Below are 57,671 nucleotides of genomic sequence, written 5' to 3'. Positions count from 1 at the left end.
AAATACATTTACCCCGTGAATATGTGATGCATTCCACTCTTTTTCAGTAACCCGAAAATTCAGCCCTGAAAAATTTGATAAATTGAAAAAATGTTGTAATCAAATAATGGTTATTAATTGCCCTTTAATTGCCTGAAAGATAGCCTTTATTGATTTTTTTAGACCAAAGAAATTTATCAGGGTTATCGCCATAAAATAAATTTATTACCGCTATTTTTGTTGATCAATATCAGCGTATCGACGTATTTTATTTGTGTTAACTTATTGATAATTAGGTTATTTTGTGGTGTTTTGCACGGAGGGCTAGCGGTCCTGAAAAGCAAATTGTGAGTAACAGCACATACCCCTTTAAACAATATTGAGTAGAATCCACCCCGTCATAGGGAAATAAGCGCAGAATATTATGAGCACTATTATTCTACCGAAAACACAGCACCTCGTGGTATTTCAGGAAGTCATTAAAAGTGGCTCCATAGGTTCTGCGGCAAGACAACTGGGTCTGACACAACCCGCGGTCAGCAAAATCATCAGCGATATCGAGTCCTACTTCGGTGTTGAAGTGATGGTGCGTAAAAACACCGGCGTAAAACTGACTGCCGCAGGCCAGGTTCTGCTCTCATACTCAGAGTCGATCACGCGTGAGATGAAAAACATGGTGAGCGAGATCAACAGCCTGAGTTTCAGCACCGTTATGGATGTCTCCTTTGGCTATCCGTCTCTGATCGGCTTTACCTTCCTTTCCGAAATGATCAAAAAATTCAAGGAAGTGTTCCCGAAAGCGCGTGTCTCAATGTATGAAGCGCAGCTGTCATCCTTCCTCCCGGCCATTCGCGACGGTCGACTGGATTTCGCCATCGGAACGCTGAGCGATGAAATGCTTCTGCAGGATCTGCATGTTGAACCGCTGTTTGAGTCCGAGTTTGTACTCGTCGCCAGTAAAACACGAACGTGCACCGGTTCGACAACACTGGCATCGCTCACACATGAGCAGTGGGTGATGCCGCAAACCGATATGGGCTACTACAAAGAACTCCTGACCACCCTGCAAGACAATCACATCAGCATTGAAAACATCGTCCAGACCGATTCCGTTGTCACCATTTATAACCTTGTGCTGAATGCCGATTATTTGACGGTCATTCCCCGCGACATGATTGCACCGTTCGGTTCCGATCAGTTTATTGTCCTGCCAGTGGAAGATGAATTACCCGTGGCGCGTTATGCCGCCGTGTGGTCGAAAAATTACAGAATTAAAAAATCAGCGTCAGTATTAGTGGAGCTGGCAAAACAATATGCATCACTCACCAGTGAAAGACGACGATGATGTAATAAAAATCCGATAAGCATTAAATCTGTTTTAAAACACCCAGAGTATATTTTATTGATGCTCTGATACCCTGACTTTGCCCGAAAAGAATGAATTATTATAACGAGGATATTATGCATATTACCTACGATCTCCCGGTAACTATTGAAGATATTCAGGACGCCAGAAAACGGCTGGCAGGTAAAATATATAAAACTGGCATGCCGCGTTCGAATTATCTCAGTGAACGTTGTAAGGGCGAAATATTCCTGAAGTTTGAGAACATGCAGCGTACCGGTTCGTTTAAGATCCGCGGCGCGTTTAACAAATTAAGCTCATTGACTGACGCTGAAAAACGCAAAGGAGTTGTTGCCTGCTCCGCGGGAAACCATGCGCAGGGGGTATCTCTTTCCTGCGCCATGCTCGGCATCGACGGCAAAGTTGTAATGCCAATGGGCGCGCCGAAATCCAAAGTGGCCGCGACGCGCGACTACTCGGCGGAAGTCGTGCTGCACGGTGATAATTTCAACGACACCATCGCCAAAGTGAGCGAAATCGTTGAGATGGAGGGGCGTATTTTTATTCCACCTTATGACGATCCGAAAGTGATCGCCGGCCAGGGCACTATCGGTCTGGAAATCCTCGAAGATTTGTACGACGTCGATAACGTGATTGTCCCTATCGGCGGCGGCGGATTAATTGCCGGGATTGCCACCGCGATTAAATCCATCAACCCGACCATTAATATTATCGGCGTACAGTCTGAAAACGTTCACGGGATGGCGGCCTCCTGGCAGGCCGGAGAAATAACCAACCATCGTGTTACCGGCACATTAGCCGACGGTTGCGACGTTTCGCGTCCCGGTAAATTAACCTTAGAAATCGTTCGTGAACTGGTCGATGACATTGTGCTGGTCAGCGAAGATGATATTCGTAACAGCATGATTGCCCTTATTCAGCGAAATAAAGTGGTGACGGAAGGCGCTGGCGCGCTGGCCTGCGCGGCATTATTAAGCGGCAAGCTTGACCACTATATTCAGGGCCGCAAAACCGTCTGCATTATTTCCGGCGGCAATATTGACCTCTCCCGTGTTTCCCAAATTACCGGCTTCGTTGACGCATAAAGGTGACCTATGAGCAACACAGAAAGCATTATCGTTGGTCAGACAAAAACGTCCTCCTGGCGTAAGTCTGATACCACCTGGACCCTGGGCCTGTTTGGTACCGCTATTGGCGCAGGCGTGCTGTTCTTCCCTATCCGCGCAGGATTTGGCGGGTTGATCCCCATCCTGCTGATGCTGCTTCTTGCATTCCCGATTGCGTTTTACTGCCACCGCGCGCTGGCGCGTCTCTGCCTGTCCGGCAGCAACGTCTCCGGCAACATCACCGAAACGGTGGAAGAGCACTTTGGTAAGACGGGCGGGGTGGTCATCACTTTCCTCTACTTCTTCGCCATTTGCCCGCTGCTGTGGATTTACGGCGTCACCATTACTAACACCTTCATGACTTTCTGGGAAAACCAGCTCCAGCTGCCTGCGCTGAACCGCGGCGTGGTGGCGCTGTTCCTGCTGCTGTTGATGGCCTTTGTTATCTGGTTCGGTAAAGACCTGATGGTGAAGGTCATGAGCTTCCTGGTGTTTCCGTTTATCGCCAGCCTGGTGCTGATCTCCCTGTCGCTGATCCCTTACTGGAACTCAGCGGTTATCGACCAGGTCAACCTGAGCGATATTGCTTTCACCGGGCATGACGGCATTCTGGTCACGGTGTGGCTGGGGATCTCCATCATGGTCTTCTCCTTTAACTTCTCGCCGATTGTCTCCTCATTCGTGGTTTCCAAACGCGAAGAGTACGAACCGGAGTTCGGTAAAGAGTTCACCGAGCAGAAATGTTCCAAAATCATCGGTCGCGCCAGCATGCTGATGGTGGCCGTGGTGATGTTCTTCGCCTTTAGCTGCCTGTTTACGCTTTCTCCGCAGAACATGGCGGACGCCAAAGCGCAGAACATTCCGGTGCTTTCATACCTGGCGAACCACTTCGCCTCCATGTCGGGCACCAAATCGACGTTTGCGACGGTACTGGAATACGGCGCCTCCATCATTGCGCTGGTCGCTATCTTCAAATCTTTCTTCGGCCACTACCTGGGCACGCTGGAAGGGCTGAATGGCCTGATCCTCAAGTTCGGCTACAAAGGCGATAAGAAGAAAGTCTCCGTAGGCAAGCTGAACACCATCAGCATGGTGTTCATCATGGGCTCCACCTGGATTGTCGCGTACGCCAACCCGAACATTCTCGACCTTATCGAAGCCATGGGTGCGCCAATCATCGCTTCTCTGCTGTGCCTGCTGCCGATGTACGCCATCCGCAAAGCGCCGGCTATGGCGAAATATAAAGGCAAACCCGAGAACATCTTTGTCACGGTTGTGGGCCTGCTGACCATTCTGAATATCGTTTACAAACTGTTCTAAGTCATTGCTCAGGAAGAGCGGAGTAACACCATGATTGAGTTTCCGGTTGTACTGGTTATTAACTGCGGTTCGTCCTCTGTTAAGTTTTCGGTGCTCGATGCCAGCAGCTGTGATGCCCTGATGACGGGAATTGCAGACGGCATCAACACTGAAAAAGCCTTTATTTCCGTGAATGGGGGTGAGCCAGTCAGGCTGGCTCACCATGACTACGAAGGGGCGTTGGCTGCCATCGCCCTGGAGCTGGAGAAACGTGACCTGATGAGCAGCGTGGCCTTGATTGGCCATCGCATTGCTCATGGCGGCGACCTCTTCAGCGAGTCGACCCTGATTACGGAGAAGGTGATTGAACAGATCCGTCAGGTTTCCCCCCTGGCACCACTGCATAACTACGCCAATCTTAGCGGTGTAGAAGCCGCTGAGCGCCTGTTCCCGGGTATACAGCAGGTTGCAGTGTTCGATACCAGCTTCCATCAGACGCTGCCACCGCATGCCTGGCTGTACGGGTTGCCGTATCGCTATTTTGAAGAGCTTGGCGTGCGTCGCTACGGCTTCCACGGTACTTCTCATCGCTATGTGTCCGGGCAGGCACATACGCTTCTCGGGCTGTCCCCCGATGACAGCGGCCTGGTGATCGCCCATCTCGGCAACGGGGCGTCTATCTGCGCGGTGCGCAACGGTGAAAGCGTCGATACCTCGATGGGGATGACGCCGCTGGAAGGGCTGGTGATGGGCACGCGCTGTGGCGATGTGGATTTTGGCGCAATGGCGTGGATTGCCCAGCAAACGGGTCAGTCATTCGAGGATCTGGAGCGGGTGGTAAACAAAGAGTCCGGCCTGCTGGGGATCTCCGGGATTTCCTCAGATCTGCGGGCGCTGGAAAAAGCCTGGCACGAGGGCAATGAACGGGCGCAACTGGCAATACACACTTTTGTGCACCGCATCGCGCGGCATATCGCGGGTCATGCGGCATCGCTGCATCGTCTGGATGGCGTAGTGTTCACCGGCGGTATTGGCGAGAACTCCAGGCTCATCCGTGCGCTGGTGGCTGACCATCTCAAGGTCTTTGGTATCACCCTCGACGAGGCTAAAAACGCCCTGCCGGGCAGTGCGGGTGAGCGCGTCATTAGCACCGATTCGTCCCGCGTGGTCTGCGCGGTGATCCCTACCAATGAAGAAAAAATGATCGCGCTGGATGCCCTTCGTCTTGGGCAGGTGACTCCGGCTGCGGCTTACGCCTGATAAAGCGAGAATCAAATGAAAGTAACGATTGATACAGGCGTCGCGCCCTACAGCGACGCATGGGCCGGGTTTCGCGGTGAAGAATGGAAAAACGCCGTCAACGTCCGCGATTTTATTCAGCATAACTACACCCCTTATGAAGGCGATGAAGCTTTCCTCGCGCAGGCGACGCCTGCAACGACGGCGCTCTGGCAGAAGGTAATGGTCGGCATTCGCCAGGAGAATGCCACCCATGCCCCGGTGGATTTTGATACTAACATCGCCACCACGATTACCGCGCATGGGCCTGGATATATCGACCAGGATCTGGAGACCATTGTCGGCCTGCAGACTGACAAACCGCTCAAGCGCGCCCTGCATCCGTATGGCGGGATCAACATGATCCGCAGCTCGTTCGAAGCCTATGGCCGCGAAATGGATCCGCAGTTTGAATACCTGTTTACCGACCTGCGTAAAACCCATAACCAGGGCGTGTTTGACGTCTATTCGCCGGAGATGATGCGCTGCCGTAAATCCGGCGTGTTGACCGGTTTGCCGGACGGCTACGGGCGCGGACGCATCATCGGCGATTACCGCCGCGTGGCGTTGTACGGGATCGCTTATCTGGTGCGCGAGCGCGAACTTCAGTTTGCGGATCTGCAGGGTAGGCTGGAGCGCGGCGAAGATCTGGAGGCGACGATCCGCCTGCGCGAAGAGCTGGCGGAACACAAGCGTGCGCTGCTGCAGATCCAGCAGATGGCGGCGAACTATGGCTTTGATATTTCTCGTCCGGCGATGAATGCCCAGGAAGCTGTGCAGTGGGTTTACTTTGCCTACTTGGCGGCGGTGAAATCTCAAAATGGCGGGGCGATGTCGCTGGGGCGTACGGCCTCGTTCCTCGATATTTATATTGAACGTGACATGCGGGCCGGGCGTCTGAATGAGGTCCAGGCACAGGAGTTGATCGACCACTTCATTATGAAGATCCGCATGGTGCGTTTCCTGCGTACGCCGGAGTTCGATACGCTCTTCTCCGGCGATCCGATCTGGGCGACGGAAGTGATCGGCGGCATGGGGCTGGATGGGCGCACGCTGGTGACCAAAAACAGCTTCCGCTATTTACACACCCTGCACACCATGGGACCAGCGCCGGAGCCAAACCTGACGATCCTCTGGTCTGAAAAACTGCCGATTGCGTTCAAGAAATATGCCGCGCAGGTGTCGATCGTCACCTCGTCGCTGCAGTATGAGAACGACGACCTGATGCGGGCCGACTTCAACAGTGACGACTACGCGATAGCCTGCTGCGTCAGTCCGATGGTGATCGGCAAGCAGATGCAGTTCTTTGGCGCCCGCGCCAACCTGGCGAAAACGCTGCTGTACGCAATCAACGGCGGGATGGATGAGAAACTGAAGATCCAGGTGGGCCCGAAAACCGAGCCGTTGCTGGATGAAGTGTTGGATTACGATACCGTGATGGCGAGCCTCGATCACTTTATGGACTGGCTGGCGGTGCAGTACATCAGCGCGCTGAATCTCATTCACTACATGCATGATAAGTACAGCTACGAAGCCTCGCTGATGGCGCTACACGACCGGGACGTATACCGCACCATGGCCTGCGGCATTGCCGGCCTGTCGGTAGCGGCGGACTCCCTGTCGGCCATTAAATATGCCGCGGTGAAACCGGTGCGTGACCATACCGGTCTGGCGGTTGATTTCGTGATTGAAGGTGATTACCCGCAGTACGGCAACAATGACGACCGCGTGGACAGTATTGCCTGCGATCTGGTCGAGCGCTTTATGAAAAAAATTCAGGCGCTGCCAACCTACCGAAATGCAGTACCGACCCAGTCGATTCTCACCATCACCTCTAACGTGGTGTACGGCCAGAAGACCGGGAACACGCCGGACGGACGCCGCGGCGGCACGCCGTTTGCCCCAGGCGCGAACCCGATGCACGGCCGCGACAGAAAAGGGGCGGTGGCTTCGCTGACGTCGGTTGCCAAGCTACCGTTCACCTATGCGAAAGACGGCATCTCCTATACCTTCTCGATTGTGCCGCAGGCGCTGGGTAAGGACGAACTGGTGCGCAAAACCAACCTGGTGGGGCTACTGGACGGCTACTTCCACCACGAAGCGGCTATCGAAGGCGGACAGCATCTGAACGTCAACGTCATGAACCGGGAAATGCTCCTGGATGCCATTGCGCATCCGGAGAATTACCCAAACCTGACGATTCGCGTTTCAGGGTATGCGGTGCGCTTTAATGCGCTGACGCGTGAGCAGCAGCAGGATGTGATTTCGCGAACGTTCACTCAGTCAATCTGACGAAATGAGCCTTCATGCCCCCTTCCTGACAGGGGGCATTTTTTTGCCCGCTAAACATACAAAATTGTTTATATAATTATTCACACATATTCATCCGCTCTTGAAAAACAATGCTCCTGCTTTTCCCTATAACAGAATGTAAGGACAGTAAGATGATGAAAATGACCCGTATTGCTTTGGTTGCAGTATCGCTGGCAGCATGCAGTTTTACGGCGCAGGCCGCTAACGTGGAAGCCGCTCCGTCACCGTCACAGGATCCACTGGTACAACACCTTAAGCTCAGCAATGAGCAGGTTAAGAAGATTGAAGGTCTGCATAATCAGCTGGAACAAAATGTCAGCAAGATCCCAATGACCGGCGTAAAGGATCGGGCGCTAATTGATATGTTCCAGGCAGGAAAATGGGATGAAAACACGGTGAAAAGTCAGCTTGCTGCCTTCAGCAAAATTGAAGAGCAGACCCGTTACTACCGCGTGAAATATTACTTCGATGTCAGCCAGGTTCTGACGCCGGAACAGCGTAAGCAGATTAGAACCGATATGGCGAATGCGCTGGCAAACTGATTTCGTACCCGCGCCTGGCGCGGGTTTTTATTTCTTGATCACCATCACTTTTAGAAAATTAATGACCTTTCTCGTAATTGAGGAGTAAATTTTCCTTTCGACTCAGTAAATCCTCATAAAACTTGTGACTTTTTTCTCCCTCTCTCCAGATATGATCTTTCCACACCAATAACACACACCTGCAGCTGTCTGAATCGCAATCGCTGGCGATCGGAATCCTATAAAAACAACTGTTTACCCTACAAAATAAGCGAGTGCCCAATGGATACGGCAACAAACAGCAGTGTGATTGTGAATGATTCCCCGGCGGCAAGACGGGCGGGAATGCGTGAAAGCGAATGGCAAGAGGCGATTAAATTCGACAGCACCGACACAGGTTGGGTCATCATGAGTATCGGGATGGCTATCGGAGCGGGGATTGTTTTTCTCCCGGTACAGGTAGGATTAATGGGGCTGTGGGTCTTTTTACTTTCCTCGATTATTGGTTATCCGGCCATGTATCTGTTCCAGCGTCTGTTTATTAATACGCTGGCCGAATCCCCGGAATGCAAAGATTACCCGAGCGTCATTAGCGGTTATTTAGGTAAAAATTGGGGCATCTTATTAGGCGCGCTCTATTTCGTGATGCTGGTGATCTGGATGTTTGTCTATTCCACGGCCATCACCAACGACAGCGCCTCGTATTTACATACCTTTGGTGTCACAGACACTCTGCTTTCGGAAAACCCGTTCTATGGTTTATTCCTGATCTGCATTCTGGTTGCCATTTCGTCGCGCGGTGAACAACTGCTGTTTAAAGTATCCAGCCTGATGGTGCTGACCAAATTATTCGTGGTTGCCGCGCTGGGGCTGTCAATGATGGGTCTTTGGCATTTAGCCAATGTCGGCATGCTGCCTCCAATGGGCCTGCTGATTAAAAACGCCATTATTACGCTGCCTTTTACATTAACGTCGATTCTCTTTATTCAGACCTTAAGTCCGATGGTCATCTCCTATCGTTCACGGGAAAAATCGGTTGAAGTGGCGCGGCACAAAGCATTACGGGCAATGAATATTGCTTTTGGCGTGCTGTTTGTGACGGTCTTTTTCTATGCTGTCTCCTTCACGCTGGCAATGGGCCACGATGAGGCGGTAAAAGCTTACGAACAGAATATTTCTGCCCTGGCGATCGCGGCGCAGTTTATCAGTGGTGATGGTGCAGGCTGGGTCAAGATTGTCAGCGTGATCCTGAATATCTTTGCCGTAATGACCGCATTCTTCGGGGTCTATCTCGGCTTTCGCGAGGCTACGCAGGGTATCGTGATGAACATCCTGCGCCGCAAAATACCGGCAGAAAAAATCAATGAAAACCACGTTCAGCGCGGCATTATGCTGTTCGCTATCCTGCTGGCCTGGAGCGCAATTGTATTAAACGCGCCGGTGCTGAGTTTCACCTCTATTTGTAGCCCCATCTTCGGCATGGTGGGCTGCCTAATCCCTGCATGGCTGGTCTACAAAGTCCCGGCGCTGCACAAATATAAAGGCGTATCGCTGGTGATCATTGTCATCACCGGGTTGCTGCTTTGTGTTTCTCCTTTCCTCGCATTCTCCTGAGGGTAAATAAGGTCGTAACGATGTCTGAGCAAACTCAAACTTTATGGAAGCAATTTATTCGCACGGTGCAGGAAGAAGTTAAACCTGCACTTGGGTGTACCGAACCGGTGTCTCTGGCGCTGGCCTGCGCGATTGCTGCGGCGTATCTGCCGGGTGACGTCACGCAGATTGAGGCGTGGGTATCACCGAATCTGATGAAAAACGGGCTTGGCGTGACGGTGCCGGGCACCGGCATGGTCGGGTTACCCATTGCGGCGGCGCTGGGGGCCATTGGCGGCAACGCGCAGGCCGGGCTGGAGGTGTTGAAAGATGTCACTGCCGATGCGCTGTCACGTGCTAAAGCTCTGCTGGATGCAGGTCAGGTGCAGGTGAAACTGCAGGCGCCGTGCGATGAAATTCTTTACTCCAGAGCCTGCGTTTACGCCGGGAATTCCTCGGCAATGGTGACTATCGCTGGTGGACATACGCGAGTAGTGGAGGTGGTTTGCCAGGGGACAACGCGCTTTGCGCTTGACGATCGGCAAGGCGAAGTGAGTGACGATCCGCTGGCGGTGCTGTCAAACACTACGCTGTCGCAGATCCTTGAGTTTGTAGAACACGTTCCGTTTGAGGCTATCCGTTTTATCCTGGAGGCCGGAAAGTTGAATGATGCCCTCTCCCGTGAAGGGCTCAGCGGGAAGTGGGGGCTGCACATTGGCGCAACACTCAATAAACAGCGCTCGCGTGGGTGGATGGCGCAGGATCTGGGGTCGGACATTGTTATCCGCACCAGCGCGGCATCCGACGCCAGGATGGGCGGTGCGACGCTACCTGCGATGAGCAATTCAGGATCCGGGAATCAGGGGATCACTGCTACCCTGCCGGTAGTGGTCGTCGCTGAACACGTTCAGGCTGATGACGAACGACTCGCACGAGCCCTGATGTTGTCACATCTTTCGGCAATCTACATTCATTCCCAGCTTCCACGTTTGTCGGCACTGTGTGCGGCTACCACGGCAGCGATGGGGGCTGCGGCAGGAATGGCCTGGCTGTTGGGCGGAAGCTACCAGACTATCTCAATGGCGATTGGCAGTATGATCGGTGACGTCAGCGGGATGATCTGCGATGGGGCGTCTAACAGCTGCGCCATGAAGGTTTCTACCAGCGTGGCAAGTAGCTGGAAAGCGGTGATGATGGCGCTGGATGATTCTGCTGTGACGGGAAATGAAGGGATCGTGGCGCACGATGTAGAGCAGTCAATAGTGAACTTGTGCGCGCTGGCGTGCCGCTCAATGCAGGCAACGGATCAGCAAATTATTGAGATTATGGCGAGCAAAGTGTCGTGAATTTTCCCCCCTCTCTTCAGAGGGGGAATATATTACACTGGCAAATCAATCAACAGCGCGCGCAGTGGTGTATCAGCAACCAGCGTGATATTCGCTTCATCACGAATAAACGCCCCGTCACCACAGGTGAGCGCTTCTTTCTCTTCCGTGTGCGTCACCGCATGCACCGTGCCGTGAATTGACTGCAGATAGGCGCGCGGGCCATGCAGCTGGAAGCTTGCCTGTTCGCCTTTCTTCAGTTCAATGTGATGCAGCCATACCTGCTGACGCAGTTGCAGGCTGCCTTTACTACCGTCCGGGGAGGCAATCAGCTGCTGCTTATCGCCCGTCAGGTCAACCTTCTGTACCGGTGGATTTTCCCGCTCCGGACAGGCATCGAGCCAGAGTTGCATACGGGTCAGCGTCTTCTCTTTGCTGAGGTTATGCTCGCTGTAGCTGATGCCTGGCTGCGTGGAAATCAACAACGCTTCGCCAGCCTTTGCCTGGACATGATTGCCCTCGCTATCGCGGTATTCTGCCTCGCCTTCCAGGATCAGGTTCAGGATATCGACTTTCGGATACGTACGCGGCTGGAAGGAGGCGCCCGGGGCGAGCACTTCCTGATTTAACACGCGCAATGAAGCGTAACCGAGGAGTTTCGGGTCAAAGTAGTGTCCAAAGGAAAAGGTGTAGCGGGCCTGCAGCCAACCGAAATCGGCTTGTCCGCACTGTTTAGCTGTTCTTGTCGTAATCATAAACTTGACCTCTCTTTACACTAAAACAATGGTAAAGGTATGGACGCTTCATTGTTAGCCAGATATTCTGCCGGGTATGTTCAAATTTCCTGAATGAGAACGAGATGGCTAAAGAGAGAGCATTGACGCTTGAGGCGCTTCGCGTCATGGACGCGATTGACCGACGTGGCAGTTTTGCGGCGGCGGCAGATGAACTGGGTCGCGTTCCGTCTGCGCTAAGCTACACCATGCAGAAGCTGGAGGAAGAGCTGGACGTGGTGCTGTTTGACCGCTCCGGTCATCGAACAAAATTCACCAACGTTGGGCGGATGCTGCTGGAGCGCGGTCGTGTCCTGCTGGAAGCGGCGGACAAGCTGACGACGGATGCCGAAGCACTGGCACGAGGCTGGGAAACCCATCTGACGCTGGTCACTGAAGCACTGGTCCCCACTGAAGCACTGTTTCCGCTGGTGGACCGCCTCGCAGATAAGGCGAATACCCAGCTGTCGATCATTACTGAGGTACTGGCAGGTGCTTGGGAGCGTCTGGAGACGGGCAGGGCGGATATCGTTATTGCCCCGGACATGCACTTCCGTTCCTCGTCGGAAATCAACTCCCGCAAGCTCTACAGCGTGATGAACGTCTATGTCGCTGCACCCAATCACCCGATCCATCAGGAGCCTGAGCCGCTCTCTGAAGTGACGCGCGTGAAGTATCGCGGCGTGGCGGTAGCGGATACCGCACGTGAACGTCCGGTGCTAACGGTGCAACTGCTGGATAAACAACCTCGTTTGACGGTGACTTCACTGGAAGATAAACGGCAGGCGCTGCTGGCTGGCCTGGGCGTGGCGACCATGCCGTACCCGTTTGTCGAAAAAGACATTGCAGAAGGTCGGCTGCGCGTTGTCAGCCCGGAATATAGCCACGAGGTGGATATCATTATGGCGTGGCGTCGCGATAGCATGGGCGAAGCCAAATCATGGTGTTTACGCGAAATCCCGAAGCTTTTCGCTCATTATAATAAATAGATCTGTAGGCCCGGTAAGCGCAAGCGCCACCGGGCATTGAATCAGGCATTGAGTTTAGGGTCGGCACCAAAGCGGTTTTCGCCTGGCGTGCCGCTCTGACAGTTGAAGATCAAAATGACAATCCAGCCCACAACCGGGATCAACAGCAGCAGTAACCACCACGCTGAACGATCGGTATCGTGTAGTCGGCGGAACTGTACGGCCCAGGAGGGCAACAGAATAAATATGCCGTAAATGGAGGTGAGAACACCTTCCCCGCTTGCCCGCTCCCAACCCAGAATTTTATCCACAATCCCCAGTACCAGGATGAGGATGAAGTTCACCAGAACGAACATCCAGTACTCTTTACGGCGCGCACGGCCACCAAATCCAATGTAGTTACGCAGTACTTTTAAATACCAGTCCATTTTTCCCTGCCTCTGTAATCGGTCAATCACTTGTTTTCTAAGCGATCGAGATAAGGATAGATGGAGATTGTGAATTAAAAAAGGGCATCAATTGATGCCCTTAATATTTAGCTGAAACGAACGTCACGACCGTGCGGTTCATTCAGATCCTGCCACGGGCCAATGGAGATAATGCCCGTTGGGTTGATGGTCTTATGGCTGCGGTAGTAGTGGGTGCGAATATGGTCAAAATCGACCGTTTCGGCAATACCCGGTGTCTGGTAAATGTCACGCAGGAAGCCATACAGGTTCAGGTAGTCGCTGATGCGGTGCTTATCGCATTTAAAGTGGGTGACATACACCGGATCAAAGCGCACGAGGGTAGTCCACAGACGAATATCCGTTTCCGTCAGCTGGTTGCCTGTCAGGTAGCGATGCTGACCGAGCAGTTGTTCCAGACGTGCCAGCGATTCAAACACTTTCCCGACCGCTTCGTCATACGCTTCCTGGCTGGTGGCAAAACCGGCCTTGTAGACACCGTTATTGACGTTGTCGTAAATCCAGCTGTTCAGCTCATCAATTTTCTCACGCAGTTCTACCGGGTAATAATCTCCGGCGCGAGCGCCATGGGCATCAAACGCGGTGTTGAACATGCGGATAATCTCCGCAGACTCATTGCTGACGATTGTCTGGTTTTTCTTGTCCCACAATACCGGAACGGTAACGCGCCCGGTGTAGTGCGGATCGGCACGCAGATACAGTTGGTACAGGAAATCGTGGTGATAGAGATCGTCCCCCGTTGCTGCAGGGAAATCGGCGTCAAACGTCCAGCCATTTTCCAGCATCAGCGGGTTCACCACCGAAACGGGAATTAAAGACTCAAGGCCTTTAAGCTTGCGCACAATCAGCGTGCGGTGCGCCCACGGACAGGCGAGTGAAACATAAAGATGGTAACGATCTTTCTCGGCCGCAAAACCGCCTTCGCCGCTCGGGCCTGGGGCACCATCGGCAGTCAGCCAGTTACGGAAGGCGGAAACTGAGCGCTTGAAGCGGCCTCCGGTAGATTTGGTGTCATACCAGACATCCTGCCAGATGCCGTCTACGAGTTGTCCCATTTTTTTCTCCTCCGTCAGATAGCAAAAGCGAGGAGATATCTCCTCGCTTTGTGTTCATTCAGTATAGCGTGTGCTTACCATTTCTTGTTCAGAACGCGGTCGATGCTGTATGCGCCCGGACCAGTGACGGCCAGCAGCAGGAAGCCACCCGCGATGGTCAGGTTTTTCATGAACATCAGAGAGTTCACGCCTTCCGCAAAGTTGCTGTGGAAGATAAACGCTGTCAGCACGGTAAAGCCTGCGGTAAACAACGCGGTGGTACGGGTCAGGAAGCCGAACAGCACTGCCAGACCGCCGCCGAACTCAAGCAAAATGGTCAGTGGCAGCAGGAACCCCGGCACGCCCATGGCTTCCATATACTGCTGGGTACCCGCATAACCGGTGATTTTGCCCCAACCTGCCACGATGAACAGAATTGGCATCAGAATACGCGCGACCAGTACACCAACATCTTCTAATTTTTTCATTTTATTCTCCAGGAAACCACATGAGCGGCTGAACATTATTTGTCTGCAATTCCGCGTAGATACCGCGGCGTTGCTGTCGATGGAGAGGATAATAAACGGGGCGGGTAGGAATTGTTAGCAAGGAAAACTGTCAATCTTTTTCAAAGATATTGAGTAAGGGGGAGGGGGCGAAATTTTGCCGGGTAAGCCGGGTAAAGCGTAGCCGCCACCCGGCGAGAAGGCTACCGCAGCTGCTGCTGGCGTAGCGTTGCTTTCACCAGACGCCAGGCGCTCCAGACTCCAAAGCCCCGACGTGTCCAGCGAATGAGCTTACTTGGGTGACGAACGCCCCAGATAGCCATAATGCTGGTGCCGACCAGCGCCCAGGAACGAACGTTCAGGAAGGTATTCCAGCCACGATCGAGCGGACGCGTTGCCTCGATCCAGTCGCGGCGGCTGGCTGACAGATCCAGCCTCTGCTGCTGGATCTGGCTTAACAGAAATGCTTTACGTTTCTGGCGTTCGGCTTTGTCGCTCACGGCTTGTCATCCTCCAGCAGGGCGCGATCGTTAGCCAGCTCCTGGCGCGTATGACGCAGGAAAGTGGATTTGCGTGCTTTACGCAGTGTCCATACCCCGCCAATCAACGCTGCCAGCAGCAGGACAACGGTGGTGGCAATCATCGCGTTAAGACGATACTGCGGGTCAATGGCCCAGATGATGAGTACCATCAGGCTCATCAGGCCGAACGCGGCGAAGAGCATGGTCAGTCCGAGCATCAGCAGCATCTGGAAGAGGTTTGCTTTCTCCTCTTCCAGCTCAACGACGGCCAGTCGGATGCGGGTTTCGGCAATGCCGACCAGCGTAGTTAAAATACGCTGGCCGATGCCGAGGACGTTTTTAGCAGGCCCTTGTGCGTGACGAGGATCTTCCATAATCAACGACGCGTGAGCAGGACACCCAGCACCACACCTACCGCGGCACCAATACCTACGCCCGTCCAGGGATTATCCCGAACATATTCATCAGCACGAGCAGCGGCTTCGCGAGTTTGTTTCGCCAGCGCGTCACCCGTTTCACCCAGACGATGGCGGCTCTCTTTCAGCGCTTGTTCCGCTTTGCTACGCAGTTTGCTCACTTCTTCCTTGGATTTATCGGCGGAGGAGTTCAGCACCTCTTCCAGAGTGTCGGCCAGGGATTTCAGTTCAGCGCGCAGATTTTCAGACGTCGTATCTTTTGACATGATTTTCTCCTGTTGAGATTTCCGTTAACTCAATAATCGCGAGCTTCCAGCGCTTTCAGGTCATCCTGCGCTTCTTTCAACTTCTTCTCGCGCTTAGCAATTTTTTCCGCATCCCCTTTCTCTTTCGCTTCCTGCAGGTCGCGACGGCGCTCGGCTATCTCGTCCTTCTGTTCAGCGATTTTTTTCTGGTGATCGGCACGTAGCTTGCTGTCTGAACAGTTCGCTTTCACTTCGCTCAGCGCTTTTTTAAGACCCTCAACACGATGGTGATTGTTATGCTTTTCGGCATAACCGATCTCACGCTGAATATCCTGTTCTTTCTCCTGGCAGAGAGCGTTTGCGAAGGATGCTGTGCTTAAAGAAAAAAGGGCCAGAGCCAGAGTCATGCGGAATTTCATTATCGAAACCTTCCATTGTGTTGCGGCGTAAGCCGCTATCCAAAGTTATGCGGAGTACATTTGAGGGGTGCTCCGCGTACTTAAGCATAGTAAGTAAACGGGGGATTCACCAAAGTGAGTGAAAAGATTCGGAATCCTGGAAATTATCCAAGCCGATGCGACGTATCACGAATCAATGATAACCAGGCTGTATGCTGGCTGTCATCTTCCTGCTGGGCAATGATATATCCTTGCGGCAGCGTTCGGTCGAGAACCACTTTTGCGGCGGCACTTTGCGCACGAGAATCAAACGTGATCAGTAAAACATCATCCTTCGGTGTGATGCTCTTGAAGCGGATCCCGTTCGCATCCAGATGATGCCAGACGGAAAAACCGTCTGGCACACTGGCACCCTGATTGACCGGACGAATGGCCAGCGTAGACTCCTGATGCGAAAGCGCGCTCCAGACCAGAAGCATGGCACTAATAAGCACCAGGGCGATCAGGGCGTATGCACAACGACGCAGGGAGAGCGCGGAGATAACCATTGTTAGCTCCTGGCTCCGTATTTTTTCTTCCACAGGACAACCAGTGAACCGATCAGACCGAAGACCAGCAGAACAACGGGCAGCAGCATCAGGCACGACATCAGTTGATCTTCATACTTCATGAAGACGGGGGTTTTACCCAGAGCATAACCCAGCGTTGTCAGGATCAGAACCCATAGCAGACCGCTCATCCAGTTAAAGAACTGGAAGCGTGTGCTGCTCAATCCGGAAAGACCTGCAATGGTTGGCAACAGAGTGCGTACAAAGGCGATAAAGCGGCCAATCAGCAGCGCGGAGAGCCCGTGCTTATGGAAAAGGTGGTGCGCTCGCTGGTGATAATGGGCAGGAAGATGAGAGAGCCAGTTCTGCACGAGCCTGGTATTGCCCAGCCATCGTCCCTGGATGTAACTCACCCAGCAGCCGAGGCTTGCGGCGACGGTCAGGAGTAAAATAGTTTGTGGAAACGCCATTGCCCCTTTGGCGCACAGCACGCCGACAAGCACCAGCAAGCTGTCACCAGGTAAAAAGGCGGCAGGCAGCAAACCGTTCTCAAGGAACAGGATCATAAACAAGACAAAATAGAGCATGCCAATCATGGAAGGGTTGGCCAGCGTTTCAAAATCCTGTGCCCAGAGGGCATGCAGTAGTTGGGTCAAAAGTTCCATTCAGTGTTCCTGGAAATCGGTTAACGTCACGCCTGTTATCCGGGATAAACAGCACGGCGACATTGTTGTGATTTCATTATGGTCGCTCGCGGACACATTGCGGTGTGGCCAACACTGTTCCCTGTTAATTGGCTGGTTAGCAAGCACTAACTTACAAAATAAGGAATTGAATCCAATTGTAACAAAGCCCAACGGTCTGCGTCACAGAATTTGCGGGGTGGGATGATTTTGGCGCAAGCCCAGGAAGTGAGCGAGGGGATTTACAAAGGCTGACACTATATATGTTTTGCTTACCCACTGAAGCCGGAAGGCGCAACGAAGCGCCTGCCAGCGAAAAGGCGATCTATTTTGCGCCACTGGATGCAGTATCGAGATGAACGACGGGATTATCGGCAAAAAGATAGCGGTCAGCGTTAAATTCAAAGTCGTCGCTGGTTTCATTGAACAGCATCAGCTTCGTGTTTTCCAGGTGCTGCCACATCGCCAGTTTTGCGGCATGCGGGTCTTTACGAATCAGCGCCTTAAGGATTTGATCGTGATCGTCACACCAGTTGTCGACAGTGCGGGAATCAATATGGTCGTGAAGTTTCTTCCAGTACGGGTTGTGAACGCGCTGAGTCCACATTTTCTCAACGATTGCCGCCAGCGCCGTATTTTGAGTTGCCAGGGCAACCTGAACGTGGAACTGCAGATCCCACTCTGAATCCCGGAAACATTTTTCCTTACGGGCATTCTCCTGGATTTCCATCAACTTCATGATGTCCTGCTTGGTCACCTGCGTCGCGGCAAATTCCGCAATATTGCTTTCGATCAGCTGGCGAGCCTGGAGCAGCTCAAACGGACCATAGCTGGCGAACTCCAGACTTTCGTCTGCGACCGGAGAGTGTTTCGGCTGATTAGAAATCACGTGAATGCCGGAGCCTTTGCGTACCTCAACGTAGCCTTCCACTTCCAGCATGATAATCGCTTCGCGGACAACGGTACGGCTCACGCTTTTTTCATCAGCAATGAAGCGCTCGGCGGGGAGTTTATCACCGACAAGATAGACACCTTGCTCGATACGATCTTTCAGCTCGGCAGCAAGTTGCTGATATAAACGACGTGGTTCGGTGATTTCCATATGCGCTCCAGGCAGGGTACGGCGGATGATTTGTTATACCACTTTTACGTGCCAGTCTCCAGATTTCGCCATGAAAAAAGCCGCCCGAAGGCGGCTTCTTTGATGTGAGATTTTTTACTAACTTTGTGTTGCCGGATTCCCAAGGGACTCTTTCGCCAGCTCCTCGGCTGACTTACTTTTCAGCACCGTCCAGATAACCACCGCACCCATCAGGTCGAAAATAGCCAGTACGGCGAACAGCGGGCTGAAGCCGATGGTATCTGCCAGCGCACCCACCACCAGTGCGAACATCGTACTTGCGGTCCAGGCTGCCATACCGGTCAGGCCGTTTGCTGTAGCGACTTCGTTACGACCGAAGACGTCAGAGGAAAGCGTAATCAGCGCACCGGACAGTGACTGGTGAGCAAAACCACCAATGCACAGCAGGGCGATAGCCACATATGGGCTGGTGAACAGACCGATCATGCCCGGGCCAATCATCAGCAGCGCACCCATGGTCACGACCATTTTACGGGAAACAATCAGGTTCACGCCAAACCAGCGCTGGAACAGCGGTGGCAGGTAACCCCCCACGATACAGCCCAGGTCAGCAAACAGCATCGGCATCCAGGCGAACATCGCGATCTCTTTCAGGTTAAAGCCGTAGACTTTGAACATGAACAGCGGGATCCACGCGTTAAAGGTCCCCCAGGCCGGTTCAGCCAGGAAACGCGGCAGGGCGATACCCCAGAACTGACGGGTGCCCAGGATCTGCCAGACAGACATTTTTTTGCCGTTGTTGGTCTGATGCTGCGCTTCCTGACCACCAATAATGTAGTCACGCTCTTCTTCAGACAGTTTTTTCTGATCGCGCGGATGCTTATAGAAAACCAGCCACGCCATTGCCCAGGCAAAACTCAGCACGCCAGAAATGATGAACGCCATTTGCCAGCTGTGCATCACGATAGCCCACACCACCAGCGGTGGCGCAATCATCGCACCGATGGACGAGCCCACGTTGAAGTAACCGACTGCAATGGAACGCTCTTTCGCCGGGAACCACTCGGAGCTGGCTTTCAGCCCAGCGGGGATCATCGCGGCTTCTGCCGCACCGACCGCACCACGCGCTACTGCCAAACCGCCCCAACTGCCAGCTAGCGCGGTTGCACCGCAGAACACCGCCCAGGCGATAGCGAAGAAGGCATAACCGATTTTGGTACCGAGAATATCCAGCACATAGCCAGCAACAGGCTGCATGATGGTATAAGCCGCGGAATAGGCGGCAATGATGTAGGAGTATTGCTGCGTGGAGATATGCAGCTCTTCCATCAACGTTGGCGCTGCAGCTGCCACGGTGTTACGCGTCAGGTAGCCCAGCACGGTGCCTAACGTCACCAGTGCGATCATATACCAACGTAACCCTTTAATTTTACGCATCTAAAACCTCATCGTTATGTTATTTCCGCGCCAGAGCACGGCAACGTCTCAACCGTTTCCGGGAGCAGTTGTGTAACGGGAGGGGCGTAACCGGGAGAATGTCCCGGAACGGCCCGAACCTTGCCATAAGTAAGCGTGCATAAGTCGGTATCCGTACCGTTAAACCCGATGCCCCTCACATCGGTAATGCATTCCGTCGGCTGAGTGTTTGCGACGGCGAAAAAGATAACTTGTCATACAACTTCAAAAGGTGAGTGACATCACAAATGTATGATTCTTTGTAGGGACATTATCCGTTGCGCGCAAAGCCAGTTATGGTGCGGCCTGGAGAGGGGTTTACTTCATTTGGGGTAATTTATTTGTTGACGTTTATTGATCTCACTCACGAAAAAAGCTTCGGTTGATGGAAATTGGTGTGATAACTTTGCAGCATATGAACATACGCTTTCTGACGCTCCCGTTACGAGGAAGACGATAATGACGCCGTTTATGACCGAAGATTTTCTGTTAGATACTGAATTTGCCCGCCGCCTGTACCACGACTACGCCAAAGACCAGCCAATTTTCGACTACCACTGCCATTTGCCCCCGCAGCAGGTTGCCGAAAATTACCGTTTCAAAAATCTGTATGACATCTGGCTGAAAGGTGACCACTACAAATGGCGCGCGATGCGTACCAATGGTGTGGCTGAACGTCTGTGTACTGGCGATGCGACTGACCGTGAGAAGTTTGACGCATGGGCAGCGACGGTTCCGCATACCATCGGCAACCCGCTATATCACTGGACGCACCTTGAACTGCGTCGTCCATTTGGCATTACGGGTAAGCTGCTTTCCCCGACAACGGCGGATGAAATCTGGAATCAGTGCAACACGCTGCTGGCGCAGGAGCAATTTTCTGCGCGCGGTATCATGAAGCAGATGAATGTGAAGATGGTGGGTACGACCGACGATCCGATTGACTCTCTGGAGCACCACGCCGCGATCGCCAAAGACACCGCGTTTGATATCAAAGTGCTGCCAAGCTGGCGTCCGGATAAAGCCTTCAACATCGAGCAGGCTACCTTCAACGACTACATGGCGAAGCTGGCGGAAGTCTCTGATACCGACATTCGTCGTTTCGCAGACCTGCAAACCGCGCTGACCAAACGTCTGGACCACTTTGCCGCGCACGGCTGTAAAGTCTCTGACCACGCGCTGGACGTCGTGCTGTTTGCAGAATCAAACGAAGCCGAGCTGGATAGCATCCTGGCACGTCGCTTGTCCGGTGAATCCCTGAACGAACACCAGGTTGCTCAGTTCAAAACGGCGGTACTGGTATTCCTCGGCGCAGAATATGCCCGTCGCGGCTGGGTACAGCAGTACCACATTGGTGCACTGCGTAATAATAACCAGCGCCAGTTCAAGCTGCTGGGCGCGGATGTGGGCTTCGACTCCATCAACGATCGTCCGCTGGCAGAAGAGCTGTCTAAGTTGCTGAGCAAGCAGAACGAACAAAACCTGCTGCCAAAAACCATTCTCTACTGCCTGAACCCGCGCGATAACGAAGTGTTGGGCACCATGGTCGGCAACTTCCAGGGGGAAGGGATGCCGGGCAAGATGCAGTTCGGCTCCGGCTGGTGGTTCAACGACCAGAAAGACGGCATGGAGCGTCAGATGACGCAGCTGGCGCAGCTTGGCCTGTTAAGCCGCTTTGTTGGCATGCTGACCGACAGCCGCAGCTTCCTCTCCTATACCCGTCATGAATATTTCCGCCGCATTCTGTGCCAGATGATTGGTCGCTGGGTTCACGCAGGCGAAGCGCCGGCAGATATCCAGTTGCTGGGTGAAATGGTGAGAAACATCTGCTTTAACAATGCGCGTGACTACTTCGCCATTGAACTGAACTAAGGCTGTTTGAGGTTGATATGCAATACATCAAAATCCATTCGCTGGATAACGTTGCCGTAGCGCTGGCAGATCTGACCGAGGGGACGAAAGTCACTTTTGATAATCAGTCGGTCACGTTACGCCAGGCCATTGGACGCGGACATAAATTTGCCCTGACCCCCATCGCTAAAGGGGAGAACGTGGTGAAGTATGGTTTGCCGATTGGTCATGCGCTCGCGGATATTGTGCCGGGTGAATACATTCATTCTCACAATACCCGTACTAATCTGAGCGATCTGGACGAGTACAGCTATCAACCTGATTTACCCGCGAAAGAGGGTCAGGCGGCGGATCGTGAAGTGCAGATCTACCGTCGCACCAGTGGTGAAGTGGGGATCCGCAATGAGCTGTGGATCCTCCCTACCGTCGGTTGCGTGAATGGGATTGCACGTCAAATTCAGACCCGCTTTCTGAAAGAGACCAATAATGCTGAAGGCACCGATGGCGTACATCTATTCAGCCATACTTACGGCTGCTCACAGCTCGGCGACGACCATATCAACACGCGCACCATGCTGCAAAATATGGTGCGCCATCCGAATGCCGGTGCGGTGCTGGTGATCGGTCTGGGGTGCGAAAACAATCAGGTCGATGCCTTCCGTGAGACGCTGGGCGTGTTTGACCCTGAGCGCGTACATTTTATGGTATGCCAGCACCAGGATGACGAAGTGGAAGCGGGTATTGAGCAACTCCACCAGCTGTATGAGGTGATGCGCCACGACAAACGCGAGCCGGGCAAGTTGAGCGAGCTGAAGTTTGGTCTGGAGTGCGGCGGGTCTGATGGCCTGTCTGGTATCACCGCTAATCCGATGCTGGGCCGCTTCTCGGATTACGTGATCGCCAACGGCGGCACGACGGTACTGACAGAAGTGCCGGAAATGTTCGGTGCGGAACGTATTTTGATGAGCCACTGCCGTGACGAAGAGACGTTTGAAAAAACCGTCACCATGGTGAATGACTTTAAACAGTACTTCATCGCCCACAACCAGCCGATTTATGAGAACCCGTCGCCGGGTAACAAAGCGGGTGGTATCACCACGCTGGAAGAAAAATCTCTCGGCTGCACCCAGAAAGCGGGGGCCAGCCAGGTGGTGGACGTTCTGCGTTACGGTGAGCGGCTGAAAACGCACGGCCTAAACCTGCTGAGTGCACCGGGTAACGATGCCGTGGCAACCAGTGCGCTGGCCGGGGCTGGCTGTCATATGGTGCTGTTCAGTACGGGCCGAGGTACGCCATACGGTGGTTTTGTGCCAACAGTGAAAATCGCCACCAACAGCGAGCTGGCAGCAAAGAAAAAGCACTGGATCGACTTTGATGCCGGTCAGCTCATTCACGGCAAAGCGATGTCGTCATTGCTGACGGAGTTTGTGGATACAATCGTAGAATTTGCCAACGGCAAGCAGACCTGCAACGAGAAGAATGATTTCCGCGAGCTGGCGATCTTTAAGAGTGGTGTGACGCTGTAAGTAGAGTGCGGGCTGGTGCCCTCACCCTGGCCCTCTCCCACGGGGAGAGGGTACAAACACTAAAAACGGCAACCTCAGGGTTGCCGTTTTGCTGTTAACCTCGCAGGGCGTTCTTCGCTAAACGCGCGTCTTCCGCCTGACAGGCCGCTGCGGTGAACAGCACGTCGGTAGAGGAGTTCAGCGCGGTTTCGCAGGAGTCCTGCAGCACGCCGATAATAAAGCCGACGGCCACAACCTGCATGGCAATCTCATTCGGGATACCGAACATATTACAGGCCAGCGGGATCAACAGCAGTGAACCGCCCGCCACGCCGGATGCGCCACAGGCACACAGCGACGCCACCACGCTCAACAGCAGTGCGGTTGGCAGATCCACCGGAATACCCAGCGTATTCACCGCCGCCAGCGTCAGGACGGTGATGGTGATGGCCGCACCCGCCATGTTCACGGTGGCGCCCAGTGGGATTGATACGGAATAGGTATCGCGATCCAGGTTCAGTTTCTCCGCCAGCGCCATGTTCACCGGGATGTTCGCTGCCGAACTACGGGTGAAGAAGGCGTAGACGCCGCTTTCACGCAGACAGGTCAGTACCAGCGGATACGGGTTGCGGCGGATCTGCCAGAACACCAGCAGCGGGTTGATCACCAGTGCCACCAGCAGCATACAGCCAACCAGAACGACCAGCAGCTGCGCGTAGCCCCACAGCGCGTCAAAGCCGGTGGTTGCGAGCGTGGAGGAGACCAGACCGAAGATCCCGATTGGCGCAAAACGAATCACCAGTTTCACCATGAAGGTCACGGCGTTGGACATATCGTTGACCAGATTTTTGGTGGTGTCGTTACCGTGACGCAGCGCAAAGCCCAGACCAATCGCCCAGACCAGGATGCCGATGTAGTTTCCGCTCATCAGCGCCGTGATTGGGTTGGATACCATGCTCATCAGCAGACCGCGCAGCACTTCCACAATCCCGGATGGCGGTGTGATATCGCCAGCGGCGCTGGTCAGATGCAGCGTGGACGGGAAGAGGAAGCTAAACACAACGGCTGTTAATGCAGCAGAGAAGGTACCCAGAAGATACAGGAACAGAATAGGGCGAATGTTGGTTTTTTGTCCGTGCTGATGGTTGGCAATCGACGCCATAACCAGCATAAGAACCAGTACCGGCGCGACGGCTTTCAGTGCGCCAACGAAAAGCGTACCAAGTAATCCCGTTGCTTCTGCTGCAGGCTTTGACACCATCGCCAGCAGAATACCCAGTACCAGTCCTGTCAGAATTTGTTTTACAAGACTCCCCTGCGCCAGGCGCGCAAAAAGCCCAGTTGATTGTGTGCTCATACATAATTCCTGAGTGAGATTGTGTTCCATCCTGGATGTGCTCTAAGTCACATTTATGTCCAGATGTAAGTAAATGTTTGCCTGGTTGAGTATAGGGAAACCGCATCTGGAGGGAAGCGTAAAATGCTGGATTTTACGTGTTGCGTCATGTTTTTTAACTATTAGTTAACGAGAATGCCCGGTAAGCGCAGCGCTACCGGGCAAAACACACTAAACCTGCTGCTTTCTATCGTGCTGGCGGTTAACCCAGGTATTGATAATCAGCGTCACGTTCAGAATGCCAAACACCACGCCGAGCGAAATGGCGATCGGGATATGGTAGAAATCGACAATCAGCATCTTGATACCGATAAATACCAGGATCACCGACAGGCCGTACTTCAGCATTGAGAAGCGCTCCGCCGCGCCCGCCAGCAGGAAGTACATGGCACGCAGGCCAAGAATGGCGAACAGGTTAGAGGTCAGAACGATAAACGGGTCAGTGGTCACGGCGAAGATAGCCGGGATACTGTCTACCGCGAAAATCACGTCACTCAGCTCCACCAGAATCAGCACCAGCAGCAGCGGGGTGGCAAACAGCAGGCCGTTCTTACGTACAAAGAAATGCTCACTCTCGATCTTGTCGGTCATGCGCAGATGACCACGGATCCACTTCACCAGCGGGCGATCGCCAATCGCTGAGCCATCTTCTTTTGCCAGAGCCATTTTGACCCCGGTGAACAGCAGGAACGCACCGAAGACATACAGCAGCCATTCAAACTGCGTAATCAGCCAGCTACCGGCGAAGATCATGATGGTACGCAGAACGATCGCGCCCAGCACGCCATAGACCAGCACGCGGCGCTGCAGGGCTGCAGGCACGGCAAAGTAGCTGAACAGCATCAGCCAGACGAAGACGTTATCAACCGCCAGGGCTTTTTCAATCAGATAACCGGTGAGGAAGGCGAGCGCTTGAGGATCTGCCACCGCACGGCCTTCAGTCGAGGCCAGATACCACCAAAAGGCAGCACAGAAGAGCAGGGAGAGGGTAACCCACACCAGCGACCAGACGGCAGCCTGTTTCATGGTCATGCCGTGTTCGCCACGACGCCCCTGCAAAAAGAGGTCGATCGCCAGCATGATGAGCACGACAACCGCGAATCCGCCCCACAACATTGGAGTGCCGACAGAATGCATACTATTTTCCTTACACATAAAAAAACAAAAACGGCTATGGTCAGAAGACGATAGCCGTTAGCTTTTTATGCATAGACCTCGCCTTCCGGCAAGGTCTCACTTACAACCACGAGGGTTGCCCGGCGACCGGATGCGGTATTGCACGCATCGTAATGACGATCCACCGGCAAGGAAGTTACTCCCCTTTGCGGGTAACAAAATATGTCAGACCATCGGTTTCGTCAATGGTTGACAGGGTTTCATTACACAGCTTTACGCGATAGCTTCTGCGCTCACGTCATCTGCCGGGAAGACCACGCCAGTCTGACGGCGGATCTCCGTTTGCAGTTTCGCCGTGGTGCGACTGACCGCGAGTCCAGGGTGGTTCACTTCGTTGTCTTCGACCAGACGGGCAAAGACCTCTGCCTCATAGAGCATAGTGTTAATATGCTGAGGCTGCGTCAGCTCTTGCGCTTTACCGCCGCGCGGGACAAAGCTCAGCCTCTGACACTCAGAAATTTTTTCGATAACCAGCGATCCCGCTTCACCCTGAATTTCACTTGGCAGCACAGAATCACTCACTTTTGAATGTTGCAGCGTGACGCTGAAATCCCCGTAATCCAGCGTCACTACGCCGTGCGCATCTACGCCGCTTTCCAGCAGGCTGGCTTGTGCACTGACGCTGTGTGGCTCGCCCCACAGTGCCACGGCGGAAGCCAGGCAGTAGAAACCGATATCCATAATCGAGCCGTTAGAGAAGGCCGGGTTGAAGGTGTTCGGGTTCTCGCCGTCGAGGTAACGCTGATAGCGAGATGAGTACTGGCAGTAGTTAATAAAGGCTTTACGCACTTTGCCAATTTTCGGCAGGGACTGCTGCAACAGCAGGAAGTTCGGCAGGCTGGCGGTTTTGAACGCTTCGAACAGCACCACCTGGTTTTCGCGGGCAAGCGCAATGGCGGCTTCCACTTCCTGAATATTCGAGGCCAGCGGCTTCTCGCAAATCACATGCTTTTTATGGCTGAGGAACAGCCTGGTTTGCGGGAAGTGCAGGGAGTTCGGGCTGGCAATATAGACCGCGTCAATGGCATCGCTTTGCGCCATCTCGTCGAGCGAGGTGAACAGATGTTCGACCAGGTAATCGTTCGCGAAGGTCTGCGCCTGCTCGAGGCTGCGGGAATAGACTGCGGTGAGTTTATATTTGCCGGTTTCGTGGGCGGCGTCGACGAACTGGCGTGTGATCCAGTTCGTTCCAATGACTGCGAAACGTATCATAAACGTTTACGTACTCCGTAGCTGGGAACCTTTAGCCACTGTAGCACGTCATCATGACAATTCGCGTGCGCTACTGCGCATTACCCTTTAACGATAAATGCGTAAGCCACAAACGGGTATCAAACTCCAGCTGATGGTACTGCGGCTCCATGTGGCAGCACAGGGAATAGAAGGCTTTGTCGTGCTCTTTCTCTTTCAGATGCGCCAGTTCGTGCACCACGATCATTCGCAGGAACGCTTCCGGCGCGTTACGAAATACGGTCGCAACCCGGATCTCCGCTTTGGCTTTCAGCTTGCCGCCCTGCACGCGGGAGATGGCGGTATGCAGACCAAGCGCGTTTTTCAGCACGTGGATCTTGTTATCGTACATTACCTTGTTGATCGGCGGCGCGCTCTTCAGATACCGGCTTTTCAGATCCTGCGTATACTGCCAGAGGGCTTTGTCGGTCGTGAAATCGTGGGTCCCGGGGTAGCGTTTTTCCAGCACCGCGCCGAGCTTCTGCCCGGCAATCAGGCTGCGAACCTGAGAAAGTAAATGCTCCGGGTAGCCCTGGAGATAAGTAAGTTGGTTCATCAACGCCCCAAATCGACAATAAAACGGTATACTCACGCACCCTTTTCAGGGATACGCCAAATTTTACCATTCAGGAGGGCCGATGAGCCACTTAGACAACGGTTTCCGTTCACTCAACCTTAAACGTTTCCCGGAAACGGACGACGTTAACCCACTTCAGGCGTGGGAAGCGGCAGATGAATATCTGCTGCAGCAGTTGGATGACACTGAAATCAGCGGCCCGGTTTTGATCCTGAATGATGCGTTTGGCGCGCTGGGCTGTGCGCTGGCGGAACATACGCCATACAGCATCGGTGATTCCTATTTAAGCGAGCTGGCGACGCGTGAGAACCTGCGTCATAACGACATCGAAGAATCCAGCGTGAAGTTCCTCGACAGCACTGCGGACTACCCGCAGGCACCTGGCGTGGTGCTGATTAAAGTACCCAAAACCATGGCGTTGCTTGAGCAACAACTGCGTGCGCTGCGTAAAGTCGTCACGCCAGAAACCCGCATCATTGCGGGGGCCAAAGCGCGTGATATTCACACCTCGACGCTGGAGCTGTTTGAGAAAGTGCTTGGCCCAACCACGACCACGCTGGCGTGGAAAAAAGCGCGTCTGATCAACTGTACCTTCAGTGCACCGGAGCTGGCTGATGCGCCAGAGACGCTGAGCTGGAAGCTGGAAGGAACCGACTGGACTATCTACAACCACGCGAACGTCTTCTCCCGCACCGGTCTGGATATCGGGGCGCGTTTCTTTATCGAACATCTGCCGGAAAATCTGGAAGGCGAAATTGTAGACCTGGGCTGCGGTAACGGCGTAATTGGCCTGACGCTGCTGGCGAAAAACCCGCAAGCCAGCGTGGTGTTCAGCGATGAATCGCCAATGGCGGTGGCTTCCAGTCGTCTGAACGTAGAAACCAACATGCCAGAGGCGCTGGATCGCTGCGAGTTTATGATCAACAACGCGCTGTCGGGTGTGGAGCCTTTCCGCTTCAATGCCGTTCTGTGTAACCCGCCGTTCCACCAGAAGCACGCCCTGACGGACAACGTCGCCTGGGAGATGTTCCACCACGCGCGCCGTTGCCTGAAAATTAACGGCGAGCTGTACATCGTAGCGAACCGCCATCTGGACTACTTCCACAAGCTGAAGAAGATTTTCGGTAACTGCACCACGATTGCCACCAACAACAAATTCGTGGTGCTGAAATCCGTGAAGCTGGGTCGTCGTCGCTAAATCTTCAGTGCCAGCTGGGTGCCCTGCGCAATTGCGCGCCGTGCATCCAGCTCCATCGCCACATCACATCCGCCAATCAAATGCACCGTTTTGCCCGCTTCACGCAGCGGATCGGCCAGATCGCGCTTCGGTTCCTGCCCGGCACATAAAATCACATGATCAACCTGCAGCAGCTGCGGTTCACCGCCGATCAGCACGTGCAGCCCCTCATCATCGATCTTCTGATAAGTGACCGCCGGGATCATCTTCACGCCGCGAGAGAGCAGGGTGGCGCGATGGATCCAGCCGGTGGTTTTGCCCAGCCCTTCGCCTGGTTTGCTGGCTTTACGCTGCAACATCACGATCTGACGCGGGCTTTTGGGGAGTTGCTGCCCTTCAGGGCGTAACCCACCGGACTGATTCAGGCTGGTGTCGATGCCCCATTCCACGCAAAACTCGGCAATATTCTGGCTGGTTGCTTCTCCCGGCTGGCTTAAATACATCGCGGTATCAAAACCGATCCCGCCGCAGCCGATAATCGCTACCTTTTCGCCGACCGGTACTTTGTCACGCAATACATCCAGGTAGCTCAACACTTTCGGATGATCGACGCCCTCGATCGCCGGTGTACGCGGGGCGATCCCGCTCGCCAGGATCACTTCGTCAAAATCCATCAGATCGTCTGCCTTCACAAACTGGTTAAGACGCAGATCGACCCCTGTGAGTTCGATCATCCGGCGGTAGTAGCGCAGAGTTTCATAGAACTCCTCTTTGCCGGGGATCTGTTTGGCGATATTAAACTGTCCGCCGATCTCCGTTGCGGCATCAAACAGCGTCACGCTATGTCCCCGTGAGGCGGCATTCACCGCGAATGCCAGCCCTGCCGGACCCGCGCCGACCACGGCGAGGCGTTTTTGGTTGACCACCGGTACGACGGGCATTTTGGTTTCGTGGCAGGCGCGTGGGTTGACGAGACAAGAGGTGACTTTGCCGACGAAGATCTGATCCAGACACGCCTGGTTACAGCCGATGCAGGTGTTGATCTCATCCGCGCGGCCGCTCTGCGCTTTGGACAGCAGTTCGGCATCGGCCAGGAACGGACGTGCCATCGACACCATATCGGCATCACCGCGTGAAATAACATCGTCCGCTACCTGCGGATCGTTAATACGGTTGGTGGTCACCAGCGGAATAGAGACTTTTCCTTTCAGCTTGCGCGTCACCCAGCTGAATGCCGCGCGCGGTACCGGCGTGGCGATGGTCGGAATGCGGGCTTCGTGCCAGCCGATGCCGGTGTTAATGATGGTTGCACCTGCGGCTTCAATCGCCTGTGCCAGTTGCACGGTTTCGTCTAATGTTCCACCGCCCTCCACCAGATCGAGCATCGACAGGCGGAAGACGATAATAAAATCAGCGCCCGCACGTTCACGCACGGCGCGCACCACTTCCACCGCAAAGCGCATGCGGCGGGCATAATCGCCACCCCATTCGTCGTCACGGTGGTTAGTGCGGGCGGCGAGGAATTCGTTAATCAGGTAGCCTTCTGAACCCATCACCTCGACGCCATCGTAGCCCGCTTCACGTGCCAGCGCGGCGCAGCGGGCAAAGTCATCAATCAGCGCCAGGATCTCGTCGTGGCTGAGGGCATGCGGTTTGAAGCGGTTAATGGGAGCCTGAATCGCCGAGGGTGCGACCAGATTCGGTTGATAGCTGTAGCGGCCGGTATGCAGGATTTGCAGGGCGATTTTCCCGCCTTCATTGTGCACCGCATCGGTCACAATGCGGTGGTGAGGCAGCTGTGACACATCGTTCAACACCGCACCGCCCTCCATGCCGACGCCGGAAGGCGCAGGCGCGACGCCACCAGTAACAATCAGCGCCACCCCGTGCCGGGCACGCTCGGCGTAGAAGGCCGCGAGACGTTCAGCCCCGTCCGGATGCTCTTCCAGACCGGTGTGCATAGAGCCCATTAACACGCGGTTTTTGAGCGTTGTGAACCCCAGATCAAGGGGGGCGAATAGCGACGGGTAGCGGCTCATAGTGTCTTCCAGTGTAAAATTATTGTTATGTGGTCGGATGAGTTACTAATTTAGCCAGCGTCAGCAGAAAGGTAAAAGCGGGATCAAATGATTGTGATAGAACTCAAAGAACTTCCCCGGTGGCGCTGCGCTTACCGGGGCTACAAAACTTAATCTCCCTCTCCCTCAGGGAGAGGGCCGGGGGGAGGGGGAGCGCACCAGCCCCGGAGCCTGCCACATCGACGTCGTCAGCCCGCTGTCCACCAGCCCAAGCTGGTCGGCATACACCGCCTGCCACTTCTGCATCATGCCGTCGTACAAGTCGCGGTGTTCCGGGTTCGGCGTAAACTCCCGGCTCCACTTCACCAGCCGCTCGCCCGTTGAGGCCATATCTGCAAACAGTCCCGCCCCCGTTCCGGCCGCAATCGCACAGCCCAGTGCGGTGGCCTCTTTCACTTCCGGAACGCGTACCGGCAGCCCGGTGACGTCGCTTAAAATCTGGCTCCACAAGGCACCTTTCGCTCCCCCACCGGCGAAGACGAGGCTCTCAAACGTCACGCCGGAAAAACGCGAAATCTGTGCCAGATTGCAGGCCGAAACAATTGCGGCGTTCTCTTCCAGCGCACGGAACAGCGTCGCCTTGTTGCACTTTTCCGGGTCGATAGAGAGGTTAATAAACGACGGCGCAGCGTGATACCACTGCTTAAAATGCATGGCATCGGAGAAGATCGGCATCACCCCATGTGAGCCCGCAGGCACGCGGCTGGCCATCTCTTCCAGCAGGGTGTAGGTATCCATGCCCATCCGCTCGGCAATCAGTTTTTCCTCTGCGCAGAAGGCATCACGGAACCAGCGCATAGTAAGCCCGGTGAAGAAGCTGATTGACTCCGCCTGAACCATGCCAGGAATAACGTGTGGGTTTACGCGGATATTCATCTCAGGATCGGTTCGTACCTGCGGCAGGTTGACCACCTGTTGCCAGAACGTCCCGCCTAACACTGCCGTTTGCCCGGCGCGCACCACGCCCAGCCCCAGACACCCAAGCTGCACGTCACCACCGCCCATCACCACCGGCGTCCCTTCGCGCAGACCGCTCTGCTGTGCGGCGGCTTTGGCGATCGCGCCCAGCACGGTGCCGGTTTCTTTTACCGGGGAGAGGATATCGGCGCGTAGCCCGGCCATGTCCAGCAGTGCGGGTCGCCAGTCACGGGAGAACAGATCCAACATGCCGGTCGTGCCCGCGTTCGACGGATCTACCGCCAGCTCGCCGGAGAGCTTCGCCGCCAGCCAGTCGCTGATCATGGTGATGGTCGCCGCTTTGCGGTAGATATCCGGACGATGGTGCGCCAGCCACAGCAGGCGCGGCATGGCGCTCAGGGCCAGGGTCTGGCCGGAGACGTCATACACTTCGGATTCAAAACGGTCGTCGTGGATCTCTTTGAGTTCAGCCACCTCGCGGCTGGCGCGGGCGTCGACATTAGCGCAGGCCCAGATGGCTTCGCCGTTGCGATCATACAGAACTATTCCCTCGCGCATGGAGCAGCAGGCAACGGACTGAATATCCGCCGCGCTCAGTCGCGCGCGCTCCAGCGCCTGGCGAATGCATTGGCAGGTGAGCTGCCAGTTGGTGGCGAGGTCAAATTCCATCGAGCCCGGCACGTTCTCCACGCTCAGGTGTTTCCACTCGGCCTGGCCGACGGCAATCTGGTTGCCCTGCAAATCAAAAATAACGGCGCGAACGCTGCCTGTCCCTGCATCTAACGCTAAAAGGTAACTCATGAGCTTGCCTCGTGTCAGGCGCAGGGCTGCTCTTATCCGGCCAGAGCCAGCACCGCGCGGGCTGTCGTCTCTTCCGTCACCAGGCCATTGATACGGCGACCTTTCAGTGCGGCATAAATCGCATCGGCTTTCTCTTCACCTCCGGCCACGCCAACGATGGTGGGCAACTGCGCCAGTTCATCGAGCGTGACGCCCAGTAATTCTTTATGGATCTCCAGCTCCTCGACGCATTCCCCTTCGGCATTCAGGAAGTAACCGAGAATGTCCCCCACCGCGCCTTTGCGGGCATACATCAGCTGTTCGCCTTCGCTGATATAGCCAGAGCGCAAGATCGTCGCGTCACGGCGCTGGTTCACTGAACCAATTCCCACCACTGCTACATCAGCCGCCTTTGCGGCGAGGATCACGTCCCGCACGCTGGTTTCGCGTTTTAAGATCCCGGCAACAGAAGCGGATGAAACGCGAAGCGGGGCAGGGATCATGCTGACGCTACAGGCCGCATCGAGCTGGCCGATGCCGGTCATATACGGCCCGACACCACCGGAGAGCGTCACCAGACGGATCTGCTGCGAGCTAATAAAACCGCTTAAGTGCTGCAGGCTGCTCATGGTGGTTTCACCAAATCCCACCGCTAAAAGCTGTCCGGGTTCCAGCACGCCCATCAGCGACTGCGCGGCACCAATGCCCAGTCGGACGTTCATTGGCGGCGTATTCAGGGCAGGCATCACGCGCACCAGCTTGAGCCCAAAACGCTGCTGCAATTCGGTTTCCAGCGCCAGACAGCCCTCATAACGAGAGTTGATCTGCACGCGTATCACTCCGGACTGGCGGCCCTTTTCCAGCAGGCGCGAGATCTTCAGACGCGGCAATCCGAGCCGTTCGCCAATATCGTTCTGGGTCAATCCATCGTGGTAGTAACACCACGCCACGCGAGCCACCAGCTCCTCTTCCGCCAGCGCCAGCCCGGCAAACCGACCTTCTTCCGCAGTGCGTTTATCGCTCATAATTGAACTCTTATAAAAATTTAGATCATATGTTCGTGATGACGCGGGTGGAAAGTGTGAGCCGCGCGGCAAAACGGATCTTTTAGTTTGTTTCGGGTTTATCTGGATCTTAATCAATAAAACTGTGATCCCTGCACGGTTGTAAATATAGTTCACCGTCTACGCTTTTGAACATTATTAAATCTAAAAATCATTTGTTCAATGGCGGGGCGATGATGACCTTACTTCTCGAAGCGCGTGATATCTGCAAGCAATTCTCCGGCGTGCCGGTCTTAAAAGGCATTGATTTCACGCTGTTTGCGGGTCAGGTGCATGCGCTGATGGGCGGTAATGGCGCGGGGAAATCGACGCTGATGAAGATCATTGCCGGGGTGGAGACGCCGGACAGCGGTGAACTTTCGGTATCCGGACAGTCATTTGCGCGGCTTACCCCAGCGCAGGCACACAAGCTCGGCATTTATCTGGTGCCGCAGGAGCCATTGCTGTTTCCCAACCTGACGGTGCGGGAAAACATCCTTTTTCGCCTGCCGCGTGAACGCGATCTGGATAAACGCCTGGCGGAGAAACTTCGCCAGTTGCAGTGCCAGCTTAATCTGGATGCCACTGCCAGCACTCTGGAGGTGGCGGATCAACAGATGGTGGAGATCCTGCGCGGGCTAATGCGCAATGCGACGATCCTGATCCTGGATGAGCCAACGGCTTCGCTAACACCAGGGGAAACCGAGCGGCTGTTTCGCCAGATCCGTGCGTTGCAGGAGCTGGGCGTTGGCATTGTGTTTATCTCGCATAAATTGCCGGAGATCCGCCAGCTGGCGAGTTATGTTTCAGTGATGCGCGACGGTGCCATTGTGCTCAGCGGTGAAACGGCGCACTACGACGATAACGCCCTCATTGGTGCGATGACGCCGGTTAGCCGCGATAAAGAATTAAGCGACACCCAAAAGCTGTGGCTGGCGCTGCCGGGCAACCGGCGCACGCAGGCACAGGATTTTCCGGTGCTGCGTGTTGAAACACTGACCGGGGAAGGGTTTATCGACCTCAGCCTTGAGATTTACGCCGGGGAAATTGTCGGCCTTGCCGGGCTGGTGGGCTCCGGGCGTACCGAGTTTGCCGAAACCCTCTATGGCCTGCGCCCGGTGCGCGCAGGGCGTGTCTGGCTAGAAAACCAGGATATCAGCAGCGAGTCGGTATTTTCGCGACTGGATAAGGGGCTGGTGTATCTGCCGGAAGACCGGCAGGTTTCCGGGTTGTTCCTGGATGCGCCCGTTCGCTGGAACACGGTCGCCCTGAATGAACCGTCAATCTGGCAGCAGCGCAAGCGCGAAGCGGCGGTGGTGGAGCGTTATCACCGGGCGCTGGGGATCAAACTCAATGATGCAGACCAGACCGTGCGGACGCTCTCTGGCGGTAACCAGCAAAAGGTCTTGCTAGCACGCTGTCTGGAAGCCAACCCACTGCTGCTGATTGTGGATGAACCCACGCGCGGCGTGGATGTGTCGGCGCGAGCAGACATCTACCAGCTGATAAAAAGCGTTGCCGCGCAAAACGTCGCGGTGCTGATGATCTCAAGCGATCTCGATGAATTCCCTGGGCTGGCTGACCGTGTGCTGGTAATGCACCAGGGGATGCTCAGCGGGGAGCTGCCACGCCACGCCGTCAGCCTCGACAGAATGATGTCGCTGGCCTTCGGAGGACAATCATGAAGATGTTACTGAGAAACCGTGAGCTCAGCGCGCTGCTGGCGATCCTGGCGCTGTTTGCCGTGCTGGTGGCCCTTAACCCGGCCTATTTCAGTTTTCAGACGCTGGGAATGATCTTCGCCAGTTCGCAAATTCTGATCCTGCTGGCACTGGGCGCGGCGATGGTGATGCTGACCCGCAATATTGATGTCTCTGTGGGATCGACGGTGGGGTTGTGCGCCATTGCCGTGGGGGTGGCGCTCAACAGCGGTTACAGCCTGCCGGTGGCGATGCTGTTTGCGCTGACCATTGGCGCACTGGCAGGGGCATTTAACGGTTTACTGGTTGTCGGGCTACGCATCCCGGCGATTGTCGCCACGCTCGGTACGCTGGGATTGTATCGCGGGGCGATGCTGCTCTGGACGGGCGGAAAGTGGATTGAAGGGCTGCCGCCGCAGCTGAAATCCCTCTCTGAACCTGTCGCATTCGGTCTATCGCCGCTCGGTATGGTGGTACTGTTTTTCGCGGCGGCAGGGGCGTGGACGCTCTCGCGCACCGCCTTTGGTCGTGATTTTTATGCCGTAGGCGATAACCTGGCAGCCGCGCGCCAGCTGGGTGTGGCGGTGAATCGCACGCGGATGATCGCCTTCACGCTGAACGGCATGCTGGCGGCCTGTGCCGGGATTGTCTTTGCCGCGCAGATCGGTTTTGTGCCGAACCAGACCGGAAGCGGGCTGGAGATGAAAGCTATCGCCGCCTGCGTGCTCGGCGGTATTTCGCTTTTGGGTGGCACGGGCACGCTAATTGGCGCGTTACTTGGCGCCTTCTTCCTGACGCAAATCGACACCGTGCTGGTGTTGTTTAAGCTCCCGGCCTGGTGGAACGACTTTATTGCCGGGCTGGTGCTACTTGGCGTGCTGGTGCTCGACGGACGTCTGCGCCAGGCGCTGGCGCGCCATCAGCGGGCGCTGAAGTACAGCCGTTTCCAGCCGGGAAACAAAGGGGGAAAGCACGTCACCCCGTTTCCGAAACGCAAAAAAGAGGTGGCGTAAATGAAGCTTAACTGGGAAAGCACGCTGCTGATTTTACTGGTGCTGGAGATCCTGCTTTTTGGTGCCATCAACCCGCGTATGCTGGATATCAATATGTTGCTGTTCAGCACCAGCGATTTCATCTGCATTGGCATTGTGGCACTGCCGCTGACGCTGGTGATTATCAGCGGCGGGATCGATATCTCCCTCGGCTCGACCATTAGCCTGTGCGCCATCGCGCTGGGAGTGATGATGCAGTCGGGGTGGCCGATGGCGGTGGCAATTCCGCTGACCTTACTGCTCGGCCTGCTGTGCGGTTTATTCAACGCCGCGCTTATCCACTACACCGGCATTAGCCCACTGGTGATCACTCTCGGCACGCTCTACCTCTACGGCGGCGGGGCGCTACTGCTCTCCGGTATGGCGGGGGCGACGGGCTATGAGGGCATCGGTGGCTTCCCGGACAGCTTTACCGCATTCGCTAACCTCACACTTCTCGGCTTACCGGTTCCGCTGGTGCTGTTCGCGGCGATCACCGTTTTCTTCTGGCTGATTACCCATCGCGGGCGCTTTGGCCGTCATCTGTTTCTGATTGGGCAAAACCCACGCGCAGCGCGCTATGCGGCGCTGTCGGTCAACGGCATTCCGTACGCGCTGTATGGTCTGGTCGGGGTTGCCTCGGCGATTGCCGCGCTGGTGATGGTCTCCTATTTCGGTTCCGCGCGCTCGGATTTAGGGCGCGATTTACTGATGCCTGCGCTGACCGCCGCTGTACTTGGCGGGGCCAATATCTACGGCGGTTCAGGTTCGGTAATCGGTACTGCACTGGCGGCACTGTTGGTGGGGTATCTGCAACAGGGTTTACAGATGGTCGGCATCCCCAACCAGGTGTCGAGCGCGCTGTCAGGGGCGCTGTTGGTTGTGGTGGTGATGGGACGTTCGTTGAGTCTGCACCGTGAATGGGTGCGATCTCTCTTCACAAAACTACCCGGAGCGTAAGATGAAAACAAAACTGATAGTCCTGGCGATGGCCCTTAGCATCGCATCGGCGCAGGCGGCGGACCGCATTGCCTTTATCCCGAAACTGGTGGGCGTGGGTTTCTTCACCAGCGGCGGCAACGGTGCAAAAGAGGCGGGAAAAGATCTGGGTGTGGACGTCACCTACGATGGCCCGACCGAGCCAAGCGTCTCTGGCCAGGTGCAGCTCATCAATAACTTCGTTAACCAGGGCTATAACGCGATTATCGTCTCCGCCGTGTCACCGGATGGCCTTTGTCCGGCGCTGAAGCGCGCGATGCAGCGCGGCGTAAAAGTTCTGACCTGGGACTCCGACACCAAACCGGAGTGCCGCAGCATTTACATCAACCAGGGAACGCCGGAACAGCTTGGTGGCCTGCTGGTGGAGATGGCATCGAAGCAAGTGACGAAACCGAATGCCAAAGTGGCGTTCTTCTACTCCAGCCCTACCGTCACCGACCAGAACCAGTGGGTGAAAGAGGCGAAAGCCAAAATCGAGAAAGATCATCCTCAGTGGCAGATCGTCACCACACAGTTTGGCTATAACGATGCCACCAAATCCCTGCAAACCGCAGAGGGGATCTTAAAAGCGTATCCGGATCTGGATGCGATCATCGCCCCGGATGCCAACGCGTTGCCTGCGGCAGCGCAGGCGGCGGAAAACCTCAAGCGGGAGGGGGTGGCGATCGTTGGTTTTAGTACGCCGAACGTGATGCGTCCGTACGTTGAGCGCGGCACGGTGAAAGCCTTCGGTCTGTGGGATGTCGTGCAGCAAGGCAAAATTGCGGTCAATGTCGCCGATCGTTTGCTGAAAAAAGGCGATCTTAACGTTGGCGACAGCGTGGACGTAAAAAATATCGGGGCGCTGAAGGTCGAGCCGAACAGCGTGCAGGGCTACCAGTATGAAGCGAAGGGCAACGGCATTGTGCTGCTGCCGGAGCGTGTGGTGTTCACCAAAGAGAACATCAATAAATATGATTTCTGACGGGGGAGCAAATGGCTGATTTAGACGACATCAAAGACGGTAAAGATTTTGGCATTGGCACGCCGCAGCAGAACGTGCCGTTCACCCTGAAAGGCTGCGGCTCGCTGGACTGGGGCATGCAGTCCAGGCTGGCACGCATTTTCAACCCGAAAAGCAACCGCACGGTGATGCTGGCCTTTGATCACGGCTATTTCCAGGGGCCGACTACCGGTCTTGAGCGTATCGATCTTTCGATTGCCCCGCTGTTTGGTGAAACCGACGTGCTGATGTGCACCCGCGGTATCTTGCGGAGCACCGTACCTGCCGCGACGAACAAACCGGTGGTGCTGCGCGCCTCCGGCGGTAACTCGATTCTGGGTGAGCTCTCCAACGAGTGCGTGGCGGTAGCGATGGAAGACGCGCTGCGCCTGAACGTCTGCGCGGTGGCGGCGCAGGTATACATCGGCAGCGAGTTCGAGCATCAGTCGATCAACAACATCATCAAGCTTGTCGATGCGGGCGCGCGCTACGGCATGCCGACGCTGGCAGTGACGGGCGTGGGCAAGGAGATGGCGCGCGACGCACGCTATTTCTCGCTGGCCAGCCGCATTGCCGCAGAAATGGGGGCGCAGTTCGTCAAAACCTATTATGTGGACGAAGGCTTTGAAAAAGTGACCGCCAGCTGCCCGGTGCCGATCGTCATCGCCGGGGGCAAAAAACTGCCGGAGCACGAGGCGCTGGAGATGTGCTGGCGGGCTATCGACCAGGGCGCATCCGGTGTGGATATGGGACGCAATATCTTCCAGTCCAGCGCGCCGCTGGCGATGCTGAAAGCGGTGAAGAAAGTGGTTCACGAGAATATGAGCGCTCGGGAAGCGTTCCAGTTCTGGCAGGAAGAGAAACAGGGAGAAGCAAAATGAACGTGACGTTAGTGGAGATCAACATCAAGCCTGAACGGGTGGATGAGTTTCTGGAAGTATTTCGCGCCAACCATGAAGGGGCGATCCAGGAACCGGGGAACCTGCGTTTTGACGTATTACAGGATCCAAGGGTGAAAACCCGGTTCTTTATCTACGAAGCCTATAAAGACGAAGAGGCGGTGCTGGCGCACAAGCAAACGCCGCATTATCTGGCGTGCGTGGATAAGCTCGAGGAGTTGATGTCAGAGCCGCGCAAAAAACGCAGTTTTGTGGGTTTGTTACCGGAGTAAAAACTTTCCCCCTCCAACGGGGAGGGGGAATTCAGATCACGCTTCTTCCACGCTCACCCGCAGCGCTGCCAGCGCTTTACGCGCCGCTTTCAGCACCTGCTCACACTGCTCAATGGTCAGCGTCAACGGTGGTTCAACACGGATGGTTTTCGAGTTGTTGAGCGTCCCGGCCACCAGTACCCGCTGGCGGAACATCTCGCTTGCGAAGCTATAACCGATTTCGTTATCAACAAACTCAATTGCCATCAGCATCCCTTTGCCGCGTGCGTCCTGAACCAGATCCGGGTATTCCCGTCCTAACTGGCGGAAGCCGTCCAGCAGCATGTCACCTTTCTGCTCCGCCTGAGCAGGCAGGTTTTGATCCAGCAGCACGTTGATGGTCGCCAGCGCCGCTGCACAGGCCAGCGGATTACCGCCAAAGGTTGTGGTGTGCAGGAAGGGGTTTCCGAACAGCACAGAGAATACTTCCTCGGTAGCAACCGTCGCGCCAATCGGCATCACGCCGCCGCCGAGCGCTTTCGCAAGACACAGAATATCCGGCTGAACGTTCTCGTGCTCGCAGGCAAACATCTTGCCGGTACGCCCCATCCCGGTCTGGACTTCATCGAGGATCAGTAGTGCGCCAAACTCATCGCACAGCTGACGCACGGCAGGCAGATAACCCTGCGGAGGGAGGATCACACCGCCTTCACCCTGAATCGGCTCCAGGATCACCGCCGCCACGTCATCACCGGTTTTACGGCATTCGCTCAGCACGGTGCGCATAGCGTTAATGTCACCAAACGGCACGTGGCGGAAGCCCGGCAGCAGCGGCATAAACGGTTTACGGAAGGTGGATTTAGCGGTAGCAGACAGTGCACCCAAAGATTTACCGTGGAACGCGCCGCTGGTGGCGATAAAGGTGAATTTCCCGCGCGGCGACTGGTACGCTTTGGCGAGTTTAATCGCCGCTTCGACCGATTCCGTGCCGCTGTTGCTAAAGAAGCTGTACTTCAGTTTGCCGGGCGTTAAGGCCGCCAGCGTTTTCGCGAGCATGGCGCGAAGCGGGTCGAGCAGTTCCTGGCTATGGAGAGGTTGTTTCGCAAGTTGATTCTGTACGGCGGAAACCACAACTGGATTACGGTGCCCCACGTTGAAGATACCAAAACCACCAAGGCAATCGATAAACTCCTGTCCCTGGGTGTCGACAAGCGTGTTCAGACTCCCCGCTTGCCACTCTACGGCTCCGTAATCCCCGCCGGCGGTAACAGATTTGCGATACTCCAGAAAACCTGGATTGACGTGCTCTTTAAAGTAATCGATGACCTCTCGGTTAAGTTGTTTCATCTCCTCATGATCAAGCGTTCGCTTCTCAATGAGATTCAATGCGTGCGCGGTACAGGCAAGAGCCGAGGCGCTGGAAGGTAACCTGTTCAAAATGTGCTCCCGGGGATCGCGTATCACATGATACTGCGTTAAGTATTGCAGGGATTACGCCACTTCAGCTGACTTAACGAAAATCGGGATAAACGCCAGGTTAAAATTATGTTGCACAATATTTAATCATGCCGATACAACCGAAACGGGATTTCGCTATCCATGGCAGCGAGCTTAAAAAGACGCGGGAAAAGGCAATCGCACCAAAGTGGGGCATTTGCTGCTACTTAAGTGGGCGTTAACACATCATGCTTTGCAGGTAATTTCTTTGCGAAAGTATTTGAAATCAATGAATTATAAAATCTCACAAAAAGTGCGGTTTAAGTGAAATCTGCGATCTCTATCAAGTTTAACAACTAAAGATAAATTGTTTACCGCCGAAAAAACATAAATCCACAAAATTAACATTCAAATAACCTGCAAGGGATGCTCACGATGTCTTCTCCAATCTATGTCAGCCAGAATGAATATCCTCTGGATGATGACACCACCTTAATGTCTACCACAGACATCCATAGCTACATTACACACGCTAACGACACGTTTGTGCAGGTGAGCGGTTATGAGCTCGACGCGCTGACGGGCCAGCCGCACAATATGGTGCGCCACCCGGATATGCCAAAGGCGGCATTTGCCGATATGTGGTACACCCTGCAACAGGGCGAGCCGTGGAGCGGGATTGTCAAAAACCGACGTAAAAACGGCGACCACTACTGGGTTCGTGCTAACGCAGTGCCGATGGTGCGTCACGGGCAGGTGACGGGCTATATGTCCATCCGCACCAGAGCCACGGAACAAGAGATTGCCACCGTGGAGCCTCTCTACCGGGCGCTGAATGACGGAAGCTGTAAGAAACGTATTCATAAAGGGCTGGTGGTACGTAAAGGCTGGTTGGGGAAACTCCCGGCAATGCCGCTGCGCTGGCGCGTTCGCAGCGTGATGGCGGCGCTTTTTGCTGTGCTCGCGGCCACGCTGGTCACGACTTCCGCAGGCTGGATACCGATCGCGGCGGCTGCGGTGGTGATGCTGCTGGGAACGCTGATGTTTGAGCAGCAGATTGTCCGTCCGGTAGAGAATGTGGCGCGCCAGGCGTTGAAAGTGGCGACCGGTGAGCGCAACAGCGTACAGCACCTGAACCGCAGCGACGAACTGGGGCTCACCTTGCGTGCGGTAGGACAACTGGGGCTGATGTGCCGCTGGTTAATCAATGACGTATCAAGCCAGGTGGTGAGCGTGCGCGATGGTAGCGACAAGCTTGCGCAGGGTAATGAAGATTTGAACGATCGCACGCGCCAGACCGTAGCGAATGTACAGCAGACCGTCGCGACAATGAACCAGATGGCGGCTTCTGTTCAGAGTAACTCTGAAACCGCCGCAGAAGTGGACAAACTTTCCGTGGCCGCAAGCAGTGCGGCAACGAAGGGGGGGAATGCGATGCAGACCGTGGTGAAAACCATGGATGATATCGCCGACAGCACGCAGCGCATTGGTTCGATTACCTCCTTGATTAATGACATCGCTTTCCAGACCAATATTCTGGCGCTCAACGCGGCGGTTGAAGCAGCAAGGGCGGGTGAACAGGGCAAAGGTTTTGCTGTGGTCGCGGGCGAAGTTCGCCATCTCGCCAGCCGCAGCGCCAGTGCGGCTAATGATATTCGTAAGCTTATTGATGCCAGCGCCAGCAAGGTGCAGTCCGGCTCTGAACAGGTTCACGCCGCAGGCCGTACAATGGATGACATCGTTGAGCAGGTGAAAAACGTGACCCAGCTTATTGCCCAGATTAGCCACGCGACCTCCGAGCAGGCAACTGGATTGTCTGAGTTAACCCGTGCCGTGGCAGAGCTGGACAGCATCACGCAGAAAAACGCCGACCTGGTCGAGGAAAGCGCGCACATTTCCGCCATGGTGAAACACCGCGCCGGACGTCTTAAGGATGCGGTGACGGTTCTCCATTGAGTGAGTCATGTTCCAGTAAAGCCGTTTATTCCTTACGGAATAAACGGCTTTATTATTTGAGGTTGTAATTATTGATGTGTTTTATTGTTAATTTAATATTAAATAACTAAAAAAATCATCTCAGTTATTTATTCCTGCCTAAGCCAATTTTCCACGATGCTATTTTGAAAAAGCCTCATCCGATGGTTGAGTAACGATCGATGGGGCATTATTAATAGCCTCTACCTATCTATTGTGATGGTTATGAAATAAAAAACGATCAAAGTCATAAAGTTAGAGAATTCGTTACCGATAACAGCGATCGTCTGAGAAATAATCACATCGATGGAGAAAATATGTTCTTAAATGACGTAAAGATCGGCACGAAATTATTTCTGGCATTTGGGCTATTAATTGTCCTGATGGTGGTGAGTGCGAGTTTGTCCTTGCTGAGTCTGAACCGGGCCAATAACGGGATGCAATCTATCATTACCAGTGACTATCCTACGACGGTAAAAGCGAACCAGTTAATCGACAACTTCCAGGAATTTATTGGCACTCAGCAGCTCATGTTGCTGGATGAACAGGGGACCTATACGGCGCAATCGCAACAGCGTCTGAAGGAGATCAGCGGGAATATCACCGTGCTCCTGGGTGAGCTGAACAACGCGCTGCATGATGCGAAATCACAGCAGGCACTGGCGGATATCCGCGGTGTGCGTCAGCAGTATCTGGACTCGCGTTACCGTATTTTACAGGCAGTGCAGAATAACGATCGCGCGGGTGCTATCAGGGAGATGATGACCACGACCCTTAACCTGCAGCAGGAGTACAAAGCGAAGGTGCAGGCGCTGATTGCCATTCAGAACACCGAAATGCACGACGCAGGTGCGCAGGTGGAGGGGGACTTCAGAACCAACCGTCTGCTGCTGATCCTGATTACCCTTTTCAGCGTGGCGGCAGGCAGCCTGATTGGCTGGTTTATCGTACGCTCGATTACCCGTCCTCTGGGCCAGGCCGTGACTTTTGCTGAAGCCATCGCCGAGGGTGACCTGACCGGCAGCATCACGCCGCACGGTAAAGACGAAACGGGTCAACTGCTGCATGCGCTGATGGAGATGAAAACACGCCTGATGGACATTGTGCAGCAGGTGCAAACTGGCTCAGAGAATATCTCCAGCGCTGCCGCGCAGATTGTGGCCGGTAACCAGGATCTGGCCGCGCGCACGGAAGAGCAGGCAAGCTCTGTTGAACAGACCGCCGCTTCCATGGAGCAGATCACCGCTACGGTGAAAAACACCGCGTCGCATACCGGTGAGGCGACCACCCTCTCAGCAGATGCCGCCACGGTGGTTAAAAACAACGGTGAGATGATGAAGCAGGTGACCAGCAAAATGCGCCTGATTAATGAGACCTCGAACCGGATGTCCGACATTATCGACCTGATCGACGCCATTGCTTTCCAGACTAACATTCTGGCGTTGAATGCGGCAGTGGAAGCGGCACGTGCGGGTGAGCATGGCCGTGGCTTTGCGGTTGTGGCGGGCGAGGTGCGTCAGCTTGCTCAGAAAAGCGCATCGTCTGCCAGTGAAATTCGTGAGCTGATTGAGAGCTCCACCAGCCAGACCCAGGACGGGATGAACCTGGTCGAAAAAGCGAGTGGGCTGATCAACGGGATGGTCGGTAACGTGGAAGAGATGGACGTTATTCTGCGTGAGATCCGCCAGGCCAGCCATGAGCAGACGGAGGGGATCTCGCAGATCAACAGCGCGATTGGACTGATTGATGCCACCACCCAGCAAAACTCTGCGCTGGTGGAGGAGTCCGTCGCGGCGGCGGCATCCCTTAACGAACAGGCGATGCATCTGAAAGAGCTGGTACGCGTCTTCCGGGTGGGCGAGCACGCACCGGCTTAATCCAGCTGGGAGATCTCCAGCGCTGCGCGGTCGATTACGCCGATGATCTGCTTAAGCTGCGCATCGCTGAGCTCTCCCTGATTGACCTTCAGGTCTAATACCGCTTTGAAGTTATCCAGCGCCCGCTTCATCTGCGGGTTTTTTCGCAACTGGAAACCGACGGAACGCGCTTTGATACGCGCCTGTATGTGCGCCAGCTGTTCCTGATTTTCATCCAGCCATTGCTGACCCGCCACGGTAATCGTAATGCTCTTACGGCCGTTTTCTTCTTCCTTAATGAGGATAAAGGCCTGATCCTGTAGATAATCCAGAGTCGGGTAGATTACGCCCGGGCTTGGGGTGTAATTCCCCTGAGTCATGTTTTCGATCTCTTTGATCAGCTCGTAGCCGTGGCTCGCATTGCGCGTCAGGATATCCAGAATCACCAGACGCAGATCGCCGTGGCCAAAAAAGCGCGGTCGACGTCCGCCGCCATCGTGTTCGTGTCGCATACTGTGTCCTTCGTTTTGATATATCTAAACTATATCTAAGATATATTCAGATGCAATCTAAAAGATCTTGCATTCTTGCTGATTAGCAATCATTATCATTTAAAATTGATTTAGATATATCGTATTCACCTGAGAAGGGTCTAAAAATGACATCTACCCGTTACCCACAGCGTGTTCGTAATGACCTGCGTTTTCGCGAGCTGACGGTGCTCCGCGCTGAGCGCGTTAGCGCGGGTTTCCAGCGCATTGTTTTAGGCGGTGAGGCGCTGGAGGGCTTTAGCTCCCGTGGCTTTGATGACCACACCAAAGTCTTTTTCCCGGCTCCAGGGACGACGTTTGTGCCTCCGGTAGTCACCGATGACGGCATCGACTGGGGTGACGGCGTACGTCCTCAGGCGCGCGACTATACGCCGCTGTATGACGCGGTAAATCATGAGCTGGTGCTCGATTTCTTCGTTCATGATGGTGGTATTGCCAGCCACTGGGCGGTCGAGGCGAAGGCGGGTGATAAGCTGACGATCGGCGGTCCACGCGGTTCGCTGGTGGTACCGGAAGATTATGCCTGGCAGCTGTATGTCTGCGATGAGTCCGGCATGCCCGCGCTGCGCCGCCGTTTAGAAGGCATCGCAAAACTGCCTGTTCGCCCGGGCGTTCATGCAGTGGTGACGGTTGGGGATGAATCTTATAAGGATTATCTGGCACACCTGAGCACGTTCGACATCACCTGGATTGTTGGCTATAGCGAGCAGGCTGTGGCGGACCATCTGGCGACGCTAACCGTTCCGGCGGAAGATTACTTTATCTGGCTGACCGGTGAAGGGAAGGTAGTGAAAAGCCTCAGCCGCCAGTTTGAATCCGAAACGATTGATCCGCAGCTGGTGCGTGCCAGCGCTTACTGGCACGCTAAATAATCAGGCTGCAGAATCCAGTTGCGCTTCGCTCACCTGATGTTCGAGCGAGGCGCGAACTTCGTGCAGCGCTTTCTCCTGCTGAGCGAAGTAGGCTTCCATATTGCTCAGCGACGACACCAGAAGCCAGGATTCCTCTTTCTCCAGCTCCGCCAGCTCGTTCACTAAAATGTCGATTTGCTCGCGGACCTGCGCCATTTTTTTGCGGATACGTTCCAGATCGTTCAGCCTGTCGCTGGCCATCAGCGGCTCGAAGCCTTGCTGCAGGCGCGCCACCAGAGAGCGTATGGCTTTGACGTCGCCACGCTGTTTGGCCTGGTTGAGCTGCGCCATCATCGCGTTGGCTTCTTCTTTCAGATCGTCGGCCACCAGATCCGGGTGGCAAAGCTTGCTCGCCTGGCGCCAGAGGCGCTTCAGTTCGTTCTGATCTTCTTCCGAGAGATCCTTTCCTTTACGCAGACGCACTTCGGCATCGTGGTGCTGCTCGCGGTATTTCTCGTACTCTTCGTTGGCTTCGTCGCGCGCCTGACGCGCAGGCTCTTCTTCGCGCGTTAAGCCGCTTTCAAGCTCCAGCGCTTCGGCCAGCAGGTTGGCAATCAGGTTACTTTGCTGCTGCAAATGTTTGCGTGCTTCAGCGGCTTGCACGGAATCGGCAGGCAGATCGCGCCAGCGCTGGGTGAGCGTTGCCAGTACTTCTACAGCCTGCGCCATATACTGCTGGCAGCGACGGTAATCTTCCTCGCGACGACGCGCTTCCGCCTGTTGACGACGCAGGTTCAGCTCCGCCAGCGTTTTGCGCAGGGCGAGGATCTGCTGCATCAGCGGGCCGAGGCGGGAGAAATAAAGATCGTTGAACTCATCCAGCTGCTGCACCCGCGCATTGCGGCGATCTATAAGATCGCGCAGACGCTCTTCCAGCGCCTTCAGCTCCAGCTTGCTGGCCGCCACCTGTGGATCGCGCCACTGGGTGATTGCGCGTTGGCTCTGTAGCCAGGCGGTAATGGCCGCAATGGCCGCGGTGTAGTTCTTCTGCTCAAGCGCCACGACGATTGCCTGTAGCTCATCGTCAAACGCTTCATTTTTCAGGCGTGTCAGCTGGCTCTGGATGATGTCGTCATCTTCCAGTTCAATGGCATTTTTAATGATTTCTAGCCGTTTGATCGGTGTGCTCATGATGCTTTCGCTTTGGCGCTTAAGTATTTGAGTTAAGGTTAGTTGTTGTAAAAGCTACAGGAAATAATACACACGGATGATGATCGGCGCGATGGGGGATTTCTTTAGTTTTGCAGTTTGTGAAGGTGGAGGGGAAGTGAGACGCTTCACGCAGTCCGTTGAAAATCTCATATATTAATTCATTGAAACTACTAATTATTGTTAGAAAAATAAGACCAGTCCCTACGTAACATTACCAGGTAAAACCCATAATCACCCGAATAGTTTGCCCGTGACGGGCCATTTACTATCCCTCTCACTGACTATTTTTCCTGACATCGGCGGACGACTGTTCGACGTGCGGAATATTTTTTCAACGGAGTAGAGATGAGTATGAAAGCTATTTTAGCCGCCCTGCCGATCGCGATGATCCCGGCTACGGTTCTGGCAGCAAATACCGAAGAAGTGTATTACGGTTCCGCAAAATACCTGCAGATTGAACAGCGAGCCAAAGAGATGGATACCAGTTCCCGTCCGGGTGTCGGGCAGTTTGTGGGTGGTAAACAAAAAGAGCACTTAGGCGGTGCGGCGATTGCTGCGGGATACCGGTTTGGTAATGGCTGGCGCACTGAAGGTGAATACACCTTTAAGCAGAAAACCGAATACACCAACGGCTCCAGCGCCTTCCCTAACGGTTTTGATCATCTTCAGACTGAAACAGAACGTCTGATGCTGAACGTCTATCGTGATTATGAGTTGGGCTACGGCGTCTCTGTTTACGGTACCGCAGGGCTTGGTGTGAGCAGGATTAAAGCCGACGGCTGGCAGGGTAATCCTGGCCGTGAATACGGTTCGACGACGCAAAACAACCTGACTTACGCATTAGGCGCAGGCGTAAGTTACACGCCGGTTGATCGTCTCTATGTCGATTTGGGTTATCGCTATATCGATATGGGTAAGATCGAAAGTGGATATAACAACTATGCGAACATGCGTGGCTTAAAAGATGAGCAGATGAAAGCGCACATCGTCTCTAATGAATTTACCCTTGGCATGCGTTATGTCTTTTAACCTGTTGTAAATGTCACTGCTTTAAAACAGGGCCAACGCCGTGGGAATACGGGGTTGGCTTTTTTGTGTTTTTTTTAAACTCAGATTGGCTACATTGATATTCGTTCTTCTTTATTATTTTTAATTTCATTTTTATTTTCCAAAGAACGCTTGTAGTTTACAACCTGTAAATTAGCACGAATAAATTGCCACAGTGAAAACAACCATACTACACCGATAGTCAGGTATATATATGCCAAAGCAAGTAAATACTTTTTAGATGTGTTTATTGTGGCTATTTCTTGTTCAAGCCACCGTTGATAAGATTGGCTGTTATTCAACAGCTTATTGCATGCCAGAGCAAAAACTGAGTCATTAGGTATTAGCTTACGGGAGTTTATACAATCTTCTTTGCTATGGATTGTTGCATTGTTAATAGTACCAGATTGCGATGTAATTATTAATGTATCTTTGGATAAATAATAAGTAAATGTTCCAAAATCAATTTTAGCAAAACCATACGCTATAGAGTTTTGCGTATACCAAAAAAAAGAACCTGTCAAAATTAACATCGTGCCGAGAATAATTGATGTTATTTTTTTCCTGGTAGGCATTTTTTTGGTGATATCGCCCCAGGAGCTAGTAAGGAGGAAAGATGATGGTTTTAATTTTCCTTCATTCAGTCCAAGCTGGATTAAACGGATATCATTAATATTTGAGATGTTGATGCCATTTATGATTTTAAATAATTGAATATCAAACCATTTATTATCCATGTGTTTCATTTTTGAGTCTGTATACCCTACACCAAAATAGCGTAATGCAAATCGTAATAAATTCGACAAACCATGCGCCCTATTCAGGGCTACAGCAAAGAGAGTTGCGTAGACAACGTAACGTGTAAAATCCTTATTGCCCAATAAATTACCGATCATGTTTAGCCTCAATGTTGTGTGATACGTTATAAAACGGCATTAAGTCGAAAATCTTTAACGTGTGGAGTAATTGGTTGCTTATAAATGCTCTCGCATCTCTCAGCAACTCGCTCATGCGCTGCGCAACATGATTCGCACCCGCCTAAGGTTTTGGAGCCTAAGCATTTTTCATTTTTTTCTTCAAAACATATCGCCAGACCGTGTCAGTGCTGGCGGCGTTTAAGCAAACCATATACAAAAATGCGCGATGCCAATCGTGGTGCGGGCTGGCGTGATATTGTGTTGGAGTCTGAAACTGAAAAAAATTCTTGGATACGTTGCTAATGACTGGTTATTCTTTGTTCGAGTTCAGAGCAATAGGGATGAGATATGGACGCTAAACCGGTTGCATTAGGGATTCTCGATGGGATCTCCTCTATACCAAATACAGCTTACATGGGGGTTGTAAGAAGCTGGGAGGGAAGCGGACTTGCCGGGGAAAGCGCCAAACAAAGAAACCAGGTTGAGACGTAGCGTTTTTTCTATATGCTCAAGAGCTTGGGTAATGCTGAGTCACCTTTGCGAAGGCTGATTACTATCGTTTTCACCTCGTTCTATCAGAAACTCAATGATGAAGGTAAAGAGGCCGTAAACAATAAATTGGGTTACGGAGCCGGAAGCATTGGTGGGCGAACAGGTGGGCAAATTGTACTGGCTCAGACAACCGCAAGTCTGATGTTGAATCGCCTGGCGATTGATCAGGCGTACAAACATTTTATCCGGTTCAGTGCTTCAGCCGCGTTAAACGTCGTGATGTTTCAGGGGATTATTGAAGAATCAGCCAGAGCGTCAAGACGGATGAAAGCCAAATATCCCTCTACATACGCCAGGGTGTCAAAAGAGAATCTGGATATGGTCTACTTTCTCGTTGAACAGCAGTTAGAGCCTTACCTCGTGTTCATTGAAGGACATCCTATGGATTGCAAAGGAATACAGAATGAAATTTGTAAAATCGTTAATGTCCCACGCAATTGAGGGAACCATCACCTCTCTGGCTGTGATTTTTGCTATGGGGTCATTCTTCTGGTTTGAAAGTACATGGATGAAATTCGCCGGGTGTTTTGGGGCATTGATAGTTGGCTATGTGCTTTCATACGGGGCGGCAAAAATCAGAGGCGGGTAATAAAAAAATCATACAATGCTATGCAGGATGCAGCCTGGCGAATGCTTGAGAAAAAAATCCAGGGGACAAAAAGGGGACACTCGCAATTCCCACAACAAAAAAGCCACTCACTAGAGTGGCTTAATTATATGATTATAAAGCTAAAATTTGGTGGCCCCTGCTGGACTTGAACCAGCGACCAAGCGATTATGAGTCATAAAATTGGCATGTTTTTAATTGTTCGCCATTGTCTCTGTTTGTGTTTCTAATTGTCTATAATCAATCAGTTATGAAGTTGTTTTTGTTTCTGATTGGTTCTCTCATTTCCCCATTGTACTATCCTTACCTGACCCATTACCTGACCCAAAATGGGCATTGGGTCAGGTAACGCTTATCCTCATAAAGGTAACCTCATGGCCGCTAATCTTACCGAGACTGCTATACGTGGATTGAAGACAAAAAGTACGTCGTACTACGTGTGGAGCAACAGTGCTCAGCGTGGTACTGGCAGGCTTGGCGTTAAGGTTCAGCCTTCAGGCAGCAAGGTTTTTTATTTCCGTTACTACGTTGAGAAAGGGAAGAAAGAGAAGTTCATCCAGTTGGGCATCTGGCCTGAGATGAAACTGGTGACGGCCAATGAGCTGGCGAAAAAGTATGGTGCCTGGCTTGTTGAAGGAAAAGAGCCCCAGCAAGAGCTTGAGCAACAGCGCCTGGCCGAACAGCACATCATGCAACTTCATCGCTCGCAGGGATCGTTTAAAGAGCTGGTACATGGCTACGTTAACAAGATGAAGCTCGACAATAAGCGGACCTGGGCTGATGTTCTGAAGCGTCTTGAAAAAGAGTGCTACACGGTTATCCCTCGAGAAACCAAAGCGAAAGATGTCACGCCATTACAGATCAAAACGATCTTATCTGGCATCATCCAGCGTGATGCAGTGGTCCATGCGAATCGAATTCGTTCCTACCTGATGGCGGCTTTTAACTACGGTCTTAAAGCCGATAACGATCCGATGAATACCAGCGTGGGTATTACGTTCGGCCTTGAAGTTAATCCGGTATCGGCCATACCAAAGCAGTCCTCGGCGGAGAAAGTGGGTGATACATGGTTAACGCTGGAGGAGCTACGTTTTGTCATGGAGCAGTTCGCTCAGGCAACTAACGTTGGGCCGCTGATGCAGCATCTGATTCGCTTCTGTGTTTATGCTGGTGGGCAGCGTCCGTTTGAAATGATTGCCAGCCAGTGGAGTGCAATTGACTGGCAGCAAAAGACATTGCTGGTCATAGCCGATGTATCGAAAAACAAGCGTGAGCATCTGATCCCGCTGGCTGAATCGGCACTACAGGAATTAGCCTCAGTGAAAGAACTGACTAAGGAAAGCAACAGTCCCTATATCTTCCCGCTATCAACCAACGGTGAGCGACCGGTACGCACTGATAGCCTGGCGCGTTCCATCATGTATTTCCGGGCTTTTAATCCTGAGTTTAAAGTTTTCACAGCGCGAGATTTACGTCGCACTTGTAAAACGCTGATGGGGGAGGCGGGGATCAGCAAAGAGATCCGCGACCGTATCCAGAATCACGCTTTGAATGACGTCAGCTCTAAACACTATGATCGTTATGACTACCTGACTGAAAAGCGTAGGGCGCTTGAGATCTGGGAAGACAGGGTCAACAACTATCAGCGGCAGCAGGAAAATAACGTTGTGAACCTGTTTGGGCGGAAGTAGCATTTATCTGGACAAGGCTACCAGGTAAGAACGTTGTGTGGCTGGTGTTCTCTGCGGCATCAAAAAATTGCGATGCCGCAGAGATACTGGCGGAGGGCTATACGAGACTTTCTTCTTTATTTCGGTGACCGCCTGAGCGGTCACGTCTAATAAATGGCAGTACATTGAAGGCGGCACAGGCTCTCGCCTTTAGCACGTAGACACTCCGATTAATATCACGCTAGGTAATACTACTTTTCTGGCAACACGAACCGAACTTCAATGCGACGCTGACGAGCATCTTCCGGTGCAACACCGGGAATAGGCTGCGAGTCACCATATCCGGCAACAATCACTCGGCGTGCAAAAGCCTGAGCAAGATCGCCAACTATAAATTTACGCGCCTCTCTTGCACGCGCTGCCGATAAGGTAAAATTATCGTCATAGACAGTGCAGAAACTTTCAAAGTTAGTCACCGGACGGGTAACTGGAAGATTATCCGTATACCCTTCAATATAAACTTGTCCGCTTCTAAATTCGGTAAGAAATCTGACGACCTGCGTTTCAATCGTCGCCAATGCCTGGCTTGCCTGAGATGCAATGCAGGCGCTGCCGCGATTGAAAACTCCATCACGCAACGTAATTTTTTGCGAGTTGACATCCAGCGCAACTAAGCCCTCATTTGCCGTTCCATCAAGTGTGGTTTTAATACTTCCCAACATTTCCCCTACTCGGGCTCGCTGGGCATTGACTCCCTGTTCCATTTCCTGCTTATGCTTAATATCTGACCATGTTTTCTGTAGTACAGACATCACCAGCAGTAACATAACTACAGCCATTACTCCCGACATCAGGTCGGAGATCGAGACCCACTCATTAGGTTTATCTTTCATGAGTGAGCACCTCAGACTGCATCATTAACGATGTTCATGGTCGATAACGTTTGGTCGATATGTTGTAATGTATTGGCAAGTGGCGTCAGGCTTTTTTCAATTTGCTGAACCAGGTGGTTCCGTTCTGGCGGTGACAGCATTTTACGAATCCCTCCCAGCTCTTCCAGAGAACGGATCAATCTGTCATCGAGCGAAGAAAGTGCAGCAGAGGCATCAGTATTACTCAGCATTTCATCACGTAATGATTCAATGCTGTGCACCAGTTTACCGACACCTGCAGTGACCCTGTCCATTCCCGGCTGAAGAGGGCTCTCTTTCTGCATGAGCTGGAGTTGATTCACCAGCGTTTCAATCGCATCTGCATTTCTTTCACCTGATGTCGTCATCTCCGCATAACGGTTGTTCAGGCTGGCTACTTGCCGATTGCTGCTGGATACCGCTGTTAGTCCGTTAACTATTTGCTCACGCAAATCATCAACCAGTTTTGTCATAGCGATCACTTTTTCATTTAAAGTTTCACTGGTGATCATAAATTCACGCTGCGCATCACGCTGAGTTTTCATCGATTGATCGATGGAAATTCGAACTTCACTCATTGTGGTGCCAACGTTTTGAGAAAGGTCGGTAACTGCACTGGAAATGCCATCTGTTGCATTTGCCATACTGGTGGATATCGATTCCATATTCTGGCTAAAACTTTCGCCCATTTGGGAGATGGTGGAACCAAGATCGGTTTTAACCGTACCTAACATATCGGTAATGCCTGTACGGAAATCACCGATAACCTGTTGCAAATCACCGGCGGAATTCCCCATTTCTTGTGCTGCCGATGACATTTTTTCGGCTGAATGTTGAATGGCAGACAGGTTACTACTGTTGGTATTAATGAAGTGCTGTAACGATTCTCGGGTCGTCGTTAACTCTGTTATCTGTTGTTGCCCTTGCACAGACTGATCTTTGGTACCCTTAACGATATTGTTTTGAATTTCACGCAAGAGGTCTTGCAGTTTTACCAATTGCTCATTTTGGTTAATACGCTGTTGTTCAGCGTTATCACCCTGACCGGCGATCCTCATATATATCGCGGCTACCTCGGCATGGTGTGAATGGTTAACTTGCCGGGAATTTTCGCTTTCCTCGTGAATACTGTTGCATACGTGCTGCAATCCATCGATATGTTGCTGCTGAGTACTACGGGATATATCTGTCAATTGTTCCAGATATGTTTCCTGTATTTTGCGTTGTTGTGCGGCAGCATGGCCCTGCTCAATCAGGGGCTGTAAAAACGACTCCATACCTGAAGAGAACTTGCTCAGCAACTGCCGTGTGGCTTCACTTTCCACCTGCATTCTGTCGTTCAAACCCTGTAATGCTGCCAGATACTGTAACCGGGTCTCTTTATGTTCAGCGCGCTTTTGCTCTCGTGACTGGTCGAACACTTGCTTCATCTGCTGTGCGCACCAGCGTAAACGCTTCTCGTCATATCCTAACCCAGCAGCACAGGCTTTAAGGATCAGATACGCCATGATCCCCCATGTCGACGTTTTAAATTTCGTCCCCAGCCCTTCCATCATCCCCATCAGATTCGACATGGCGTTATCCATGCCTGCGGAGTTAGCATCAATCAAAATATCCGATGCTTTATTAAGGGCAATTCCCAGACCGAGGAAAGTGCCTAGCAACCCTAAAATTAACAAAATGCCCGGCATGATATCGGCCATTTTTTCTGCTGGACTGGCAACTGCTGCGCTGATTTCGTTGACTGAACCATGATCAACATCGAGATGGTCTGCCCCATTATTCAGTGCATCACCTTGCCATTTTCTGTCCCAAAAGCGCTGATTTGCCTGCCAGAGCAATAAACCAATCGTCAGTAAAACCAAAAAAAGCATTGTGCCGCCAAACAGCATCTGAATGACGTCGAATTCCGGCAATATAAAGGCAAAAAATTCATGAAACGTCATGCTGCCACCTCGACAAGCTTGCTTGCACGTGCGCGGCTGGCTTTTTCAAAGATATTGGCAAAATCGATAATTAAGCTTTGTTGCTCGGTATTAAGTTCTTCCCAACGCTTACCAAACTGAGCACACTCAATAATAATCATCCCAACCGTGCTGCTGTCTTCCATCAAATATTCTTGGTCAGCAAATTCTTCAGGCTCTTTTTCTAGCATTTGCAGAAATCCTTCTGCTGCAAAAACATAATTACGCATTTCATTGGTTCGTTTGCGTTTTGTTTCCATCTCAGCCTGTTGCACTGGTAAACGAGCTTCCAGGTCGTTGAGCATTGGTACTTCATCTTCCTGAAGATCACCAAGGCGCTGGCCAATCTGTAGACGTCGCAGAAGTACTTGTTCTTTCGACAGACCGTCATTCAGCGATTTCCATTCATTTTCCATATCCTGCAGGTTATACCCCCAGGCCATTATCATTTCTTCGAACACGAAGGGGATAAGTTTCTTGCCAAAACGCGCCATCACAACACGATCCAGGCGTTGCGTTGCCTCATCGCTCAACTGAGGGTTAGGTTTTAGCAATTCGTTGCCAGTTTCAATAAGAAACAGGTCGTCATCGGTTATCGTATCAATGTCCTGCGCACGCGTAAGATGCTGCTCAGTATCTTTCAGTAACTTCTGCGAAGCGCGTAACCGCAGATAATGTTCGAAATCGTTGATCTGAATGTTATCCAGGACGTCCTTAATACGCGTTGAGAGTTGGGCATATAAGGTAATCAGGCTCGCCAGATCAACAGCACTCGCTGCTTCCCCGCGCATCTGGTTACGCGCTTCGCGTAAAGCTTGCTCATGCTCACTGGCCTCATCCATTTCTTCAGGTGTAAGAAACAAATCTTTAAGTTGTTTGGCTTTATTAATTGCCCACTCAATGGCCTTGCCAATACGTTTCGCCAGATCACTCTTATCCCATTCGACCAACAGCCCCAACGCTTTATCCAGCGCTTTCAAAGCGCCACCCACCCACGGGAATTGTGGCAACATCTTTTCAGCTAATTTTGCTGCGTTTTGCACGATAGGGCGAATAACATTACTGATAAATGGCTTCACCTTTTCCCAGATGCTCTTTACACTTCCCACAAAGGTCTCAGCTTTCTCTGCCATCCAGGAAACGGTTTTAGCTGCGGTTTCTTTAATACCATTCCATACCCGGCTGGCAGTGCTTGCCAATCCACTTGCTACGCTGCTGCAAAAACTGCCGACACTTGACCAGAAACCCATAATCTTCTCCTGTTGTTTTTATTGGATACCTAATAATTTTTTTGCTGTGTTGACTTCACTGGCTGTACGTCCCGAATGATTGGCTATCGCTTGGTGGGAGGCCAAAACTTGTTCTATCGCACTCCGTAAATGAGCGATGTTAAGTTGTGCAGTCTCTCCGGTGCGTTCTGCTTCCAGCAGCACTTTAGGCAGTGCCAGACGCATACAGGTACGGATCTCTCGTCCTGCCAGTCCTTCGGATAGTTCGCTTGCGGCGGTGAGAAGAGTTTCTCTTTCTTCTGCGAGTGGAATTTCAGCAACCACGAATTTGTTCCAGAGATGGTAACGGGCTGTAAGATCAGGAAGCGTAAATTCAACGTGATAGCCAATACGGCTGCGGAACGCCTCATCATAGTTACGTGCGAAATTAGTCGCGAAAACTACAATGCCGTCAAAACGCTCCAGCTCGATCAGTAACGTAGAGCGCATCGCATTAACTTCATTATCAACGCCTTGTGTGACAGAGGAGAGTCGTTTCCCCAGTAACGTGTCGGCTTCATCGAAAAAGAGCAGCGCTCCGGTTTCCTTAGCCTGCGCAAAAGCAGCCTGGATATTTTTAGCCGTTTCTCCCATAAACTTGCTTTCCAGTTCTGCAATACCAAGAGCAATAAAGGGCATTCGTAACTGTCCAGCCAGTGCCTCGGCGCAAAGTGTTTTCCCGGTGCCGGGAGGGCCATAAAAATTTAGTATCGCCGTCGACCCCATAGGATCAACGACTGAAAAATTCCATTCCTGGTAGATCGTTGTATGAAAACGCAGACGAGCCATGCATTCATCAAGAGAGGAGCGGGTGGTCTGGGATAAGATGACATCTTTATCTAGAGTAAATCTCGGGTCTGTCGGTATATTTTTTTTTCCATTTTCGTCGTCATCTTGTGGAGATAACGGCTGTCTAAACGGTGCTGAATTGTTACTGTGCGCTGACATAAGATCTTCATTCATAGAGAGATGTTTAAGTTCCGTTAAACCAGGGCTGTCTTGTCCCTGAAAAATTATCATATTGATAATCATGTGAAATATAACTTTAGGTGTTATCGGCCTGTGGCTTGGTCACTTGAGTAAAAAAATTTCGGAAAGTGTACTACCGCAGTCAGTGCACAGTCAGCGCTGCTTGTTGCGTTCTGCTGCTAACGAGTAGTTGGCTGTGAAAGTCATCCTTCAGTGGCGCTATTTTTTGAACATATGAGTGCATGAAATCGTCAACTGAATCGCCACGGATAATCTAGACACTTCCGAGCCGTTGATAATACTGGTTTTCATATTCTGTCGGTGACATCTGATCGCCGGAACCATGCCGACGCTTACTGTTATAAAACATTTCGATGTAATCAAAAATATCGCTGCGGGCTTCTTCCCGCGTTCCGT

The 57,671-nt window shown here is 53.1% G+C and carries 51 protein-coding genes and 1 pseudogene (1 of these 52 running past the window's edge); 24 read left to right on the top strand and 28 right to left on the bottom strand.

Annotated elements, in window-relative coordinates; translation table 11 throughout:
• The first annotated feature begins 403 nt into the window (after positions 1-403).
• From tdcA to ACLHV8_RS19410, 8 genes are all read left to right on the top strand, one after another.
• Positions 404-1,324 carry a transcriptional regulator TdcA gene (gene tdcA, locus ACLHV8_RS19445; RefSeq protein ID WP_208594162.1) on the top strand — a complete coding sequence of 307 codons (921 nt, stop codon included), beginning with the start codon at positions 404-406 and terminating at the stop codon, positions 1,322-1,324.
• A gap of 116 nt (positions 1,325-1,440) precedes the next feature.
• Positions 1,441-2,430: a bifunctional threonine ammonia-lyase/L-serine ammonia-lyase TdcB gene (gene tdcB, locus ACLHV8_RS19440; protein ID WP_049007656.1), complete on the top strand. Its 990-nt coding sequence runs from the start codon at positions 1,441-1,443 to the stop codon at positions 2,428-2,430.
• 9 nt (positions 2,431-2,439) lie between these two features.
• Positions 2,440-3,771, top strand: a complete 1,332-nt coding sequence (gene tdcC / locus ACLHV8_RS19435) for a threonine/serine transporter TdcC (protein WP_208594161.1) — start codon at positions 2,440-2,442, stop codon at positions 3,769-3,771.
• Positions 3,772-3,801: 30 nt separating this feature from the next.
• Positions 3,802-5,010: a propionate kinase gene (tdcD, locus tag ACLHV8_RS19430; RefSeq protein WP_208594160.1), complete on the top strand. Its 1,209-nt coding sequence runs from the start codon at positions 3,802-3,804 to the stop codon at positions 5,008-5,010.
• Positions 5,011-5,025: 15 nt separating this feature from the next.
• Complete coding sequence (gene pflB, locus ACLHV8_RS19425) at positions 5,026-7,320, top strand: formate C-acetyltransferase (protein ID WP_208594159.1); 2,295 nt, start codon at positions 5,026-5,028, stop codon at positions 7,318-7,320.
• A gap of 152 nt (positions 7,321-7,472) precedes the next feature.
• Positions 7,473-7,883, top strand: coding sequence for a Spy/CpxP family protein refolding chaperone (locus ACLHV8_RS19420; RefSeq protein WP_049007632.1), 411 nt, complete (start codon positions 7,473-7,475; stop codon positions 7,881-7,883).
• Between the two features lie 261 nt (positions 7,884-8,144).
• On the top strand, positions 8,145-9,476 hold the full coding sequence (locus ACLHV8_RS19415; RefSeq protein ID WP_410377012.1) for a hypothetical protein: 1,332 nt from the start codon (positions 8,145-8,147) through the stop codon (positions 9,474-9,476).
• Positions 9,477-9,496: 20 nt separating this feature from the next.
• Positions 9,497-10,801, top strand: coding sequence for a serine dehydratase subunit alpha family protein (locus ACLHV8_RS19410; protein WP_208594158.1), 1,305 nt, complete (start codon positions 9,497-9,499; stop codon positions 10,799-10,801).
• A 32-nt stretch (positions 10,802-10,833) separates the two neighbouring features.
• Here the strand turns inward: ACLHV8_RS19410 and ACLHV8_RS19405 are convergent, their stop codons facing one another.
• Complete coding sequence (locus ACLHV8_RS19405) at positions 10,834-11,535, bottom strand: pirin family protein (protein ID WP_028017091.1); 702 nt, start codon at positions 11,533-11,535, stop codon at positions 10,834-10,836.
• 104 nt (positions 11,536-11,639) lie between these two features.
• Between ACLHV8_RS19405 and ACLHV8_RS19400 the strand changes: the two genes are divergently transcribed.
• On the top strand, positions 11,640-12,542 hold the full coding sequence (locus tag ACLHV8_RS19400; RefSeq protein ID WP_028017092.1) for a LysR family transcriptional regulator: 903 nt from the start codon (positions 11,640-11,642) through the stop codon (positions 12,540-12,542).
• Between the two features lie 41 nt (positions 12,543-12,583).
• Here the strand turns inward: ACLHV8_RS19400 and ACLHV8_RS19395 are convergent, their stop codons facing one another.
• The 11 genes from ACLHV8_RS19395 to ACLHV8_RS19345 all read right to left on the bottom strand — a co-directional run bounded on the left by ACLHV8_RS19395 (position 12,584) and on the right by ACLHV8_RS19345 (position 19,857).
• Positions 12,584-12,949 carry a DUF805 domain-containing protein gene (locus ACLHV8_RS19395; RefSeq protein ID WP_028017093.1) on the bottom strand — a complete coding sequence of 122 codons (366 nt, stop codon included), beginning with the start codon at positions 12,947-12,949 and terminating at the stop codon, positions 12,584-12,586.
• Positions 12,950-13,056: 107 nt separating this feature from the next.
• Positions 13,057-14,043 (bottom strand): glutathione S-transferase family protein, encoded by a 987-nt coding sequence (locus tag ACLHV8_RS19390; RefSeq protein ID WP_208594157.1) that lies wholly within the window; start codon positions 14,041-14,043, stop codon positions 13,057-13,059.
• Between the two features lie 74 nt (positions 14,044-14,117).
• The gene (locus ACLHV8_RS19385) at positions 14,118-14,510 is read right to left on the bottom strand and encodes a DoxX family protein (protein WP_023309292.1); all 393 of its coding nucleotides are present in this window, start codon (positions 14,508-14,510) and stop codon (positions 14,118-14,120) included.
• A gap of 221 nt (positions 14,511-14,731) precedes the next feature.
• On the bottom strand, positions 14,732-15,028 hold the full coding sequence (locus tag ACLHV8_RS19380) for a YqjK-like family protein (RefSeq protein ID WP_108090513.1): 297 nt from the start codon (positions 15,026-15,028) through the stop codon (positions 14,732-14,734).
• Positions 15,025-15,423, bottom strand: a complete 399-nt coding sequence (locus ACLHV8_RS19375) for a phage holin family protein (RefSeq protein WP_208594156.1) — start codon at positions 15,421-15,423, stop codon at positions 15,025-15,027. The genes ACLHV8_RS19380 and ACLHV8_RS19375 overlap by 4 nt, the downstream gene beginning before the upstream one ends.
• Positions 15,424-15,425: 2 nt before the next feature.
• On the bottom strand, positions 15,426-15,731 hold the full coding sequence (locus ACLHV8_RS19370; RefSeq protein WP_028017098.1) for a YqjD family protein: 306 nt from the start codon (positions 15,729-15,731) through the stop codon (positions 15,426-15,428).
• A 29-nt stretch (positions 15,732-15,760) separates the two neighbouring features.
• Positions 15,761-16,129, bottom strand: coding sequence for a DUF1090 domain-containing protein (locus ACLHV8_RS19365; protein WP_028017099.1), 369 nt, complete (start codon positions 16,127-16,129; stop codon positions 15,761-15,763).
• Between the two features lie 143 nt (positions 16,130-16,272).
• Entirely contained in the window at positions 16,273-16,656 is a 384-nt protein-coding gene (gene mzrA / locus ACLHV8_RS19360) for an EnvZ/OmpR regulon moderator MzrA (protein ID WP_208594155.1), read from the bottom strand.
• A 2-nt stretch (positions 16,657-16,658) separates the two neighbouring features.
• A complete protein-coding gene (yqjA, locus tag ACLHV8_RS19355; RefSeq protein ID WP_028017101.1) occupies positions 16,659-17,321 on the bottom strand; it encodes a DedA family general envelope maintenance protein YqjA in 663 nt (220 codons plus the stop codon).
• Between the two features lie 343 nt (positions 17,322-17,664).
• Positions 17,665-18,441, bottom strand: a complete 777-nt coding sequence (exuR, locus tag ACLHV8_RS19350; protein WP_114978801.1) for a transcriptional regulator ExuR — start codon at positions 18,439-18,441, stop codon at positions 17,665-17,667.
• A 117-nt stretch (positions 18,442-18,558) separates the two neighbouring features.
• On the bottom strand, positions 18,559-19,857 hold the full coding sequence (locus ACLHV8_RS19345; protein WP_028017103.1) for an MFS transporter: 1,299 nt from the start codon (positions 19,855-19,857) through the stop codon (positions 18,559-18,561).
• A 477-nt stretch (positions 19,858-20,334) separates the two neighbouring features.
• Here ACLHV8_RS19345 and uxaC point away from each other — a divergent pair, with 477 nt between their 5' ends.
• Together uxaC and ACLHV8_RS19335 are read left to right on the top strand one after the other, a co-directional pair.
• Entirely contained in the window at positions 20,335-21,747 is a 1,413-nt protein-coding gene (gene uxaC, locus ACLHV8_RS19340) for a glucuronate isomerase (protein ID WP_208594154.1), read from the top strand.
• Positions 21,748-21,764: 17 nt separating this feature from the next.
• Positions 21,765-23,252, top strand: coding sequence for a UxaA family hydrolase (locus ACLHV8_RS19335; RefSeq protein ID WP_410377011.1), 1,488 nt, complete (start codon positions 21,765-21,767; stop codon positions 23,250-23,252).
• A 94-nt stretch (positions 23,253-23,346) separates the two neighbouring features.
• Here the strand turns inward: ACLHV8_RS19335 and sstT are convergent, their stop codons facing one another.
• The 4 genes from sstT to ACLHV8_RS19315 all read right to left on the bottom strand — a co-directional run bounded on the left by sstT (position 23,347) and on the right by ACLHV8_RS19315 (position 27,589).
• On the bottom strand, positions 23,347-24,588 hold the full coding sequence (gene sstT / locus ACLHV8_RS19330) for a serine/threonine transporter SstT (RefSeq protein WP_208594152.1): 1,242 nt from the start codon (positions 24,586-24,588) through the stop codon (positions 23,347-23,349).
• Positions 24,589-24,798: 210 nt separating this feature from the next.
• Positions 24,799-25,764: a TerC family protein gene (locus ACLHV8_RS19325; RefSeq protein ID WP_208594151.1), complete on the bottom strand. Its 966-nt coding sequence runs from the start codon at positions 25,762-25,764 to the stop codon at positions 24,799-24,801.
• A gap of 252 nt (positions 25,765-26,016) precedes the next feature.
• Positions 26,017-27,015, bottom strand: a complete 999-nt coding sequence (locus ACLHV8_RS19320; protein WP_208594150.1) for a Gfo/Idh/MocA family protein — start codon at positions 27,013-27,015, stop codon at positions 26,017-26,019.
• Positions 27,016-27,085: 70 nt separating this feature from the next.
• Positions 27,086-27,589 carry a YgjP-like metallopeptidase domain-containing protein gene (locus ACLHV8_RS19315; protein ID WP_028017109.1) on the bottom strand — a complete coding sequence of 168 codons (504 nt, stop codon included), beginning with the start codon at positions 27,587-27,589 and terminating at the stop codon, positions 27,086-27,088.
• An 82-nt stretch (positions 27,590-27,671) separates the two neighbouring features.
• Between ACLHV8_RS19315 and rlmG the strand changes: the two genes are divergently transcribed.
• On the top strand, positions 27,672-28,808 hold the full coding sequence (gene rlmG / locus ACLHV8_RS19310) for a 23S rRNA (guanine(1835)-N(2))-methyltransferase RlmG (protein WP_208594149.1): 1,137 nt from the start codon (positions 27,672-27,674) through the stop codon (positions 28,806-28,808).
• Here the strand turns inward: rlmG and ACLHV8_RS19305 are convergent.
• From ACLHV8_RS19305 to lsrR, 3 genes are all read right to left on the bottom strand, one after another.
• Complete coding sequence (locus ACLHV8_RS19305) at positions 28,805-30,826, bottom strand: NADPH-dependent 2,4-dienoyl-CoA reductase (RefSeq protein ID WP_208594148.1); 2,022 nt, start codon at positions 30,824-30,826, stop codon at positions 28,805-28,807. The genes rlmG and ACLHV8_RS19305 overlap by 4 nt on opposite strands.
• Positions 30,827-30,991: 165 nt before the next feature.
• Positions 30,992-32,584, bottom strand: a complete 1,593-nt coding sequence (gene lsrK / locus ACLHV8_RS19300; protein WP_208594147.1) for an autoinducer-2 kinase — start codon at positions 32,582-32,584, stop codon at positions 30,992-30,994.
• A 32-nt stretch (positions 32,585-32,616) separates the two neighbouring features.
• Positions 32,617-33,588 carry a transcriptional regulator LsrR gene (gene lsrR, locus ACLHV8_RS19295; RefSeq protein WP_028017113.1) on the bottom strand — a complete coding sequence of 324 codons (972 nt, stop codon included), beginning with the start codon at positions 33,586-33,588 and terminating at the stop codon, positions 32,617-32,619.
• 215 nt (positions 33,589-33,803) lie between these two features.
• Between lsrR and lsrA the strand changes: the two genes are divergently transcribed.
• The 6 genes from lsrA to lsrG are packed head-to-tail and all read left to right on the top strand — an operon-like array spanning position 33,804 to position 39,489.
• A complete protein-coding gene (gene lsrA / locus ACLHV8_RS19290; protein ID WP_208594189.1) occupies positions 33,804-35,291 on the top strand; it encodes an autoinducer 2 ABC transporter ATP-binding protein LsrA in 1,488 nt (495 codons plus the stop codon).
• Positions 35,288-36,319 (top strand): autoinducer 2 ABC transporter permease LsrC, encoded by a 1,032-nt coding sequence (gene lsrC, locus ACLHV8_RS19285; protein ID WP_208594146.1) that lies wholly within the window; start codon positions 35,288-35,290, stop codon positions 36,317-36,319. The genes lsrA and lsrC overlap by 4 nt, the downstream gene beginning before the upstream one ends.
• Positions 36,320-37,297 carry an autoinducer 2 ABC transporter permease LsrD gene (gene lsrD, locus ACLHV8_RS19280; protein WP_208594145.1) on the top strand — a complete coding sequence of 326 codons (978 nt, stop codon included), beginning with the start codon at positions 36,320-36,322 and terminating at the stop codon, positions 37,295-37,297.
• 1 nt (position 37,298) lies between these two features.
• Entirely contained in the window at positions 37,299-38,300 is a 1,002-nt protein-coding gene (lsrB, locus tag ACLHV8_RS19275) for an autoinducer 2 ABC transporter substrate-binding protein LsrB (RefSeq protein WP_028017117.1), read from the top strand.
• A gap of 11 nt (positions 38,301-38,311) precedes the next feature.
• Positions 38,312-39,199, top strand: a complete 888-nt coding sequence (gene lsrF, locus ACLHV8_RS19270) for a 3-hydroxy-5-phosphonooxypentane-2,4-dione thiolase (RefSeq protein ID WP_208594144.1) — start codon at positions 38,312-38,314, stop codon at positions 39,197-39,199.
• A complete protein-coding gene (lsrG, locus tag ACLHV8_RS19265; protein WP_008503162.1) occupies positions 39,196-39,489 on the top strand; it encodes a (4S)-4-hydroxy-5-phosphonooxypentane-2,3-dione isomerase in 294 nt (97 codons plus the stop codon). Before lsrF ends, lsrG begins: the two co-directional genes overlap by 4 nt.
• Before the next feature lie 36 nt (positions 39,490-39,525).
• On the opposite strand, the gene ygjG is transcribed toward lsrG, so the two are convergent.
• A complete protein-coding gene (gene ygjG / locus ACLHV8_RS19260) occupies positions 39,526-40,905 on the bottom strand; it encodes a putrescine aminotransferase (protein WP_049007648.1) in 1,380 nt (459 codons plus the stop codon).
• Positions 40,906-41,340: 435 nt separating this feature from the next.
• Here ygjG and ACLHV8_RS19255 point away from each other — a divergent pair, with 435 nt between their 5' ends.
• Positions 41,341-42,861: a PAS domain-containing methyl-accepting chemotaxis protein gene (locus ACLHV8_RS19255; protein ID WP_134708013.1), complete on the top strand. Its 1,521-nt coding sequence runs from the start codon at positions 41,341-41,343 to the stop codon at positions 42,859-42,861.
• A 335-nt stretch (positions 42,862-43,196) separates the two neighbouring features.
• On the top strand, positions 43,197-44,756 hold the full coding sequence (locus ACLHV8_RS19250) for a methyl-accepting chemotaxis protein (protein WP_208594143.1): 1,560 nt from the start codon (positions 43,197-43,199) through the stop codon (positions 44,754-44,756).
• Here ACLHV8_RS19250 and ACLHV8_RS19245 read toward each other — a convergent pair.
• Positions 44,753-45,247, bottom strand: coding sequence for a PadR family transcriptional regulator (locus tag ACLHV8_RS19245; RefSeq protein WP_208594142.1), 495 nt, complete (start codon positions 45,245-45,247; stop codon positions 44,753-44,755). The two genes, ACLHV8_RS19250 and ACLHV8_RS19245, sit on opposite strands and share 4 nt — an antisense overlap.
• Positions 45,248-45,393: 146 nt before the next feature.
• Between ACLHV8_RS19245 and ACLHV8_RS19240 the strand changes: the two genes are divergently transcribed.
• Entirely contained in the window at positions 45,394-46,158 is a 765-nt protein-coding gene (locus ACLHV8_RS19240) for a siderophore-interacting protein (RefSeq protein ID WP_108090495.1), read from the top strand.
• On the opposite strand, the gene ACLHV8_RS19235 is transcribed toward ACLHV8_RS19240, so the two are convergent.
• Positions 46,159-47,328, bottom strand: a complete 1,170-nt coding sequence (locus ACLHV8_RS19235) for a DNA repair protein (RefSeq protein ID WP_208594141.1) — start codon at positions 47,326-47,328, stop codon at positions 46,159-46,161.
• A 366-nt stretch (positions 47,329-47,694) separates the two neighbouring features.
• Between ACLHV8_RS19235 and ACLHV8_RS19230 the strand changes: the two genes are divergently transcribed.
• Positions 47,695-48,378, top strand: a complete 684-nt coding sequence (locus tag ACLHV8_RS19230; protein WP_208594140.1) for an outer membrane protein — start codon at positions 47,695-47,697, stop codon at positions 48,376-48,378.
• An 89-nt stretch (positions 48,379-48,467) separates the two neighbouring features.
• Here the strand turns inward: ACLHV8_RS19230 and ACLHV8_RS19225 are convergent, their stop codons facing one another.
• Entirely contained in the window at positions 48,468-49,292 is an 825-nt protein-coding gene (locus tag ACLHV8_RS19225; protein ID WP_028017127.1) for a hypothetical protein, read from the bottom strand.
• A gap of 525 nt (positions 49,293-49,817) precedes the next feature.
• Between ACLHV8_RS19225 and ACLHV8_RS19220 the strand changes: the two genes are divergently transcribed.
• Positions 49,818-50,306 carry a hypothetical protein gene (locus tag ACLHV8_RS19220; RefSeq protein WP_032666808.1) on the top strand — a complete coding sequence of 163 codons (489 nt, stop codon included), beginning with the start codon at positions 49,818-49,820 and terminating at the stop codon, positions 50,304-50,306.
• 540 nt (positions 50,307-50,846) lie between these two features.
• Positions 50,847-52,163, top strand: a complete 1,317-nt coding sequence (locus tag ACLHV8_RS19215; RefSeq protein ID WP_410377010.1) for a tyrosine-type recombinase/integrase — start codon at positions 50,847-50,849, stop codon at positions 52,161-52,163.
• 230 nt (positions 52,164-52,393) lie between these two features.
• On the opposite strand, the gene ACLHV8_RS19210 is transcribed toward ACLHV8_RS19215, so the two are convergent.
• From ACLHV8_RS19210 to ACLHV8_RS19190, 5 genes and pseudogenes are all read right to left on the bottom strand, one after another.
• On the bottom strand, positions 52,394-53,035 hold the full coding sequence (locus ACLHV8_RS19210) for a flagellar motor protein MotB (protein ID WP_049121188.1): 642 nt from the start codon (positions 53,033-53,035) through the stop codon (positions 52,394-52,396).
• A gap of 11 nt (positions 53,036-53,046) precedes the next feature.
• Positions 53,047-54,999 carry a hypothetical protein gene (locus ACLHV8_RS19205; RefSeq protein ID WP_049121187.1) on the bottom strand — a complete coding sequence of 651 codons (1,953 nt, stop codon included), beginning with the start codon at positions 54,997-54,999 and terminating at the stop codon, positions 53,047-53,049.
• On the bottom strand, positions 54,996-56,267 hold the full coding sequence (locus tag ACLHV8_RS19200) for a hypothetical protein (RefSeq protein WP_049121186.1): 1,272 nt from the start codon (positions 56,265-56,267) through the stop codon (positions 54,996-54,998). Before ACLHV8_RS19200 ends, ACLHV8_RS19205 begins: the two co-directional genes overlap by 4 nt.
• Before the next feature lie 18 nt (positions 56,268-56,285).
• A complete protein-coding gene (locus ACLHV8_RS19195) occupies positions 56,286-57,317 on the bottom strand; it encodes an ATP-binding protein (protein ID WP_227675402.1) in 1,032 nt (343 codons plus the stop codon).
• A gap of 211 nt (positions 57,318-57,528) precedes the next feature.
• Positions 57,529-57,671, bottom strand: a pseudogene (locus tag ACLHV8_RS19190) (IS3 family transposase); its annotated part runs 334 nt beyond the window's last position; the annotation flags it as partial.

The organism is Enterobacter sp. CPE_E863, assembly GCF_046521465.1.
Lineage (GTDB): Bacteria > Pseudomonadota > Gammaproteobacteria > Enterobacterales > Enterobacteriaceae > Enterobacter > Enterobacter adelaidei.
The sequence above is the reverse complement of the archived record's forward strand: the minus strand, read 5'-3'. Positions and strand labels throughout refer to the sequence as shown.

Coding starts and splice junctions, on each gene's coding strand:
- rlmG (WP_208594149.1), top strand. CDS start 27,672: ATGAGCCACTTAGACAACGGTTTCCGTTCACTCAACCTTAAACGTTTC.
- lsrB (WP_028017117.1), top strand. CDS start 37,299: ATGAAAACAAAACTGATAGTCCTGGCGATGGCCCTTAGCATCGCATCG.
- ACLHV8_RS19370 (WP_028017098.1), bottom strand. CDS start 15,731: ATGTCAAAAGATACGACGTCTGAAAATCTGCGCGCTGAACTGAAATCC.
- ACLHV8_RS19220 (WP_032666808.1), top strand. CDS start 49,818: ATGCTCAAGAGCTTGGGTAATGCTGAGTCACCTTTGCGAAGGCTGATT.
- ACLHV8_RS19375 (WP_208594156.1), bottom strand. CDS start 15,423: ATGGAAGATCCTCGTCACGCACAAGGGCCTGCTAAAAACGTCCTCGGC.
- ACLHV8_RS19215 (WP_410377010.1), top strand. CDS start 50,847: ATGGCCGCTAATCTTACCGAGACTGCTATACGTGGATTGAAGACAAAA.
- ACLHV8_RS19395 (WP_028017093.1), bottom strand. CDS start 12,949: ATGGACTGGTATTTAAAAGTACTGCGTAACTACATTGGATTTGGTGGC.
- ACLHV8_RS19345 (WP_028017103.1), bottom strand. CDS start 19,857: ATGCGTAAAATTAAAGGGTTACGTTGGTATATGATCGCACTGGTGACG.
- mzrA (WP_208594155.1), bottom strand. CDS start 16,656: ATGGTTATCTCCGCGCTCTCCCTGCGTCGTTGTGCATACGCCCTGATC.
- ACLHV8_RS19385 (WP_023309292.1), bottom strand. CDS start 14,510: ATGAAAAAATTAGAAGATGTTGGTGTACTGGTCGCGCGTATTCTGATG.
- lsrF (WP_208594144.1), top strand. CDS start 38,312: ATGGCTGATTTAGACGACATCAAAGACGGTAAAGATTTTGGCATTGGC.
- ACLHV8_RS19230 (WP_208594140.1), top strand. CDS start 47,695: ATGAGTATGAAAGCTATTTTAGCCGCCCTGCCGATCGCGATGATCCCG.
- tdcD (WP_208594160.1), top strand. CDS start 3,802: ATGATTGAGTTTCCGGTTGTACTGGTTATTAACTGCGGTTCGTCCTCT.
- tdcC (WP_208594161.1), top strand. CDS start 2,440: ATGAGCAACACAGAAAGCATTATCGTTGGTCAGACAAAAACGTCCTCC.
- lsrG (WP_008503162.1), top strand. CDS start 39,196: ATGAACGTGACGTTAGTGGAGATCAACATCAAGCCTGAACGGGTGGAT.
- lsrA (WP_208594189.1), top strand. CDS start 33,804: ATGACCTTACTTCTCGAAGCGCGTGATATCTGCAAGCAATTCTCCGGC.
- ACLHV8_RS19205 (WP_049121187.1), bottom strand. CDS start 54,999: ATGACGTTTCATGAATTTTTTGCCTTTATATTGCCGGAATTCGACGTC.
- ACLHV8_RS19305 (WP_208594148.1), bottom strand. CDS start 30,826: ATGAGCCGCTACCCGTCGCTATTCGCCCCCCTTGATCTGGGGTTCACA.
- lsrK (WP_208594147.1), bottom strand. CDS start 32,584: ATGAGTTACCTTTTAGCGTTAGATGCAGGGACAGGCAGCGTTCGCGCC.
- ACLHV8_RS19390 (WP_208594157.1), bottom strand. CDS start 14,043: ATGGGACAACTCGTAGACGGCATCTGGCAGGATGTCTGGTATGACACC.
- ACLHV8_RS19365 (WP_028017099.1), bottom strand. CDS start 16,129: ATGAAATTCCGCATGACTCTGGCTCTGGCCCTTTTTTCTTTAAGCACA.
- ACLHV8_RS19210 (WP_049121188.1), bottom strand. CDS start 53,035: ATGAAAGATAAACCTAATGAGTGGGTCTCGATCTCCGACCTGATGTCG.
- tdcB (WP_049007656.1), top strand. CDS start 1,441: ATGCATATTACCTACGATCTCCCGGTAACTATTGAAGATATTCAGGAC.
- ACLHV8_RS19235 (WP_208594141.1), bottom strand. CDS start 47,328: ATGAGCACACCGATCAAACGGCTAGAAATCATTAAAAATGCCATTGAA.
- ACLHV8_RS19195 (WP_227675402.1), bottom strand. CDS start 57,317: ATGATTATCAATATGATAATTTTTCAGGGACAAGACAGCCCTGGTTTA.
- ACLHV8_RS19315 (WP_028017109.1), bottom strand. CDS start 27,589: ATGAACCAACTTACTTATCTCCAGGGCTACCCGGAGCATTTACTTTCT.
- ACLHV8_RS19240 (WP_108090495.1), top strand. CDS start 45,394: ATGACATCTACCCGTTACCCACAGCGTGTTCGTAATGACCTGCGTTTT.
- yqjA (WP_028017101.1), bottom strand. CDS start 17,321: ATGGAACTTTTGACCCAACTACTGCATGCCCTCTGGGCACAGGATTTT.
- ACLHV8_RS19200 (WP_049121186.1), bottom strand. CDS start 56,267: ATGGGTTTCTGGTCAAGTGTCGGCAGTTTTTGCAGCAGCGTAGCAAGT.
- tdcA (WP_208594162.1), top strand. CDS start 404: ATGAGCACTATTATTCTACCGAAAACACAGCACCTCGTGGTATTTCAG.
- ACLHV8_RS19245 (WP_208594142.1), bottom strand. CDS start 45,247: ATGCGACACGAACACGATGGCGGCGGACGTCGACCGCGCTTTTTTGGC.
- ACLHV8_RS19405 (WP_028017091.1), bottom strand. CDS start 11,535: ATGATTACGACAAGAACAGCTAAACAGTGCGGACAAGCCGATTTCGGT.
- uxaC (WP_208594154.1), top strand. CDS start 20,335: ATGACGCCGTTTATGACCGAAGATTTTCTGTTAGATACTGAATTTGCC.
- lsrC (WP_208594146.1), top strand. CDS start 35,288: ATGAAGATGTTACTGAGAAACCGTGAGCTCAGCGCGCTGCTGGCGATC.
- exuR (WP_114978801.1), bottom strand. CDS start 18,441: ATGGAAATCACCGAACCACGTCGTTTATATCAGCAACTTGCTGCCGAG.
- ACLHV8_RS19255 (WP_134708013.1), top strand. CDS start 41,341: ATGTCTTCTCCAATCTATGTCAGCCAGAATGAATATCCTCTGGATGAT.
- ACLHV8_RS19325 (WP_208594151.1), bottom strand. CDS start 25,764: ATGCATTCTGTCGGCACTCCAATGTTGTGGGGCGGATTCGCGGTTGTC.
- ACLHV8_RS19400 (WP_028017092.1), top strand. CDS start 11,640: ATGGCTAAAGAGAGAGCATTGACGCTTGAGGCGCTTCGCGTCATGGAC.
- ACLHV8_RS19410 (WP_208594158.1), top strand. CDS start 9,497: ATGTCTGAGCAAACTCAAACTTTATGGAAGCAATTTATTCGCACGGTG.
- ACLHV8_RS19250 (WP_208594143.1), top strand. CDS start 43,197: ATGTTCTTAAATGACGTAAAGATCGGCACGAAATTATTTCTGGCATTT.
- ACLHV8_RS19320 (WP_208594150.1), bottom strand. CDS start 27,015: ATGATACGTTTCGCAGTCATTGGAACGAACTGGATCACACGCCAGTTC.
- pflB (WP_208594159.1), top strand. CDS start 5,026: ATGAAAGTAACGATTGATACAGGCGTCGCGCCCTACAGCGACGCATGG.
- ACLHV8_RS19415 (WP_410377012.1), top strand. CDS start 8,145: ATGGATACGGCAACAAACAGCAGTGTGATTGTGAATGATTCCCCGGCG.
- sstT (WP_208594152.1), bottom strand. CDS start 24,588: ATGAGCACACAATCAACTGGGCTTTTTGCGCGCCTGGCGCAGGGGAGT.
- ACLHV8_RS19420 (WP_049007632.1), top strand. CDS start 7,473: ATGATGAAAATGACCCGTATTGCTTTGGTTGCAGTATCGCTGGCAGCA.
- lsrR (WP_028017113.1), bottom strand. CDS start 33,588: ATGAGCGATAAACGCACTGCGGAAGAAGGTCGGTTTGCCGGGCTGGCG.
- ACLHV8_RS19335 (WP_410377011.1), top strand. CDS start 21,765: ATGCAATACATCAAAATCCATTCGCTGGATAACGTTGCCGTAGCGCTG.
- ACLHV8_RS19225 (WP_028017127.1), bottom strand. CDS start 49,292: ATGATCGGTAATTTATTGGGCAATAAGGATTTTACACGTTACGTTGTC.
- lsrD (WP_208594145.1), top strand. CDS start 36,320: ATGAAGCTTAACTGGGAAAGCACGCTGCTGATTTTACTGGTGCTGGAG.